The following is a 57,671-nucleotide window of genomic DNA, read 5'->3' on the forward strand; positions in this document are numbered from 1 at the left end:
CACTGATATCAAGAGGACACAGCATTATTGTGATCGAACACAATCTGGATGTCATCAAGTCGGCGGACTGGATTATCGATTTGGGACCGGAAGGCGGCGACAAGGGTGGCAACATTGTTTTCGAGGGAACACCTGAAAAACTGGTCACGTGTAAAGAGTCGTATACCGGCGAGTACCTGAAACCGAAACTTCATTTGAAGTAACGATAAACTCAACCGGTCATTGTGCAAATTCACTGACCGGTTTTTTCTTTTCCTCCGCTTCCTCTTCCTGGTGTTTGTTCAATAGCTTCACTTCCCGCAAGGTAACGAAAAGCACTATGCAAGCTGAAACAAAATCGGAAACGGGACCAGCCATCCAAACACCGGTCAAATCGAAAAACTTGGGTAAGATGAAAAGTAACGGTGTAAGCACAATGACCTGCCGCAAAAGGGTCAGAAACATGGCGATTCCGGCTTTCCCAATGCTCTGAAAATAACTGGAAACAATCACCTGATAACCGACCACCGGAAGCATTAAAGTAAAGATACGAAGTCCTTTTACCCCGATTTGAAAAAGCTCCTTGTTTTCGTTATTGAATAACCGGATGATTTCGCCCGGAAAAACCTGAACAAAAATAAAGGATATCACCGCTACCCAAGTGGCCGATTTCATCGCCAGAAACCAGGCTTCTTTCACGCGGTGGAACTGTTTAGCTCCGTAGTTAAACCCAACGATGGGTTGCATAGCCATATTAATGGCAATCATCGACATGATAATCATGATGACCACCGAATTGATGATACCCATCGCCCCGACAGCGACATCCGAACCGAACCGAATCAGCTGTGTATTGAAAGTTGCCTGTACCAGACTAGCTGCCAACTGCATTGCAAATGGCGCCATTCCAATAGACAAAATCCGGAAAATAATAACCGGCTCCAGTTTCAAGTTGGGAAGATGGAGTTTAACAATCGATTTCGAACCAGTGAAATGGTGAAGCACCCACAATGTCAGTAGAATCTGCGAAATCACCGTGCCAATAGCCGCTCCTTGAACCCCCATCTTCAAACCGAAAATAAAAACTGGGTCCAGCACCAGATTCGTTCCGGCACTCAAGAGCATGGAATACATAGCAATTTTTGCATTGCCTTCTGACCGAATGATATTATTCAGCGAAAATCCGACAACCTGAAAGATAGTTCCCAGCAGGATAATATTCAGGTAATCGTTCGCGTAGCCGATGGTTTCGCCGGTTGCCCCGAACAGATGTAACAACGGATTCTTTACGATGAAACCAAGAACTGAAACCAGCACCGAGACAATTACCATCAGCGAAAGGCCATTGCCCAGCACCTTTTCCGCCTGACGATAATCTTTTTTACCAAGATTGATGGAAATTCGGACGCCTGCTCCTACGCCAATCAGCATACCAAATGCTGCTATCAGAATCATAATCGGGAAAATGACTGAAAGCCCGGACAGCGCCAAAGCTCCTACTCCCCGACCAATAAAAATCCGATCGACAATATTGTACAAAGCATTCATCATCACACCGATGAAAGCCGGCACGAAATATTGCCACATCAAACGGCCAATCTTTTGTTGCTCAAGGTCTCTGGTTGCTTTTTCGGGCATTGGGTTTTATGCTGGTTTAGTTTGATTACCTTAAAATGCTTCTATTTTGAAAGCGCAAATTTAGGGATTATATCCTGTAAATTCTGTTATTGAAAATTCTCTTTCAACCCAACACCTATTTCCACTTTTGTAAAAGTTATATCTTTGTCGACGAAGAAGAGATGTTAACCATGGGAAAAGATCCGCAAAAAAAGAAGGTACTGAACAATCTTCAATCAGAAGACTCGCTGCTCGTTATTAAAACCATTAAGGAGCTGAGGGAAACCGGAAACAGCAGTTACATTCCGGTGCTGATTGAGTTGCTTCATTCAACCGATAATCCGGAAATCAGGCAGAAAATCATCCGGTTACTGGGCGAACTGAAATACAGCGATGCCATTCCACGCATTGTTGACGCCATCCAGGACAAAAAGTATGCATCCGAACTGAAAGAACTGGTATCGGTGTGCTGGGAGAACGGCCTCGATTTTAGCCAGTATCTCTCGCTGTTCGTCGATCTGGTCATCGAGTCGGAATTTATGGTGGCATTCGAAGCGTTTACCGTTATTGAGAATATGAGCGGTAAAATTGATGACGCCTACAAAGCCGAACAGGTGGAGAAAATAAAAGCAGCGATGGAAACAGCGCCCGCCGAAAAGATGTCGTTACTGGAGGATTTGGAAAAGATTATTCCGGAGATCCGGGAACAGACCGAACAACAATTCTAAGAAAGCAATACGCTCAAATAAAAAGAAGCTGCCCGAATTGGACAGCTTCTTTTGTTTTATGTCGAATAACAATTATTCATTCACATTATTGGAGAAATATTTCATGAACTGAGCCCGTTCGTAAAGCACCGGGTTAGGCAGATTGGAATAACTCAACCGGCCACGGAATTCATCCAGGCTCTTGAAATTCCACTTTTTCATGAATTTCTCGAGATAATCCACCATCTCTTTCACTACCGGAATGCCATTTACGTACATCGCCGAACAAACTTGTCCAACGGTAGCACCAGCCAGCAATTGTTTCACCAAACCTTCGCCGTCATGAATACCGGTAGAGGCAGCAATGTCGATTCGCTTCAGGGTACCGGAAATAATTCCCACCCAACGGAGCGACTGACGAATATCTGCTGGCGAACTGAATACCTCCGCTGCTGAAATCGCGAGTTTATCGAGGTTGATATCCGGTTCGTAAAAACGGTTAAACATCACCACGCCGGCAGCACCGTGTGCATACAACCTATCGACCATGCTCACCAGGTTGGAGAATTGCGGACCGATTTTCATCGCTACCGGAATGTTGACCACTTTTTTCACTTCGGTCAGGATTTCGAGATAACGCTCTTCAATCTCCTCCGATTTTACCTTACGATCGGTCGGTACGATAAATGCGTTCACTTCCAAAGCATCGGCACCAGCCTTTTCAATCTCGCGGGCAAATCCCATCCACTCATTCCCCGATACGCAGTTGATACTGGCGATAATCGGAATGGAAGTTGCCTCTTTCGCGGCTTTCACCAGCTCGATATAGTGATGCAGTGTATTGTCATGCAAATAAGTACGGATATAATCCTCCGCCTCGGGATAAGCCGTATTCTGTAAATCCTTGCTCAGCAAGACATTTACCTCATTGTTGATTTGCTCTTCGAACAAAGACTTCAGGACCACAGCTCCCACACCATTTTTCTCCATTTCCACAATTTTCTCAACGGAGTTGGTGAGTCCCGAACTTCCGGCTACCAGAGGATTCTTCAGGTTTAGCCCTAAATAGGTTGTTGTAAGATTTGCCATTCGGAAAATTTTTATAAATCGATTTTTTGGTTTAAGATTCAGTTATTCTGATAATTTCGTTCACCGAAAATATTGCTTCCAATGCGCACCATGGTACTGCCCTCCTCAACGGCTAGCTTGTAATCGCCCGACATTCCCATTGAAATTTCACTGAAATTCGGCGCCTCATTAAAATACGTTTTTTTCAGATGCCCAAAGATAGTCGAAAGGCTCTTAAATTCCCTGCGAACCTGATCTATATCATCGGTAAAAGTAGCCATTCCCATCACACCGTCTATCCTCACAAATTGTAGATTTTTAAACTCCTGTGAACTTAACATATCTTCGGCTTCTTCCAGGTCCAAACCAAACTTGGTTTCCTCTTCGGCAATATGAAACTGAAGAAGGACACGAAGGACACGCTCCTGTTTCCGTCCTTCTTTATCGATGGCTTTCAACAACCGGAAGCTGTCGATACCATGGATGAGCGAAACGAAAGGTGCAATGTATTTAACTTTGTTTCGCTGCAGATGCCCTATCATGTGCCACTCAATATCTTTGGGAAGTGATTCGTATTTCGCTACGAGTTCCTGTACTTTGTTCTCTCCAAACATCCGGTGTCCCGTCTGGTACGCTTCCATTATGTCTTCGTTCGGTTTCGTTTTGGAAACAGCCACCAGTTTAACATTTTCCGGTAACGATTTTCGAATTTCAGTCAGCTGCTCAGCAATACTCATGCAAACAAATTTTTCCTTCAAAGTAAGAAAAAATAATCGTCCCTTCGGGGATATCTTTTCTAAAACAGCCGGCTACTTTGCCCGTCCGGCTTAACGATAATTGACGTGTACAATTTTTTTTAACTTTACCACACCCAAATCGGGCATAATTAAAAGCCGCAGGCAATTTATGAAAAAGCTGATTCTCCTGATTTTGAGTGTGTTTTTTGTTATTCAACTTCAGGCTCAACCCAATAATTACCCGAATGAAGTTTACCTCGGTGTGAAGGGCGGTACCACCTTTTCACGAGTACGGTTTTACCCTACCGTGAAACAGGTAATGCTGGAAGGTTATTCCGGTGGTATTGTTTTTCGTGATATTTCGGAGCCTCATGTCGGGCTTCAGGTGGAGCTGAACTATTCGCAGCGTGGTTGGAAAGAACATACCGATGCCGGTGTCGATTACGAGCGACAGCTTGATTATTTTGTGTTGCCCATGATGACCCATGTGAATATTGGCAACAAAGGCTTCCGTTTTTTTATCAACCTCGGCCCATCGGTTTCCTATTTGTACACTGACAAAGAGACATTCAATCCGCCTGCTGATGCCACTTACACTCCGAACGATTACTACGGAAAGCCCGTCGATACCGGCTTCGACTTTCAGTTTGTCGGTGGACTTGGATTCGAATGGCGGTTTAAAAACGGCAACGGTTTGATGTTGGACAGTCGTTTGTATTACAGCTTGCCGAGTTTGTTCGATCCGAAAAAATCGACCTACGATGCATCTCAATTGCAAACCATTGAAGTAACCATGGCTTACCTCTTCCGGTTGAACAAACACAAGAAAAAGAAGGAATAAGAAATTGAATTACATAACACAAAAAAGGTGGCCTAAATGGTCACCTTTCTTTTTATATCCTTGTTTGATTTTTAATCCAGTTCGTGAATTACCAGGCCTGAACGCAGTTTCGGTTCGAACCAGGTTGTTTTGGGAGGCATGATATTTCCGGTATCAGCAATATCAATCAACTGCTGCATGGAAACCGGATAAAGGGCAAAAGCCACTTTCATTTCACCCGAATCGACACGGCGTTTCAACTCACCTAATCCGCGAATTCCACCAACAAAATCGATACGTTTATCGGTACGCAGATCTTTAATTCCCAAAATTTTGTCAAGAACCAAATCGGACAGAATGGTTACATCCAGCACACCAATCGGATCGTTGTCGTCATAACGTCCGGAACGGGCTACCAGTTTGTACCATTTGCCATTCAAATACATGCTGAAGGTATGCAGATTTTCCGGTTTGAAAATGTCAGTTCCCATTTCCGACACCTCGAAATCCTCTTCCAGCTTGGCCAGCAATTCTGCTTCTGTCAAGCCATTCAAATCTTTCACTACGCGGTTGTAGTCAATAATCTGAAGTTGATTGTCGGGAAAATGAACTGCCAGAAAAAAGTTATACTCTTCGTTGCCGGTATGATTCGGATTATTCTGCCGTTTTTCGTTTCCTACCAGCGCTGCAGCTGCCGTCCGGTGGTGACCATCGGCGACATAGGTTGCCGGAATTTCAGCGAACAACTCCACAATCCGGTTGATGGTTGCTTCATCATCAATCACCCAGAAATGGTGTCCGAATCCGTCTTCTGCCACGAAATCGTACTCAGGCTCATTTTCCTTCACAATTTTGGCTACGATATCATCCAGTTCCTGAATGGCCGGGAAGGTAAAGAATACCGGTTCCACGTTGGCGTTGGTATTGCGCACGTGTTTCATTCGGTCTTCTTCTTTGTCTTTCCGCGTAAGCTCATGTTTTTTGATAACACCATTCATGTAGTCGTCAACCGAAGCAGCACCTACAATTCCGTATTGCGTGCGGCCATTCATGGTTTGGGCATAGATGTACAGCTTATCTTTTTCGTCTTGTACCAGCCATCCTTTTTCTTTAAAAAGATGGAAATTCTCGACAGCTTTATCGTAAACCGGCTCGGTATGTTCATCGGTTCCTGCCGGAAAATCAATCTCAGGTTTAATGATGTGCAACAGCGACTGAGGATTTCCCTCGGCTTCTTTCCGGGCTTCTTCCGAGTTCAACACATCGTATGGGCGGGAAGCTACTTTTTGAGCCAGTTCCCGGGGCGGACGCAGTCCTTTAAAAGGTTTTAAAACAGCCATATCGTTTATAATTCGAACTAATAATTATTCCACTTCATATCTTTCAACACAACTGTCAGTTCACCTTGAAAGTTGTATCTCCTTTTTGAAAAAAGCCTACAATCTGCGATGCAGCAGCTGTTCCGGCATTGATGTTAGCTTCGGCAGTTTGCGCTCCCATTTTTTTGGCGGTGAACAACACCCTTCCGGGGAAACGTTGTTCCAATACCTCCCGATTATCCGGGGCCACATCGGCAGCATAACAGAAGTCTTCGCGCTCTTCCAGTACTTTCTCCAAATCATCTTCTTTGATGATCTCTTTCCGCGCCGTGTTGACCAAAAGAGCTCCTTTCGGCATCATCATCATCAGATGATGATTAATAATTCCGCGTGTTTCGTGATTGCTGGGAATATTCAGCGAAATGATTTGCGACGAAGAGAACAAATCTATCGGGCCATCAGCGTAATGGATGCCTTGTTCTTTAGCTTGTTCCGGACTCAGCGTCGGGCTGCAACCTGTAACATCCATGCCAAAACCTTTGGCAATTCGGTGCAAATGCAGCCCTATGTTACCGTATCCCATGATACCAAATGTCTTTCCAAAAAGCTCGGTGCCGGCTGTTCCGTTAAAACCGTTCCGGACCAGGTTCAGCAACAGACCAAATGTCAGTTCGGCTACAGCATTTGAATTCTGTCCGGGAGTATTCATCACAACAACTCCCTTTTGGCTTGCCGCTTCAATATCGATGTTATCATAACCGGCTCCGGCACGAACCACAATCTCCAATTCGGACGCTGCATTCAGCACCTCTGCGTCGCACTTGTCACTCCTGACGATTAAAGCGTTCGCATCAGCCACTGCCGCTAAAAGTTCTGCTTTATCCGAATATTTTTCCAGCAACTGCCATTCAAACCCCGCTGCTTCAACAATCGCCTTCATCTGATCAATCGCCTCACTGGCAAAGGGTTTAACAGTTGCTACCAATACTTTTTTCATGTTTGAGTCAGTTTTTTGTAAACACACGAAAAGGTACGGCTACCAGCGGAGGTAATCAATGATCGAAATCAATGATTCAGATCACGAAAAAGGCGTGAAAGATTCACGCCTTTTCCAGTTTTTTATCAGTGTTTGGCTTCAAATTCTTTCATCGCCTCAACCAATACTCCCACGCTTTCAATCGGCATGGCATTGTATATCGAAGCTCTGAATCCACCAACACTTCGGTGGCCTTTGATACCAACAATATTGTGTGCAGCTGCCACTTCGAGGAATTCTTTTTCAAACTCTTCGAAACCCGGAGCCATCACAAAGGTTACGTTCATCCGTGAACGATCTTCCGGATTTGGAATATTCGGAACAAACATCTTGTTGCGATCCAATTCATCATACAGCAACTTAGCTTTCGCGATGTTTTTCTTCTCCATTTCCTTAATGCCACCATTCTCTTTCAACCAGCGAAGCGTCATCAATGCAGCAAATACCGGAACTGTCGGAGGCGTATTGAACATCGATTCTTTGTCGATGTGCGTGCGATAATCGATCATCGTAGGAATCGGTCGATCAACTTTACCCAGAATATCTTTCTTAATGATAACCAGGGTAACACCCGACGGAGCGAGGTTTTTCTGCGCACCAGCGTAAATCACATCATATTTTTTGATGTCAATCGGACGGCTGAAAATATCGGAAGACATGTCGGCAACAATACGAGCCGGAACATCGAGGTCTTCCAGAATTTCGGTACCGAAAATGGTGTTATTGGTGGTAATATGGAGATAATCAACATCCGAAGGCACTTCGTAACCGCGAGGGATGTAGTTGAAATTTTTGTCTTTTGACGATGCTACTTCAATAACCTCTCCGTAAAGTTTTGCCTCTTTGATGGCTTTGGAAGCCCAGGTTCCGGTATTCAGATAAGCAGCTTTGGTTTTCATCAGGTTGAACGGAACCATGTAAAACTGCGTGCTGGCACCTCCCTGAAGGAACAAAACTTCGTAATCTGCCGGTACCTCCAGAAGTTCTTTCACGAGGTCCCTTGCTTCATCCATTACCGCAACGAACTCTTTGCTACGGTGCGAGACTTCCATTACCGATAATCCGGTTCCGGCAAAATTCATTACGGCTTCGGCAGTCCGTTCTTTTGTGAATTCGGGCAGGATGGAAGGTCCTGCGTAAAAATTATGCGTTTTCATAGTAGAGGAATATTGAATTGTATTTTGAAACTAAAAAATTGAGTACTGTCATTCAAGTTAGCACGACCCGTTCTCCACTCCATTAAAAATCAAGAATTCAAGTAATTATAAAATACTGAAGAACGTATTTCAGGTCACTTTTCTTAAAGACTGTAAAATTATAACAAATATGAATTTCCTGACAATTATCAGGATAAATGATCTTAAAATTTACAGTATTTTAAATCAATCAATTTAAATAAATGGCAATTTGACCACTTTTGCTTTCAATTTCTTATTTCGTACCCGGATAAAAATTTCCGTTCCGAATTTGGTATAACCGGTTTTTACGTATCCCATGCCAATACCGATGCCACGAACCGGCGACATACTTCCGGAAGTGACTTCTCCAATTACTTCATCTTCTTCATTCACGATTTCGTAACCATGACGGGGAATACCGCGATCGATCATTTCAAAGGCCCGCAAACGACGGGTAACTCCTTCTTCTTTCTGGCGGGCCAGCACATCTTTGTCGATGAAATTTTTCTCATCGGTGAATTTTGTAATCCAACCCAATCCGGCTTCAATAGGCGATGTGGTATCGTCGATGTCGTTTCCGTACAAGCAGTATCCCATTTCCAGACGAAGCGTATCGCGTGCGCCCAGTCCAATCGGTTTGATACCTTCTTCTTTACCGGCCTCGAAAATAGCGTTCCAGATAGCTTCAGCATCCTTGTTATTGAAATAAAGCTCGAAACCTCCAGCTCCAGTATAACCGGTTGCGGAAATAATCACATCCGAAACTCCGGCAAATTCGCCTACCGTGAAGGTGTAAAATTTGATGGATGATAAATCGACTTTCGTCAGTTTCTGGAGAATGCCGGTTGCTTTGGGTCCCTGGATAGCCAGCTGACTAATTTCGTCGGAAGCATTCAACATTTCTGCTTCTTCGGTATTTTGGCTAACCAGCCATTGCCAGTCTTTTTCGATGTTGGCCGCGTTAACCACCAGCAGGTATTTCTCCGGCTCGAAACAATAAACAATTAAATCGTCCACAATGCCGCGTTTCCCGTTAGGTAAACAAGAATACTGCGCTTGTCCCGGCTCTAATTTTGATGCATCGTTGGAAGTTACCTTTTGAATAAAGGCCAACGCCTTTGGACCAGTTACCCAAAATTCGCCCATGTGCGACACGTCGAAAACACCTACACCATTGCGCACGGTCATGTGTTCGTCCTTAATTCCGGAATATTCAATTGGCATTTCGAAACCAGCAAACTCAACTATTTTAGCCCCGTTGCTGTTATGAATGTCGAAAAATGCGGTTCTTTTCATTTCGCTGCTATTTTACATTTGCCCGAAGAAACGATGAAAAGAACTTAGTATGTGAACCTTGCATCGCACTTCTATTTTTGTTTTTACAATATCGTCTTGCTGTGATGTAGACAAAGCTAAGCATTTTTCCTGCCGGGAAAGCTGAAAATTATCAACTTGACATAAGGTTCTTTTCATTGTATATTTGATTAACTAATTTACACTTGGTAGAATATTCCCGTAAAAGAGAAAACATGGCATATACAGACCTGAATTACCTGCGTAATGTGACGGGCGGAGAACCCGAAATTATCCGTGAAATGATAGAATTATTTATCAGCCAGATTCCGGAATTTTCCGAAAACCTGAATAACTATCTGGCTGAAAAGAAATATCTCGAACTGGGGAAAGAAGCGCACAAAGCCAAGTCTTCCGTTCTGGTGGTCGGAATGGAGCAGCTCGGAAAAGACCTGAAGACACTCCAGCTTCTAACACTTGACGGCAAAGGCGAAGAAACCTATGCCGACTACGTCAAAGAGTTCGACAAGCAATGCAATGCTGCGGTGGAAGAACTAAAACAGGAACTGGACAAACTATAACAAAAAGCTACGGATGAACCGGCGTCATATGTAATACATCGTCGGCAAAATGCCATGTCGCTTTCTCAACCTGCGGAACAGCTCCCGAGGTGAGTTTGCATGCGATGGTGTGCACACCGGCTTCCGGAAATGCTTTCTTCACCTTTAAGTTGGCTGGCGTTCCGATTTCGGAAAACATTTTCAGCTCAGCTCCCACGTCAACCGTTGGGTCCTGGTGCTCCTCATCTTTGTAATAATAGCCCAGAAAAACCGGACATTTTACCTTAGCAAATGTCGATCTCTTCATTCCGGCATCGAGCAATTGCTGGAGATAAACTGTTGCTTCAGCCCGGTAGCGTGTGTACCAATATTGCCCGATTTTACTGTTCGGATCATCTCCGGTAACGCGGTATTTCCCTCCGTAAACCAAGCGCGCAATCTGCAGTCCCCAGGGTTTCGATAAGATGAGGCCGGCTGATTTCTGGCGTATTTTAATATTCGGAGAATAGAGAATCAGCGCATCGATCATTTCGGGAAAGTTAGCATCCAGCATTAAACTCAAAGTTCCACCGGTAGATGTACTCATGATAATTACCTTCTTTCCCAGTCGACTGGCAATCACCAAAGCTTCTTTTGCCGTTTCGTAGAGGTTGTCCGGCGTCATATCCAAGAGCGGCTCTTTTGTTACCAGCCCATGTCCCGCCAAGCGGGCAAAATAAGTGTTGCAACCATATCGCTTCGCGAAATCGGCATTCACAGGATAACCTTCGTAATAGCTGGCTGAAAACCCCGGAAGATAAAGCAGCACATATTCCGTTTTTTGATGTACCGAATCGCTGGCCCAAATGATGCGGGCTTCATTGTCGGGCTTCGTCTTTACCGACGATTCCTTTTTATTCACATACCATGCGACAGAATCCAGCGAAACCGGAACCTTCGGCAGGGTATTATCCAGTACCGGCTTTGGCATCACCGGCCCCAACAAATACACAATCACCAGAGCGGCGATAACCAAAAATGGAATGTATCTTTTCTTCATCCTTTGCGTGATTCTTAATTCAACAGCAATAATAATCAAATACCTGTTACATTGCCTAATGAACGTAAAAATAGGGGTTACATAACCCCATTTACCCCGTAGGACAACCCCGTCGACGAAGTGAATTACTGCGTGCACGCGATGAATTACCCCGACAAAAGGGTCGTTCCACTTCGTTGACGGGGTCTTTTACTTCGTGAATGGGGTTATGATACCCCGCCTACGAGGTAATTTACCGCGCCAACGAGGTCCGGTCACTGCTTCTCCGGAGTATTTATCCCCACCGACGTGGTTATAAATCCCGCCAAAGGAGTAATTTACTGTACCGGCCCTATAAACAATCCCGGTACCACGCATAAAACGAAAGTATAACCAGTCTCTTTACTATTCCGGACTGACATTTGTTCCACCGGAGTTCTACTCTTCGAACCGGATGATGGCTGTTCGTTCGCGGCCGTTCATCAGGATTTCCAACTCATTTTTAAAACGAACATGTTTGACGAAGTTGCTTTCCCAAACCACTTCCTGCTTTTTTAGAATATCGAGATTCAAAAAGTTTTCTTTCGTTTTATGAGGGACCGAAAAATACCCCACATTCATTGACGTAACATTGTGGAAGAAGTGTGAGCCCAAAGAAGCATCCAGCGGGAAATCGGGCAATCCCATTTCGATAATTACCCGCGCATTGTTGATGTTGGCCCAGATGACCGGAATACCCGTGTAAGGGTCGCGTGTTCCCCAGCGGCCTGGACCAATCAGGACAAACTTCTTCCCTTCTTTTCCCAAACGGTTATTCACTTCCTGAATTTCTTTGGCTATCGCTCTCGTTTCCGTCCGGTCGAAAGTATCGGTATCGACGTAAACCACATCGTGTATCTCTTCAATCCGGCCGTGTCCCATCCCCCTGTGGGAGACCATCAATGTATTTTCTTCATCCAAGGCTCCCAAATCGATGGTGATTTCTTCCTCCTGACGAATGAGCGGTTTTATCTGTAGCAAATAGAAAGTTGGTAAACCATACTCGCCATTCTCCAGTTCCATAGAATATTCCAGCTCGACCGGTGAACCCATGGCCTGTTTAAAGAGATTTAGCAGTAACTGAAGTGTATCGGAAAGCGGGAGGTGATCGTATTTCAAAATATTGGCGAAATCGATCACCCGCGGTCCCTTTTGATCAATCCCCGGAATCAGATAATCATTTTCCATGTCATACGTCGAAGCACAGTGCGTCAAAACACCATCTTTTTCGGCTTCCGCCATACGATACTGTGTAATCGCAGCATCTTCGCCGTCCCGAGTCAGATCAAATGAGTCGCGGGTCATATCGATGGCATAAAACTCGCGTTGCGAATCCCGGACCATGTCGTGAACGGAACTGTTATTCAGGTTCGGATATTTAGGACAAAACCGGAAAGCCTTCTCCCCTCCGACGACCAGCATTCCCAAACCAATACCGGCTACCGCGAAACCATCCTCCGGCTCCATGTAAGAGTAGGGATAGTAATTAAACGACTGAGCCACTCCGCTGATGGTCGGGTAAAACTTTTCGTTGCGCTCGTGCCCCACCACTTCCTGGATGATGACCGCCATTTTCTCCTCTTCGATTTTGTAATTGATGGCTTCGAAGTATGAAATCGCATCGGGGGTAAAGATGGATGAATAGACCAACTTCACAGCCGTCATCAGTTGCTCAAAACGAACATCCACATCCGGATGATTATTCGGAATCAGGTAAGTGGAATAAACTCCCGAAAACGGCCGCAACAGCGAATCCTCAAACAAGCCGCTGGAACGGATGGCTAACGGCCGATCCATTCGTTTAATGTACTGAAAGAGCCGCTCTTTCAATGTCATGCTCAATTCGGCTTCCAGGAACTTCTCGCGAATGACATTGTAATCGTGATGATGATACGCGACATGATAAAGGTTATTCAGTTCCAGAAATTTGTCAAACTCGATTGCGCCAATTATCGCGGTAGCAGGAAGACGAATATTGATTCCCGGAATCAGCTTTTTCAAATCGAGGTTTTCGATCAGGTTACTGATGAAAGCCAAACCACGTCCCTTTCCTCCAAGAGAACCTCTTCCGAGCCGGACGATATAACGGTTTCCTTTTACCAACTGCGGATCGAAATTGACAATTCTTCCCCGGTTTTTCTTTTCCCTGACTTTGGCAAATACATTCAAACACAAATCGCGAATGCGGCTCGGATCATCGAAATCTTCCACGCGATAAGGCAACAACTCTTCTGCCATATTAATCTCACCGCGTGCCATCAACCAGGTTGAAAATGCATTCTGCTTTGCATGATAAACCAGCGACTCAACCGGAACTTTGATGATCAACTCCTCGAATTCGTGAAGATTTCGTGCAACAGCTATTTTTTCGCCTCTCCCGTTCCGGAAAACGAAATCACCGAATCCCAATTTATAGTTGATGAATTCACTGATATCCAATGCCAGACTGTCAGAGTTTTTATTGATGAAGTCGGCTCCGATATCTTTCGCCCGTTCTGCATTGGTTATATCGTGCGACTGTAACAAAATGGGAATGGGGAACCGGAGCGTCCGTTTCACATACTTCAACAGTTCCACTCCCGCATCTTCATCATCCACCCCATTCTTCGCAAATTTCACATCCGAAATAACGCAAAGCAGGTATTCACGGTAGTTATTAATGATTTCCAAAGCATCTTCGTAGGTACTCACCAGCAGCAGTTTCGGACGGGCACGCATTTTCAGAATCATGTGCAATTCATCTGTCGATTCATCCGATACCAGGCTTTGTGTTTGCGTCATCACGCTGGTATAGAGCAACGGCAGATACCGAGAATAATACTTCACCGAATCCTCCACCAGCAAAATAATGCGGACATTACCCAATTGCGTATCGCGCGCCACATTCTTCTTGTCCTCGATGTATTTAATCATGGCCATGAAGACGTTGGTGTTTCCGTTCCACACGAAAACCCGGTCGATAGCGGGAACACCCTCAGCAGCCGAATAGAAATAGGCAAGGTCGCTGTTGTTGTTAACCAAAAGAAGAATCGGAATGCGGGCCTTCACAAAGTGAATATCCTCGGCCGTGCGCAACGGAGCTTCCTTGTCCACTCCCGCCATGATAATCACCATATCGAAGTGGCGTGTGTTCAGCACCTTCAATGCCTCCTCTGAATTGCTAACACTGGTAAAACGGGGTGCTGCGTACAAATTCAACTGAAGGTATTCACCAAAGATTTTATCAGAAAATTGCCCTTCCCGAACAATCGAATATGCATCGTAATGCGTAGCCACCAGGAGAATCTCCTTCACTTTGGTTGGCATTAGTTCCTGAAAAATGTCCCGGTCGGTTTTTCTTCTTTTGTAAATGGAAGAGAGTGAAATATTATCGAACTTACTCATTCGCCATAGGTTAGATTTACCAACAATTATTGGTAACTCGATTCAACAATGAACAACTCCGTCCCTTCCACGAAAGTGTTGCTTCGCTTCATGGTTCCGGAATTGATTTGGTTGAAAATAGCGAAATTTTTACCCTTATAAAACAAAAAAGGAGGCCGAAGCCTCCTTTTCAATGGTATGTTGTTGATACTTTATTCAACCACCCATGTGTTTCCACTGGTCAACAGGTCGTCAACGCATTTAATCTTTGCTGTCGACTTCACCTCTTCAATCTGGGCAACCATGGCCTCATCATAAGAAGGACCTGGCACGGCACGGATGACTCCCATAGCTACCGGGAAATCGGGAAGTGCCATGTTAATCAGCAGTTGATGAACGAATCCGTTGGGTTCTGTTACATCGTGAACCAGAATATCGTCGCGGGTAACACCGTCTTCACCAATTTTTACCACTTTCAGACGACCACACTCCAGGACCAAACCTTTGTCTTCGTTCTCACCGAAAATCATCGGCTCACCATGCTTCAGCATCAACTGGTGTTCCTTTTTCATCTTCGGATCGGTGATGGCTGCATGAATTCCATTGTTGTAAATCATACAGTTCTGGAGTACTTCCACCACCGAGGCGCCTTTGTGTTTGGCGGCTTCTTCAAAAATTTCCTGACTCAGTTTGATGTTGTTATCCACCGAGCGGGCGAAGAAAGTTCCGCGGGCACCCAACACCAACTGTCCCGGAACAAACGGATCTTCGACTGTTCCGTAAGGTGAAGTTTTGGTTACAAAACCTCTGTCGGAAGTTGGAGAGTACTGTCCTTTCGTCAAACCGTAAATCTTGTTGTTAAACAAGATGACATTGATGTCGATGTTACGGCGAATCAGGTGAATGAAATGGTTTCCACCGATGGCCAACGCGTCACCGTCGCCGGTGATTTCCCAAACACAGAGATTGGGATTGGCACATTTCACACCGGATGCCACCGCAGCAGCACGTCCGTGGATGGTATGAAAACCGTAGGTACTCATATAGTACGGAAACCTGGAAGAACATCCGATTCCCGAAATGACTGCATAGTCTTTATGCGCAATGTTCAGTGAAGCCATTGCCTTTTGAATGGCATTCAAGATGGCATGATCGCCACATCCCGGACACCAGCGAACTTCATTCTCGCTTTTGAAGTCTTTTATTGTTAATGCTAATTCTTCGGCCATTGTTATTCCTCCAATAATTGTTCAAACTTCTCGCACAATTCATGAACCGTAAACGGAAGTCCTTTGACCTTATTGAATTGTTCGTATTTGAAATCGGGTTCTTTATCACGGAGATAGGCTGCAAACTGTCCCATGTTCAACTCGCAGACAATAATCTTCTTAAACCGGCTGAATATCTCGTGAACATTGGCCGGAAGCGGATTGATGTAATTGAAGTGCGCCAGACCGATTTTATGATCGAGTGAGCGCATTTCACGAACCGCACTTTCCATGTGTCCAAAGGTACCTCCCCAGCTTACAACCAGCAGGTCGCCTTCCTGTTCTCCACATACTTCCAGTTCAGGAACCATATCGACAACACGCTTAACCTTCTCTGCACGAATTTCAACCATCTTCTGGTGATTTTCCGGATCGTGACTGACGTTACCCATCAGGTCTTTCTCCAAACCACCGATCCGGTGCTGGAAGCCGTCCATTCCAGGATATGCCCACTCGCGTGACAAGGTTTTCTCGTCGCGGGCATATGGTTTGTATGTTTCTGCATTTTTAGCGATGCGAGGCGTAATCGTAGGCATATCGGCCATTTTCGGAATTCTCCACGGTTCCGAACCGTTTCCGAGGAATCCGTCGGTCATCAGAATAACCGGCACCATTCTTTCCAAAGCAATTTTAGCTGCATGGAAAGCATAGTGGAAACAATCGGACGGTGTGGAAGCAGCCAATACAACTACCGGGCTCTCACCGTTACGGCCATAAAGTGCCTGCAGCAGGTCTGATTGTTCTGTTTTGGTCGGCAAACCGGTTGAAGGTCCACCACGTTGAACGTTCACCAGCACCAAAGGTAACTCGGCCATTACGCTCAAGCCCAATGCTTCTGATTTCAAAGCCAAACCGGGGCCGGAAGTAGAAGTTACCGCTAAATCACCGGCAAATGCAGCTCCGATAGTCGTAGAGATTCCGGCGATTTCATCTTCTGCCTGAAACGTTTTTACTCCTAAATCCTTGCGGGCCGAAAGTGCCTGTAGCACCTCAGTAGCGGGAGTAATAGGATACGAACCGAGGAAAAGTTCCAGATTGGCCTTTTCTGCAGCAGCAAGCAATCCCCAGGCAGTAGCAAGGTTACCGTTGATATTCCGGTAAGTACCATGTTCAATGGCCGCCGGATGCACGATGTACCTCGGCGTCATATGCTGCATATTCATGCCGTAGTTCCAGCCACTTCTCAGCACTTTAAGGTTGGCTTCCACCACCTTCGGCTTCTTCTTAAATTTATTCTGAATGAAGCTCTCCATGTAGTCCATCGGACGAGCAAACATCCAGCTTACCAAGCCCAGTGCAAACATGTTCTTGCTTCGCAGAATACTTTTGTTGTCAAGACCGAAATCTTTCAACGCTTCCCTCGTAAGGGTAGTTATAGGAACCGGAATCTTGAAATAATCATCCAGTTGTAACTCCTCAAACGGATTGTCCGTGCTAAATTTTGCCTTCTGAAAATTCTTCTCCGTAAAACTGTCCTGGTCGTAAATGATCGTCCCTCCGGGGCGCATAAACGGCGCATTTGCTTTTACGGCTGCAGGGTTCATGGCTACCAGCACGTGGGCGTAGTCACCCGGTGTGGTCACCCGGCGGGTTCCGAATTGTACCTGGAAGCCCGACACGCCGCCAACGGTTCCCTGCGGAGCGCGTATTTCTGAAGGATAATCGGGGAATGTCGAAATATCATTCCCAATCAGAGCAGAGGCATCCGAAAACAACGTTCCGGTTAACTGCATCCCATCTCCTGAGTCTCCTGAAAACCGGATGGCTACCTCTTCAAGTTCAATAACTTTTGTTTCCTTAGACATAATTACGAAAACTTATGTTCGACAGGTTTATCCACTTACGAAAAACAATTTTTAAGGCATATTTTATATCAATTCCTCAAAAAAATTAACCGCAAGAGAAAGGATTATAAACATATGCGACAAATTTAATGATTAAAGGCTATCAGCGACTATGACATTCGACTTATTTCGCCCATAATATTAACTTTGGTAGTAAATTAAAATCAATACAGATAATGGCCATTATACAATCTCTTCGCGACAAAACGCCAACCTTCGGCAGTAACTGTTTTATTGCAGAAAATGCTGCCATTATTGGCGATGTGGAAACAGGTGATAACTGTAGTTTTTGGTTCGGCGCCGTTTTACGCGGCGACGTGCATTACATCAAACTGGGTGACAATGTCAATGTCCAGGATAATGCAGTTATTCATGCTACCTACCAGAAATCTCCTACCAACATCGGTAATAACGTCAGCATTGCACATGGTGCCATCGTGCACGGATGTACCATTCATGATAATGTCCTTATCGGGATGAACGCGGTGGTACTTGACGATGCTGTTATTGAAAGTAACTCCATCATCGCGGCCGGAGCCATTGTTACCAAGGGTACTGTTGTGCGTTCCGGATCGGTTTATGCTGGTTCGCCTGCCAAAAAAATCAAGGAAATCAGTCCCGAGCTTCTGGAAGGCGAGATTCACCGGATTGCCAACAACTACCACATGTACGCTGGCTGGTACAAAGAAGGTGAAGATTAATTGATAATCAGCATCGCATAATATGTTTTAGAATATCCATCAGGAGTGATAGTTTTAAAACAATCAAATCTGGAGCACTGAAGAACAAAAATGTTGCTGAAATACAAAAAGAAAGGGTTACCAATTGGTAACCCTTATCTGTTTTCATTACAAATAAGCTATTATCTTATTTTATGTCCTTTTAGTGCGTAGAAAAGAATGAAAAGATAGGCAGGGAAACAAACCCAGTAAGCGGCCTGAATACCAACAATATCTTTTACTCCGCCAAAAGCGAGCGGCAAAATGGCACCACCAACAATCCCCATCACCAGCAACGAAGCACCGGTTTTGGTGAAACGTCCCAGGTCGGCAATGGCAAGAGGCCAAATGGCTGGCCACATCAGTGAGTTCGCAAGTCCCAGCAGAGCCACGAACCAAATGGAGTAATTTCCGGATACCAGAACGATCGCCAACGAAGCCGCTACTCCCAACCACGAATTGATTTTTAACGCCGCATTTTGCGTAATTACCTTCGGAATGAAGAACACCCCGAACAGGTAACCGATTACCATAAAAATAACCGTGTACGTTGTATAAGTTGCCGGATTGCCCAGCCCCAGGCTGTCGGCATAATCCACAATGGTTGCCAGTGCTATCGTTTCGACACCTACATAAAAGAAGAGAGCAATAACACCCAGAATGAGGTGCGGGAACTGTAGAATACTGGTCTTTGTCCGTGCATACGACGAAACCGGTGTCTCTTCTTCGCTTTCGTCTTCACCTTCGGCTTTCACTTCCGGCAGCGGGGCGAAATAAACAGCGATGCCCAAGAGAATGAATATGCCCACAATCAGGTAAAACGGGAAATACATCTTCTGCAGCGAAGGTGCATCCAGATTCAGGAACAGACTCAGGAATATCGGTGCGACAGCCCAGGCCGCCTTGTTGATAATTCCCATGATACTGATCCGCATCGCTGCACTCTCCTGCGGGCCTAAAATGGTGATATACGGGTTAACCGATGCCTGAAGCAAGGTGTTTCCCATACCACTGATGAATGATGCCAACAGAAACAGGCCCAGACTCTCGTAACGGGCCGATGGAACGAACAGTGCAAGTCCTACCGCGAAAAAGAAAAACGAAACCATCATTCCGCGCCGGTAACCAATCTTGCTGATGATTACCCCTGAAGGATATCCAAAAACAACGAAGGCCGAAAAAGTGGCCGCCAACACGAGGTACGACTCGGCTGAAGATAAATCGAGTGCCTTTTTCAGGAAAGGAATCAGGTAACCGTTAATTCCAAGAGCAAATCCAATCACAAAAAACATGACTCCGATGATGATAATTGGAATCAAATAATTATTCCGTCTTGAGTAAGTAGCTGTTTCTGCTGCCATTTTCGAACTAGTTTAGTTTATTTAGAACAATACGTTGTTCACGAATATAATACTTTATTTTAATAGATTAATTGGGATTTTCTCTTTGTCTGCGTGCGGGTTATGCCTACTTTTGAAGGGGAAAAACAAGGGTGATAAACTTTTAATAAGTACACCATTGAAATCGAATTTATTTTCAACCCATTACATAGAAGACTAATTTTTTTAATAAGAAACTACTTCATAAGCGGGAATCTCCTTATTGAGACAGAATGATTCCAACTTTTTGTAGTTTCAAAAGACGAAACAAACAACAAAATGATGAAACCGACTTTAGTTATTCTGGCTGCCGGCATGGGAAGCCGGTACGGAGGCCTCAAACAACTCGACGAAGTGGGCCCAAACGGAGAAGCCATTATCGACTATTCGCTTTACGACGCCATTAGGGCCGGATTTGGGAAAGTGGTATTTGTCATCCGTGAGGATTTTGCCGATGAATTCAAAGCGCGCTTTGCTCCCCAGCTAGAAGGAAAAATCGACGTAGCTTACGTGTACCAGGCGCTGGATAAAATTCCTTCCGGATACGATATTCATCCCGAAAGGGTAAAACCCTGGGGAACCGGACATGCTTTGCTGATGGCAGAACCAGAGGTAAATTCACCGATGGCAGTCATTAACGCCGACGATTTTTACGGACCGCAGGCTTACCAGGAAATCGCTTCGTTCCTGACTTCGTCGACCGATGAAAACGAATACGGAATGGTAGGATACCAGCTGGATAACACATTGTCGGAGTTTGGTTCTGTATCGCGCGGGGTTTGCCAAACCGATAGTTCCGGCCGTTTGACTGAAATCAACGAGCGGACTAAAATTCAAAAGGAAGGCAACGAGATCGTTTATTACGAAGAGGAAAAGCGTTTCCCGTTAACCGGAAAAGAGCCCGTATCGATGAATTTCTGGGGAGTGAAAACTTCTGTCTTCCAATACCTGAACGAAGGATTCCGTGAGTTCTTGCAGGAAAAAGGGAACAAACTGAAATCAGAGTTCTTCGTGCCATTCCTTATCAACGACAAAATTGTCGACGGAACCGTTAGCGTAAAGGTATTGACTTGCGATTCGCCGTGGTTTGGTGTTACCTATAAGGAAGATAAACCGTATGTACAGGATAAACTGAAGAAGTTAATCGATGACAAGGTTTATCCTGAAAATCTATGGAAATAAAAGAAAACAAGCCATATGACTAACCATCAACTAAACCTGATTTTTGAATCTTTCAGCCCCAAAGGCAATGTAAAACACTGGGAACCTTTCGGGAACGGGCATATTAACGACACTTTCCTGGGCCGGAACCAGGAAAATGAGGCTTCTGACTTTATTCTTCAACGGAAAAACCACAAAATCTTTAAGAACGTACCCGGCATGATGGACAACATTACAGCCGTGACGGAACACATTCGTAAAGGACTCGAAGAAAAGAACGAAGCAGATATCGACCGGAAGGTGATGAAATATTTTCCTGCAAAAGATGGCAAATGGTATGTGAACGACAAACAAGGCAACTATTGGACCCTGTTTCTTTACATTCCCGGAAGTCATAGTGTCGAAAATATCGAAAATCCGGAACAGGCAATGATGGCTGCACAGGCTTTCGGGCATTTTCAGCTGCAGTTGTCCGATTTGCCCGGAAGTAAACTATTGGAAACCATTCCCAATTTTCACAACGGCATCTCCCGGCTCAACGATTTCCGGAAAGCCATTGAACTGGACCAGGCCGCACGAGTGGCCGAAAACCGTGAATTACTGGAACAGCTCTTGAACCGGGCGGATGAGATGACGCTTTTGCAGCAGTGGCTCGATTCGGGCGAACTTCCGCTCCGCATCACGCACAACGACACCAAAATCAACAATATACTTTTCGATAAGAACGACCAGCCGCTGTGCATTATCGACCTCGATACGGTGATGCCGGGAAGTGCGTTGTACGATTTTGGCGATGCTATCCGCACCATCGGGAATACAGCACCGGAAGACGAGCCGGATTTGTCAAAAATCGGTTTTTCAAGCGATATTTTTAAAGCTTTCGCTGAAGGATACCTGGTTGAAGCCGGAAAGTTTTTAACGCAAAAAGAACGGGAAAATCTGCCCTTCTCTTGCCTTTACATGGCATGGGAACAGGCCATCCGATTTATGACCGATTACCTGAACGGCGATACTTATTACAAGATTGCGTACCCGGAACATAATTTAGTGCGGACAAAAGCCCAGTTCCGGTACCTCGAAGTTCTGGAAGAGAATCGTGAAGCGATGGAGAAATTCATCAGGAAAGTCGGGTAATACTTCGCGACTCAAACAATAAACAGACGGACGGAGAACGATGATTTTCCGCCCGTTTTGTTTTAGTAGAAAAAACTATAAATGCAGATGTTCAGCTTTCAACGGTGCACCGAAAAACATACCAGCGCGGGTCTCAAAATTCTCCACCGATTCGGTGGTCAGAAATCGCCGCGAACTTCCTTTCGAACACTTCTGCTCCATCTCAGGATGCCGCTTCAGGTAATCGGCCAGACGTTCGGCTACAATCGGGCCTTGTTCCAACAATTGAATATGTTTCGGAAGGAATTTTCGGATAGTTTCCGACAGCAACGGGTAGTGTGTGCACCCCAGAATCACCGTGTCAATCCCGGCATCCTTTTCCAGCAATTGTTTAACATTCTTCTCAACGAAATAGTCGGCTCCGGGCGTTCCTATTTCATTGTTTTCCACAATCGGAACCCACATCGGGCAAGCTTCCTGGTAAGTAATCACGGGTTTGTCAGCTGAAATTTTTCTTATCTCCAACGGATAGGATTCCGATTTAACAGTACCGGTTGTTCCTAAAACCCCTACCCGTCCTGTGCGGGTTACTTCCGGAATGCGTTCCACACTCGGACGAATTACTCCCAACACGCGCCGGGAAGGATCGATGTTCGGTAAATCGCGCTGCTGTATGGAACGTAATGCTTTCGCAGAAGCAGTATTACAAGCCAGAATCACCAGATGACACCCCATATCGAACAGTTTTTTTACAGCCTGAAGCGTATATTCGTAGACAACTTCAAACGAGCGTGTTCCGTACGGCGTCCGGGCATTATCGCCCAAATAAAGGTAATCGTATTCCGGCAGCTCATCGATTACCGAGCGGAGAACGGTTAATCCTCCATAACCGGAATCGAATACACCAATCGGCCTGTAATCTTCAGCCATTATTTCATGTTTTATTTCCTACCTGAAACTACAAAATTCTGCACAACCGAACGCAATCCATCGTTCCTAAAAACAAAAAAAGGACACTGTCTAACAGCGTCCTTTCTTCAAGTTGGAATATTTTTATTTACTGAATTCCCAGTTTTTTCTTCACCAAAGGAAGAATATCCTCTGATTGAGCGGAATGGTAAAGAATGCTGTTGACATCAAATACATAAATCAACCCTTCTTCCTTAGCCACTGCATCTACAGCTGCACGAGCTTTTTTGATGATCGGCTGAAGTTGTTCTTCACGCTTTTTCTGAAGATCCTGCTGAGCTACAGCCTGAAAGTTCTGGATGCGCTGCTGCAGATCCTGCAAATCGTTTTCTTTTGCACTACGAACAGCTTCTGATAGACTGTCGCGCTGAGCAATGTAGGCCTGTACTTTTGTCTGGTACTCCTTCTGCATATTCGTCAGCTGACTTTCCAGTTCATTAGCATGTTTCTGCATCGCTTTCTGAGCGGCATCACGCTCCGGCATCACCTGCAGCAACTGCTGAAAATCGATGTGCCCGAACTTGTATGTCTGTGCTTGTGCTGAAATGCTTCCGGCAAAAAGGGCAACAAAAAGTAATGTTACCTTTAAAATGTTTCTCATACTTGACTGATTTAACAAATTATTTCGCATAGATATAGATATTAATTCTTATATCCAAGTTTCTGCAGCACCTGATCACTTAAATCGTATTTGGGGTTCGTATAGAGCATACTCATCCCCGCCGAGCGATCGAAGATCACAGCGTAACTGCCTTGTTCTGCAATTTCCTGAATTGCATTATAAATGTCGTCTTGAATAGGTTTAATCAGCGATTCGCGTTTTTTATACAAATCTCCCTGGGGACCAAAATACTGCCGTTGCAGTTTTTTATATTCTTTCTCTTTCGATACAATAACGTCCTCGCGCCGACGCTTCATATCGTCGGACAACAACACCGACTCTGCCTGGAAATCCTTGTACATCTGATCCAACTCAGCGTGAAGTGTTTCCAGCTCTTTCTGATATTGTTTCGAAATTTTATCCAGCTGATCCTGCGCTGCATGATAAGCCGGAATATTATCAAGAATATATTCAGTATCGACATAAGCATACTTTTGGGCATACGAATAGCCCACCATGCTTAGTATCAGCGTAAAAAGGAGAACGATCTTTTTCATAATTCGTGTTTTGAATGAAGTTTCTCAATCAAAAGCAAAAACCAGACCAACTTTTTCTGCTTAGAATTGCTGGCCTATGATAAAGTGGAACTGACTTCCATTTGCGTTCGCTTTGTATGCCTGATCAAATCCATAACCCCAGTCAAATCCCATCAGACCAAACATCGGCAGGAAGATACGGACACCAAGACCTGCTGACCGCCTGATATCAAATGGGTTATAGTCTGAGAAATCATGCCAGGCGTTACCTCCTTCGGCGAAAGCCAAACCATATATAGTTGCCGACTGACTCAACGTAATCGGGTAGTGAAGTTCCACCGTAAATTTCTCATAAAGGTTAGCTCCATTAGGTGGAGTTAACGAGTTATTCTCATAACCTCTCAATCCGATGACATCGCTACCATACATACTGTATCCCGACATTCCATCACCACCGACCCGGAATTGCTCAAATGGCGAACGGCGATTTTTATCGTAATACCCCAGGAATCCTGCTTCGAACTTAGTCCGTAAGATCAGCTTTCGATCACGAGACACCGGAGTATACACATCACCTTTGAATTTCCACTTGTGATATTCGATCCATTTGTATCGCTGAGAATCGGATAAATTCGGATCAGCGTAGTTCACCCCGTCAAAAGACGAATATGGAGGAGTTAACTGAAGTGACAGCGAGAAGTTGGATCCCGTTCGTGTGTACAGCGGGTTATCAGTTGAGTTACGCCCGATAACCGTCTTGAAACTGAGGTTATTCGAAACTCCATCGCGGAAAAGGTAATAACTCCAGTTCTGCAGATTATATCGCTGATACGAAATTTCGTTGTAAAATGTGAAGTAGTCATCAGGCCAACTCAGACGACGTCCCAGACCAATGGATGCCCCGAGTACTGACATCTGCTGGGTAATCTGGTAATCGTACATGTTTGAGTACCCGCCATAACCACCGTAGCTTCCGTAACCGCCACCATAGTAACTGGAACCGTAGCTTCCGTAACTGTATGGATTGTAACCACCGTAGTTATACTGCGAGTTGCCGCTGGTTTGCTTCGAGTAGTATACCGACAAGGTAAATGAGTTCGGTTTCTTTCCACCCAACCACGGTTCAACAAATGAGAAACTGTATGATTGATAATAGGAACCGTTGGTCTGTGCACGAAGGCTCAATGTCTGACCGTCACCGGTTGGCAGCGGACGCCACGCTTTTCCGTTGAAAATATTCCGAACAGAGAAGTTGGTAAATTTCAAACCGACCGTTCCGACGAACATTCCTGCACCCCAACCACCGGAAAGCTCAATCTGGTCGTTGGCGCGTTCTTCCAGGTGATAGTTAATATCTACTGTTCCATCTTCCGGATGCGGAATCACCTGCGGATTAATTGTTTCCGGGTTGAAGTGACCCAACTGAGCCAATTCCCTTACCGAACGAATGATATTTTCTTTGCTGAACAGCTGTCCCGGCCGCGTACGCAACTCACGACGGGCAACATGTTCGTGTGTCTTGGTGTTTCCGGAAATAATGATCCGGTTGATGGTGGCCTGTTGTCCTTCGTAAATACGCATCTCATAATCGATGGAATCATTTTCAACTTTGGTTTCCACCGGATTAATATTGAAGAACAGGTAGCCGTGGTTCAAGTATACATTACTAACCGCATCGTCATCTTCGCGAAGACGCTTGTCTAGTAACTTTTGATCGAACACATCGCCTTTCTTGATTCCAAGAACATGACTTAGGTACTCCGACGTGTAAACGGTATTACCAACCCATTTAATATTCCGGAAGTAATACCGGTCACCTTCCGAAATCCAGATTTTGATGCTAACGGTATTGTCTCCATTATTATATACTGAATCGGCCGTGATCATCGCATCACGATATCCTTCTTCGTTATATTTCTTAATGATATTTTGCTTATCTTCTTCATACTTGTCTTCGAGGAATTTTTTGGAACGGAAAAAGTGTTTCAGGCCTTTGTCCTTGGTCTTTTTCATCGCGTGCTCCAACTGGCCTTCGGATAATGCCTTATTCCCGTAGAAGGAAATTTTCTGAATCTTCACTTTTTCCTTCTTATCGACATTAATGTCCAGAATGACATGATTTTCCTTGGAAGGATCATCCCGCTGAACAATGTTCACATCGGTATTGAAGAAACCTTTGCCGTGATAGTAATTCAAAATCTGTCGCTGTGCATTGTTAATCAGGTTATCGGTAACCTGGCCGCCAATAATTAACAATACCTTTTTCTCAATCTCATCTTTCTCGCCCTTGGATACTCCATTGTAGTTTACTTTGGAGAGCCGGGGTCGTTCCTGGAGATAAATATCGAGCCAGATTTTATTACCGACAATCTTGGTCGCGGTAATTTTCACATCAGAGAATAATCCCTGACGCCAGTATTTTTTGATGGCTGCAGTAATTTGATCACCGGGGACGGAGACTTCGTCTCCAACCTGCAGTCCCGAAAGTTTCTTAAGTACTTCTTTATCCAGGAACCGAATTCCACTAATTTCGATCCCACCAATGGTGTACATTTTCTGGCTATCGTAATAAATGGAAAAATTGGTACTGTCGGCTACCACCTGGGCAAAAACACCTGCACTGCTGCTAAAAATTAAAAGAAAAAAGAGTATCAGTTTTTTGTACATGTCAGATTCTGATTTGTTCACTTGTTTTACCAAACCTTCTCTCTCGCTGCTGGAAATCGGCAATGGCTTCAAATAAGTCATCTTTTCTAAAATCGGGCCATAATTTTGTGGTGAAATAAAACTCCGTGTAAGCCATCTGCCAAAGCAGAAAATTACTTACCCGGTATTCTCCGCTGGTTCGAATCAACAATTCCGGATCTGGTATCCCCTTTGTCGAGAGATAATTATCGAAAAGGTTTTCATCAATCTGAGAGGTTTTTATTTTTCCGCTGCAGGAATCTTCTACCAAACAACGCACGGCATTCAAAATTTCCCATCGGCCTGAATAACTGAGGGCCAATACGAGCTTCAATCCGGTGTTCTCTGATGTCAGAACCATTGCTTCCTGCAACTTGATACGGGCGTTTTCAGGCAGGCTATCCGTATCTCCAATTGTCATCAGTTTTACATTATTCTTGTTTAGATTCTCCGCTTCACTGGTAATTGCATGAACCAGGAGCGACATCAAAGCCTCTACCTCCTCTTTCGGACGACTCCAGTTTTCGGTAGAAAATGCGTAAAGTGTCAGGTACTTCAACCCGGCCTCTCCGGCACCTTCAACCGTCGAACGTACTGCTTCAACTCCTTGCTCATGCCCAAAGATCCGCTCGTTCCCGTGTTGTCGCGCCCATCTTCCGTTACCATCCATAATTATGGCAACGTGATTTGGCATGTGCTCCTTGTTCAATTTATTAATTCCCATTTTCTTATTCACTAGTCGTATACCGGACAATTCTTTTTACCGTCCCACAACAAGATGATGAAGGACACGGTAAACGTTGACAACCAGTCGTTATTATGCACGGTACTGGACGAAAACTTGTCGGCGTAACCGGCGTACATCTGCCGGTTTCCCGTAGGATCTGTTGGATCCGGTACCTGTGATGTGTCGAAGTAATGGAACCGAATCGGATCATCCAGGTTATCGATATTGTCCGTAAAGGTTTTCCGAACCATCGCTTCTACATTGATGGCAAAAATATCGGAAATATTCCACTTTATACCCATCCCAACCGGAATAACCGGAGAAAAAGCATCTAACCCATTGGTAGTGTGGCCATTTTCGTCGACATATGCATTGTAATATAAGTTGCCATTCTGAGGAATTCTCGGCTGCTGATTCAGGATTAAAGTCCCTGAACCATTTGCACGCGTGTACATTGCACCAATTCCTGCAGAAATATACGGCGTAAAGGAAGCATTTTTATTGCCCAACTCATAATCCTTAAAATTGAACTCAAAAATTCCTTCGAGCATTTGAATGGAGCGATGAAAAGAATAATACTGCGACAAATCGCGCGGGTAATGATATACCAACGAATTGGGAAACGTGAATCCCATTCCAGGTTGCGAAAGATATACATCGTTGTATATGCCTTTCACATTCAACGAGGCAATCATCAACTGTGCCTTTACCGCCATTCGCTTATTCATATTCCAGCGCGCAAACACGCCAAAAGCCGGCGAAAGCGATTTCATGTAATCAACCTGCTGAACATCTCCCCAGTAAAACGCCAACCCGGTCATCAAACCAAGATCCGCAGTTTTCTGAGCCTGAACCTTCATACCGGCCAGGAAAATTGCCATAATGATTAGCAGTTTCTTCATCCAGTTCAAATTATTGAGCCAAAATTTTGAAACCGTTTGATTGAATATTTCAGTCCAAAATTCATCTGTCCGACTCAAGGTTTACAAATGTAATAGATTCGCAGAATTTTCCTTCCGCTCTTACCATAATAAACCGATAAAAGCGTGAAAAATTGCGTATTTAACCGGATAAAGAATTTAGTTACGTCGATCGACACCCCACATCAATTTGGTGCGCAACGTTCCGTAAAAACTGTGGTTGAAAAGTTTGAGGACTTTGATACCAAAATCCGCTTTGCGTAAACGAATTTCCGTTCCCGATTCACAAACCGCTGAACGGGAATCGAGCGTCGTCATAAAACGACCACCTCTTCCTTCAACAGTCATTACTATTTGCTGATAATCGGGAATAACCACCGGCCGGATATTCAGGTTGTGCGGCGCGATGGGACTAATGATAAAATTCGAAGCCACCGGCGGTATCACCGGACCACCAACACTAAGTGAGTAAGCCGTCGAACCGGTTGGCGTAGATACAATTAATCCATCAGCCCAATACGAATTCAGGAACTCATCCCCCACCTGGGTATGAACGGTTATCATTTGCGAAGTATCCCGTTTATGCACCGTAAATTCATTCAGTGCATACGGAAAATCGGCTAACGTGCCATTATCGTCTTCCAGCTGTATCAATGAACGCGTTTGCAGACGATAGCGTCCTGCGAACAGGTCCTCAAGGGCATACTCCAGTTCCTCCTGGGCAATGTCGGCTAAAAACCCCAGCCGTCCACTGTTGATCCCTACCATCGGAATTCCCGAGTCACGAACAAACGAAACACCCTCCAGAAAAGTTCCGTCTCCGCCGATGCTGAAAAAAAAGTCCACATCTTTCAGCTCTTCCGGCGTCGAGAAACTTCCCGCAACAGCCGGATCGCACTTCACCTCTTTACAGAGATAGGCAGCGAAGGGCTGATACATCACCACATCTACATGATGTAGATGCAGAATGTCGAACAAACGTTTCAGACTATCGTAAAAAACCGGATTAATTGTTCTACCGAATATGGCTATTCTCATGAATTGCAGGCATTTTCAAGTATTCAGATATCGCATAAACTGATCGAACCGATCGTCATACAAATTATTTATGCGTGAATCGTCCATGTATGTGGCCTTGATGTTGTAATCGTACCGTGTGAATGTCTGTATGACACCCGACAAATCCATTTTGTTCAATTTGAGGGTCACATCCAACTCCTTGCTCGATTCGGATGGCCGGCTCACAAAGAAACTAAGTATCTTGGCATCATTGCTTTCCACAATCTGGGCAATTTGGGAAAGAGAGTAATCGGTTTTGCACAACTCCAGCACAATAATTCCGCCGGGCTCATTCACAGCCACCAAATCGGCCAGCTTCCGGTTCGCTTCTCTTTGCGAAATTGCTCCCATGTAGGAGTGATCCATGTCGAGTACCGGAACAACGGTTACACCACATTGCGAGGCAATACCCACTACCTCGAAAACATGCTGATTGCGGTGTACATGCGGCTGTGGAAAATTGATACCATATTGTTCAATCTGCTCCTCAAAATTGTCGGCATTATATATGTCCTGATCGGAAATCACACCAAAATATTCCGCTCCATTCACTACCGGAAGATGGTTCACATGGAACACCTCCATCAAATTAAGAGCTTTAAGTCCTGTTTCTTCAAGACTTACCGTTGGAATACTGTCGGATATGAGTTCGCTGGCTGTCACAATATGATATATTTATTTATTCATTTGCAATCTAAATTGTAAATTGCGCGTTCAATCAATACCTGTAAAAGATGACACGCTTAAGTGTAAATATAAATAAAATAGCAACACTACGAAATTCGCGGGGAGGCAATATTCCTAACGTTTTGGAGGCTGCCATGAACTGTGAAAAATTTGGTGCAGAAGGAATTACCGTCCATCCCCGTCCGGATGAACGCCATATCCGCTACAGCGATGTAAGAGAGCTTCGCCCGCTGGTTACCACCGAGTTTAACATCGAAGGATATCCTTCCGATAAATTCATGGATTTGGTGCTGGAAGTAAAACCACACCAGGTAACGCTGGTACCCGACGCGCCGGATGCCGTGACTTCAAATGCCGGATGGAATACCCTCGACAACAAGGAATTTCTGACGGAAGTGGTAGGCGAATTCAAAAAGGTCGGCATTCGTACTTCGCTGTTTGTGGGAACCGAAGCCCGCTTCATTGAAGGAGCTGCCAAGGTTGGTGCCGACCGGGTTGAGTTATATACCGAGCCTTATGCTACCGATTTCCCGGCTGCTCCCGAAAAAGCCATCGCGCCTTTTATACATGCAGCTGAAGTGGCGATTGAATCAGAATTGGGACTCAATGCCGGCCACGACTTGAGTCTGGAGAACCTCCGTTTCTTCTATCAAAACATTCCCGGCCTGCTCGAAGTTTCCATCGGCCACGCCCTAATCTCTGAAGCCATTTATCTGGGTTTGGAACTGACAATTTTAAAATACAAAGAGTGCCTGAGGTAATTTATGCGTGTTTCACTGAAGTATAAAAAAATGGGCTCCGGCCCGAATATGGTTATTCTGCATGGGCTTTACGGCTCATCAGATAACTGGCTTACCATTGGAAAACATCTGTCAGAATCCTACACGGTATATCTGTTGAATCTGCGTAATCATGGTGATTCGCCCAATGCAGATGTTCACACATTCGAAGCGATGAGCGAGGATGTGGCCGGCTTTTTTGAAGAACAAAATCTGGACAAGGCCACTGTTTTAGGCCACAGTATGGGTGGAAAAGTTGCCATGCATTTCGCGGCTGACTATCCCGAAAAAGTGAGCTGTTTGATTATTGCTGATATTGCGCCGAAAGATTATACAGAACTCGACCGGACCAAATCGAATTTCCATATGCATCAAACCATTCTCGAATTGCTCGACGAATTGGATTTGAGCCAGGTGGAAAGCCGCAAAGAGATTGACAAATATCTGGCAACCAAACTGGATGCAGTTGGGTTACGACAGTTTTTACTGAAGAACATCAAACGCACAAAAGATGGGCAGTTCAAATGGAGGTTGAATGTTCCGGTACTGAAGGAGTATCTGCCCAAAATCATCAGTGAGGTCAATGCGGAATGGTTCGAAGACCGGAAACCGATTCTTCGCTACCCGGTAACGTTTATCCGCGGCTTGAAATCGAAGTACATCAACGACGAAGATATTCCCGGCATTCAGAATATTTACCCGGAAGCTCGGATTATCGACATTCCCGATGCAGGCCACTGGCTGCATGCCGAACAGCCAAAACTGTTTTTGGAGGCTGTTCTATCGTGCGTAAAGGCGGGTTAATTTCAGCAGCTTTTCACCGTGACTGCGATGTAATTCGCGTATAGAAAAACGCCAGTTCCAGTTTCCGTCAACCGTTCCCGGTGTATTCATGCGTGCCTGTTCACTCAGGCCCAATACATCCTGGAAAGGAATAATGGCGGTTTCCGCTACCGACGACAGAGCCAAACGAATGAGTTGCCAATGCTTCTCTTCTTTCGGATTTGGCATATAAGGAAGTACCTTTCGTCTTTCGTTTGTGGTTAATGACTTCCACCATCCCCGTGTCGTATTGTTGTCGTGTGTCCCGGTATACACCACGAAATCGGTTTCGTAATTGTGCGGCAAGTATTCATTATCACTGCCGTTATCGAAAGCGAATTGAAGGACCTTCATTCCGGGGAAACCATATTTTTTTCGCAAAGCGTGAACCTCCTCCGTAATCGTTCCCAAATCCTCGGCAACAATTGGCAGATTTCCCAGCTGATCGCGCAAAATGTGAAACAATTCGTCGCCCAAAGCAGGCAGCCACTCCCCTTTCACGGCCGTTTTTTCACCATAAGGAATGGCCCAAAACGATTCCAATCCTCTAAAATGATCGATGCGTACCCGGTCAAACATTTTCAGATTGAAATGGATGCGTGCTAACCACCAGTCAAAACCACGCTCTTTCAGTCGGTACCATTTGAATAGCGGATTTCCCCATCGCTGGCCGGTTTCGCTGAAATAGTCAGGTGGAACACCGCCAACCTTTACCGGCTTTCGTTTTTCGTCGAGCATAAACAGGTCCTGGTTGGCCCAAACGTCAGCGCTGTCATACGAAACGTATAGTGGAATATCGCCCAGAATTTCGATTCCTTTTTTGTTGGCATAGTGCTTTAGTGCAAACCACTGCTGAAAAAAGACAAATTGCAGGAATCGCTGATACTCGACATCTTCCCGGAAACGGCGGTAATAAAAATGAAGCGCTCCTTCTTTTCGGTCTGCCAAAGCATCTTCCCAATAACCCCAGTTTTTCCCTTTCAGATTTTTATGACACGCATAAAAAAGAGAGTAAGAATCGAGCCACCAGGCATGCTCATCCCAAAACTGCATGTACTCCGGAAGTCCGAATCCTCCGGTTTCCCGGAAACGGATGAATGCTTTCCGCAGAAGTGGTTCGCGAAACCCAATTGCTTCGGTAAAATCGACACGATGAGTGGAAAAATGAGGGGCCGTTATTACATCGTCACTTTCGAGGTAACCAGTCGATACCAGTGCGTCCAAATCGATGAGGTTTGGATTACCGGCGAAAGCCGAGTAACATTGATAAGGCGAATGATTGAAGCCGGTTGGATTCAACGGCAAGATTTGCCACACTCTTTGTCCGTGTTCCGACAGCCAATCGACAAACCAACGGGAAGAATTTCCCAGGGAACCCATTCCATATTTTCCCGGCAGGGAGGTAGGGTGAAGTAATATTCCACTTTCTCGTTTCATCGGGACGATTTATGTTCCGCTCATTGCATTCAGAATGCCGCAAAGATAAGAAAGATGCCTTACAGGATTGAGAGAGCAGCACTCCGATTTGAATGTAAAGGGCACAAAAAAATGGCTGCCTGAATAAAGACAACCATTTCTCAAAATCGGCAGCACATTTTACTGCTCTTTTCTTCTTCCATTTCCCTTTTTCTTCTTCATACTGCTGTTGCCAACTGTTTCGGCAACTTGAACATATCAATCACTTGTGGCTGATCGGTAAAAACTTTCTTTGCCACATCAGAGATGAGCAGCACCTTCGAATACAATGCGTTCATCCGGGCCAACCGAAGTGATTGCAACCGCTTTTGCTCAACCTGTTGTTGATTGAGTTTTTGTCCCATCGACTGAAGTTCTCCTCTCAGAACCCTGATCTGCCAATAATAATCAGGTGGGCAATGAACAACCTGAAGGGCTGCACGATGTTTCTCAACCAAACGTTGCAATTCCTGCAACTTCATCAGCATCTGATTGCGGTTGGTGCTGGCCCGCTGATAATCGCAAAAGCCCAGTTGTTCCCATACCCTTCTGTCATGCGGAAAAGCAGCCTGAATGTATAGTCTCAGAGAACGAAAAACAATACATGCATGTTCCATCTTCGCTGCAATCTCTTCCTCCATCAGGCTAATTTCTTCGTCCAGGGAGTCGGTTGCAGGCACTGATTTGGCCTCCTTTAGGGTACGTTGAAAATGAAGTAAAAAATCTTCGTTGATAGCCGGTGTGTGGTCCGACAACTGCCGCATATACAACGGCAGAAGATTTTTGATCTCTGATCCAATCCGAATCAGCTGCGCATCACTGAACTGGTAATTTCTTCCTACATCCATAATCAAAAAGTTTTTTGTGTAAAAAAATCGCTCTTTCGCTCCCGGCGAAAGTGACGCCGACCTGGTAAATGAGTAAACTCAACTACGGGTCGTTTCACGTAAGAAAACACAGTGGCAAAAATGCCAGGACTTGCCATAAAGGCGGGATTAGGAAGGTTAAGTGTGTGAGATAAGAATCTGTCTTTGAATTACCCCTTTTCTCCTTTAACCTCTTTCGTCGGTTCTTTACCTATAAAGACTGTCTACAAATTACAGAAAAAAAGCCTCAAAATCAATGCTTATAAAAAATAAAGAAAGTTAAAAAAGAGAAAGTTAATCGAGTACAAAGTGGTAAGTAATGGTTCCTTTTTGGAAAGCAGGGGCGTTGTTATCGGTATTGAAACGGGCCGACAAGGCAGCTTTTTTGGCGGCAGCCAGCAGCGACGGATTGATGGTATTGGAGCCTTTTACACCAGGATTAGCCTGGGTTACTTTACCATATTTGTCAACGGTAATCTCAACGACAACTGTTCCTTCCTCATTTCCGGGAAAGTCAGGTTTCGGTAGTCCACCTACTAAACTTCGGCCGGAAAGATTGAACGTATTGCCGCTTCCGCCCCCGTTGCCATAGCGGTTGACACCGGGCGTACCATCGGGACTTCCCTGATTGCCTCCGCCGTAAGTCACGCCCTGACTCTTGCTGTCGGAGCCGTTATCGGTTTTGCCGCCACCAAAAGCAGATTGCGCCCTGGAATTGATCTCAGCTATTTTTCGCTGCTCTTCTTCCCTCTTCTTGCGTTCGGCTTCAGCTTTGCGTTTGCGTTCCAACTCAGCCTGTCGTTGCCTTTCTATTTCCTCCTGCCGGGCCTTTTCTTCCGCTATTTTCTTTTGGCGCGCTATTTCTTCCTGTCTCTTTTTCTCTTCGTCAACTTTGCTCTTCTTCGTACCGGAGTTCACGGCAGCTGATTCTTCAAAATCCTGCGTCATCACCTTTTCTTTTCCCTGATCAGGCGTTGATTTGGGCTGTGCTTTCGGCTTGGGTTGCGTTTTCGGCTTACTAACCGGAGGAGTTGCCGGTTCGTTCTTCTTTTCCTCTTTTTTGACCGGAGCCTGCGCCGCTCTTCTGGCAGGTTCACGAGCGCCTGACCCCGTAGGCGAATTTCCAAAATCGACCAGAATCCCCTTCTCTTCCGGTAACGGAAGCGGGGTTATAAACCCGAAGAATAACAACAACAGCAGAATCACCCCGTGAAACAGGATGGTTCCTACTATTCCTCTTCTATGTTTACCGATTTTGGACATAAATTTATTTACCGGTTCTCGTCAGGGCTTGTCGCCAGAATCATCTTATAATGATTTCGTTTGGCAATATTCATCACTCTCACTACCTGCTCAATCGGCACCGATTTTTCAGCATGTAGCGAGATATAGATATCTTTCTTCCCATGCAGTGTTTCCTGCAGATAGGGCTCAATTTCACTGAAATTCACCTTCACCAGGCGGCCGTTATTATTCACGTAATATTTCAGGTCTTTTGTAATCGAAATCGTAGTAAGCGGCTTGGCATTGGTTTGATTGTTGCTCTTCGGAAGCAACATTTTCAACGCATTGGGGCTAATCAGGGTCGATGTGACCATGAAAAAAATGAGCAACAGGAATACAATGTCGGTCATCGACGACATGCTGAAACCTGCGTTCACTTTATTTCTTCGACGTAATGCCATAAAAATGCTTGTTTATTTTGCTGGTTCGTGCAGTAAATCCATAAATTCAGAAGTAGTTGCCTCCATTTTGAAAACCACTTTCTCGACACGCGCCACCAGGATATTGTACGCGAAATAGGCGATAATTCCCACAATCAATCCGGCAACGGTCGTCACCATGGCCTGGTAGATACCACTGGAAAGCAACGAAACATCCACGTTACTTCCGGCATTCGACATATCGTAAAATGCCCGAATCATCCCCATGACAGTTCCCAGGAATCCCAACATAGGGGCGCCTCCGGAAACACTGGCCAGCGTAGGAAGTCCTTTTTCCAGCTTCGAAATTTCGAGGTTACCGACATTCTCAATAGCGGTATTCACGTCGTTCAGCGGGCGTCCAATGCGCGACACTCCTTTTTCAATCATCCGGGCGACCGGTGTTTCATTGGTACGACAGAGCGCCAGCGCTGCGTCGAAACGACTGTTGTGAATGTTGTCTTTTATCTGGTCGATGAAACGGTCATCGATTTTTGCGGCTCTTTTTATAGCGTAATAACGCTCCACAAAAATGTAAACAGCAATAATCGAAAGAAGAAAAATAGGAATCATAATCCAACCACCTTTGAGAACGAGATCCCAAAACTTCAGTTCGATAGCTCCCTGTGCTGCCTGAGCGGCCATATTGGCGGTATCTGCGGCAGCGTCCGTACTTTGGAGGAATAAGAGATTAATCATATGTGTTACCGTAATTTCGTTGTGATTTTGATGTCTTGAATATCGCGAAAATATGATGAAAGCAAAAATAATGAATCTTTATTAATCTTACTGGTCAGATGATGATTTGGCTGCCTCCCTCTTCTTCTTTTTCAATTCCTGTTCGCGCTTTTTCTCCTTACTTTTCTTGAAATAACGCCGGAAAAGATCGTTGAAAGAATCAAATTCTTCCCGGAAGGAAATACCAATCCCCTGCGTATACGGGCTGGTGTCGTACAGCAAGTCATCGTTGGAGCGGTTGTACGCCTTCAATTGCAGTTTACCTGATTTATCGAGATTCACATATACCTCCACTTCCCCAACAATCTGGTTAGTATTGCTCGATTGCAAACTACCGTTGTTACCAATGTTACCATTAATGGTCACCCGGTCGTCGAGAATCTGGGTGCTTAGCGCCACCTCGATTTCCCGGTTACTCACCTGGTCGCCCGGACGGTAATTGAATCCGATATCGAAATCGTTGCTAATCTGCGAAAGCCAATTGGACAACTGATTAGACAATACTTCCGAAGTAGTGGCATTGACCATACTGGCACCGGTGGTTTCAAAATTCTGGTTACCACGAAGGTATTCAGGCGTATAGAACTGCCCCATGACCAGCAAGGAGAGAATTTGTCGGTTGATTTCGTCCTGCGTACTGATGTACTGCTGAACTTCATCACGGGTTCGTTTATCAGCGGTGGGGAACTCAATATCGAATTTAACTGCCGGATTAAAAAGTTTTTTCGAAAGATTTATTTTTACCTCTACCGGAATCCGACGTGAATAATCGCCTTCGTTGGTTGTATTAAGCAACAAATCGTAGAGTGATGCGCGCAATTTGTATACCGCATCAAGGTTGACCACGGCATCATACGGATCGCCGTTCCACGAGATAGTTCCGCCCTGCTCAATCCGGAATTTTTTGTTGATGACATTTTGCAGCGTGAAGAGGTAATCCCCTTTTTCGACTACGTAATCGCCATACACCCTGAAATTGCCTTCGCGGTCGTATACCAAACGCAGGTTTCCGTTCCCCTGACCTTTTATCACATCTCCAATCGTCGAGTCGAAGATGATTTGCACTTTGGCACTGGGCGTTGCTTCTACATCCATATACATCTCAAAATCCGAATCATTTTCTGGTTTCTTGATGGTCAGATGCTGAGCAGTGTCGGTTTTCGCCGAATTGACGAACGAGATAAAATCATATTCGCTCGCCGATTCCGGTCGCTCCATCGGAATAAATATTTGCGTGCCCGGTTCGGTTCGTAACGAAATATCGAGCCGCACGTGCTGTCTTTCACCGGTAATCTTAACGCCGCCTGATGCATGCGCTTTTCCGTAAAACAGGTTATTATCACGCGCAGTCGTATTCAGTACTTCAACATTTGCTGTCGTAACCGACAGGTCATATTTCATGTCGCTGAAGAGATTGTGACGTATCGTTCCATCCAACCGGGCAATGTGATTATCCTCGTCCTTTAGTAAAATCCGGTTAAAAACGATGGAATCATTCCTAAAAAATACAGTATCCGAATAGGTGTAATTTGTCTTCAGGTAATCGATCCCGATTTTACCACTCTGCACAAAAACATCACCATCGAAACGGGGTTTATCCAGATTTCCCGACATTCTCAGTTTTCCGTATCCTTCTCCGCTGAACTGATCGGCAAAACTGGCCATAAACGGATACAACATCTGGAGTGGAACACCTTTTATTTTGGCCAGGTAATCCACGCGGTTACTGTCGGGCGTGTAGGCTCCGGAAATGTCAAGCCGGTCCTTTCCATTCGATGTAAGATTCAACGAAGAAACAACCTTCTGTTTCACAGGGTCCCAGTTGCTCTTTATGGAAACGTCGCCCAGCGGAGTATCCTGAAATATCAGGTCCATAATGCCCAAATCTCCCGATACAACCAGCTTTCGATACAGATTGCTGAAACTGGCTTTACCGTCGAGCGTACCACTCATCATCAAACTGGTATCGAGCAAAGCAGAAAAATCACCCAGCTTCAGGTTACCAAAAGAGAGATTGATTTTGTCTTTTGGATTTTTGGAAACCACTCCATCGACCTTAAACATTTCCTGCCCGTGGTGCACATGAAAATTATCGACCATCCAGCGCGTTGAATCAACGGTCAAACGCGAAGGTTCTATCTGCCACAGACTGTCGGCCACCCATATTTTTGTCGGATGAATGTCTACTTCGGTGTGATTTCTTCCGGTTACCGAATCACGACTGAATGTTGTCAACGTATTGATCTCGCCACTATAAGTCACTGTATCGGTATTGTTCCAGGTCAGCCACGTAGCCAAACTATCGTTGAATGCTGTATTGTTCAGCGTTAGGTTGTAAATTTCGTGCTTCCCTTTCAGCGTCACTTTGTTGATGCCCGCACGGATACTGGTTCTGTCAGCATCTGAGCGTGCCCGCACAGATAATCCTTCTACATCATTGTTCTTGTATGCAATATCCGGCGCAAAGCCATCCAGATTGAAAAGATGCTTTTCCGAATCGAAATCGCCGGAAATACGAACCGGAGGCTTGGCTTCCAATTCGGGAAGGAAGAATTTGCTCAACTGATCAGATTCTTTGAGCTGCAAATTGAAATGGAACTTGTTCTCCCCAACTGCCTGTTTTCCGGCAAATGGCAACTTCGCCGAAGGCAAATAATGCTGCACATAGTCGCGGAACGAAAGAAGAATATCGTTGAAACGGTATTTCCCGTCCATATCCAAATCAACAAAATCGGAACGGAGAGAAATGGAGTTATGCTCAGGCGAGTTCTCGGTCTTCAGGTTGACACCCGATAAATCCAGTGTTCCGATGTCGCGGGTGTAGCTTATCTGGTCGAAGTTAATTTCCCCGTTCATGTTGTCAATATTGCTTCCGCGGAAATTGGCTTCGAGCCCGAATGAAACACTCGCGTTCTTTACCTTTTTGTCCAGGCCAAGCACATACAAGTTGGCTTTGTCGACCGTAGTGGTAAAGTTGAAAACAGGAATTTTCGGCTCCAGATCGGCCTTACCGGAAAAGAAGAATTGCAGGTTCGGGTCATCAGCATAAATTTCCCCGTCGAAACCACGTTCCCGCGCATTTCCGTTCAGGTAAATCGACCGGATGCGGTAGTTATTGTAGTACAAACTATCAATCATTCCCTGGATACGTGCATTGAACTTTCCGTTGCCAAAGCGGGTTCCGTTCAGTTTCGTCCGCATTGATATGGCTCCCAATGATTGATTATTCAGAACTTTTCCCAAGTCGAAGGATTTGGTAATCACCCGTCCTTCGAAATCGACCTTCCCGTTCTCGGTTGGCTTAAATGCAACGTCGCTGGAAATCTGTCCCAGGTCGCCGTTGAGCGTTCCATAAGCCACAAAGTCCGAAGGGAATCCTGTAAAGTTACCGCGGTAGGTTAGCTGAACACTGTCGAGCAGTTGCTTCGGAATCTGAATCGGTTTCATTCCTTCCGGCAGTTTCAGTGCCGCTAAATCACGGAAATCGAAGGTGTTGTCATAAAACTTAAAGAAGATGTAAGTCTTCTGCCAGTCGGGCAATCCCTGCATATCGAGGTCAGCCTGAAACCGGGTGTACTTTCCGATTCTGAATTTAAAATCCCTGATTTTGAAGTTATCAACGGTTCCTCGTACGAGTCCCGAAAAGTTAAACGGAGCGTCCATTCCCCACAACGAGGGCACAAAATAAGCCAGGTCGTGCAACGAAATCCGCGAATCGTTAAACTGTGAATTAATCTGGTATTTATTCAGCTTCGAAAGGAAAGGATACAGCTCATCATTTTGAGTCAACTCGGTAGAATCGACCGGAATCGTCCGGGGGCTAAACTGCAACTCCGCCGCGTCCAGCCTTGTACTATCTGTTTCCAGGAAGAAATTAGTAGCACTCAATGTTGACGAATCAATCCGGGCATTAAAGGCGATGTTCTTCACCGCAAATCCCGATTTCTCGTTAAAGGAAAGATGATCGACACGAAAGGACATGGCCGAATCGGCATCCTGGTAATCGAGAAGAGACAAGTTCAGATGATTAACGTCGATGTTATGAAAATTCAGGCCATGCTCATGCGGATTTACACCACTAAGCTGCCGGAATTTGAATTGCGAATTCCGCAAATGAATATTGTCAAAACTAACTTTCCACGGATGAACCGTATCAGCCGGCATCGCGTTAAGCGAGTCGATTAAAAACTGAAGATTCAGCTTCGACGAGTCCTTCCGCAAATTAACCTGTGCATCCCACAGGTAGAGATTGCTGAAATGGACAATCCGCTGTCGTGGACGAATGCTGTCGATGTCGGCCTTAACGTTTTTGGCATAAATCAGGGTATCATTCTCCTGATCTTTAATCAATACTCCTTCGAGAACAATCTGGTGAAAGAACGCAATATCAACGCCCTGCACACTCACCTGCGTATTCAGCGTGGCCGAGAGCTGCTGCGTCACCCACTGCACAACTCTCAACTGCACCTTGTTTGAGCGAAAAGTGAGATACGCCAGCACCGGTAACGACACAACTACCAGCAAGGCAATCAATAATATTTTATGGCTTTTTTTAATACTTTTGCGCTTTTACGAAGAAACATTCTCTCCGGAAATCATGTTAATATTGGGGCACATAAAAATAGTTTTTTTTCAACAGACAATCCAAGTATTCAATAGCTGTCTGCACCAAATTTTTCAAGGAAAATAAGCACGATGAATAATCAGGAAAATATTGTCATTTTAGGTATAGAATCCTCCTGCGATGATACTTCTGCCGCCGTCATTCAGAACGGTGTCATTAAGAGTAACGAAGTAGCCGGGCAAGCTGTTCACAAAGCGTACGGCGGAGTTGTCCCCGAACTGGCTTCACGTGCTCATCAACAGAACATTATTCCCGTTGTAGACCAAGCTATTAAGAAAGCAAAAATCAGTCGCGATGAAATTTCTGCCATCGCATTTACGCGTGGCCCCGGATTGTTGGGTTCTTTACTGGTTGGAACATCGTTTGCCAAAGGCTTTGCCCTGGCTTCCGGTATCCCGCTCATCGAAATTAATCACTTGCAGGGACACGTGCTGGCACATTTCATTAAAGAAAATGAAAATGATGAGTCTCAACCGCAGTTCCCATTTCTGTGCCTGCTGGTTTCCGGTGGAAACTCGCAAATCATCATTGTGCGCGACTACCTCGACATGGAGGTTATTGGACAAACCATCGACGATGCAGCTGGCGAAGCTTTCGACAAATGTGCCAAAGTGATAGGTCTTCCGTACCCGGGAGGACCATTGATTGACAAGCTGGCCAAGGAGGGAAATCCAGAAGCGTTCAAATTTTCCGAACCGAAAATTCCCGGACTGGACTACAGTTTCAGTGGACTGAAAACATCCTTCCTCTATTTCATTCGTGACAACATAAAAGACAATCCGGATTTCATCGAGGAGAACAAATCTGACATTTGCTCTTCCATTCAGCATACCATCATCAAAGTGTTGATGGCAAAACTAAAAAGGGCCGCCAAAGAAACCGGTATCAAGGAGATTGCCGTGGCCGGAGGTGTTTCGGCCAACAGCGGCTTACGCGAAGCCTTGCAAAAGGAAGCGGAGAAACGCGATTGGAAACTGCACATCCCCAAATTTGACTACACGACCGACAATGCAGCCATGATTGCCATTACCGGTTATTACAAATATGTGAAAGGAGAATTTGTGGGTCAGGACGTCGCCCCCTTCGCCCGAATGGTCATCAATAACGATTGATCGAATCAAGGAAATACGAGTTGCGAAGCCCGGTATCATCTGCCGGGTTTTCTTTTTTCCTTCCGGGAAGAAAAATCAGAAGACATTGAATAACTTCAAGGTCACTACGACAAGGGCCAACAAAAGGAAATACTTGACCACTTTGGGGCCCCAGCTCACCGCAAACTTAGCGCCGACTACCGCTCCCAGCATATTGCCGATGGCCAGAATCAAACCGGCTTTCAAATCCACTTGGTGATTGAAAAAGAAAACGGCCAGTGCAAAAGGAGTATACAACAGGATAATCCATTTTTTCACGGCATTACCACGAACCAAATCGTAACCGCTTCCCATCACCAAACCGGCCAACAATAAAAATCCGGTTCCTACCTGGATAAAACCGCCGTACATTCCGATGAAAAAGAAAACCAGGTATTGCCACCAAACGGGCCGTTCCGGGTCTGCGGTCATGCTTCTTTCCCATGTTTTCGGCTTGAGCAGTACCAGGAAAAACATGAGCCCCAACACCACGGCAATCACTCGCCGCATGATCTCTTCATTTAAGTCAGCTGCTATAAAAGCACCGGGAATGGCCCCCATGACCGCCGGAATGGCCAGTCTCGAATCAACTTTCATCTTGAAAGCCTGGTTATCGCGAAAGGTTTTTACTCCGGCAATATTCTGCAGCAAAATGGCAACACGGTTAGTTCCGTTAGCTACACCTGCCGGAAGTCCCAGAAACATCAGCATCGGAAGAGTCAACATGGAGCCGCCGCCCGCTAGCGTATTCACGAATCCGGCCAGAAAACCAACACCAATTAAACCTGCGATTAGATACCATTCCATAAAAAAGGGGCTGTTTAAATCAGCCCCTAATTTCGAAAAAATATTTTAAGTCCCCGTTTACCAGGCGAAAATCGGGAAGTCTTTCATCATCTCATTCACTTTTCCGCGAACGCGTGTAATGGTCGCTTCGTCATCGATGTTGCTGATCACTTCATCAATCAGGTCAACGATCAACGGCATATGCTCCTCTTTCAAACCACGTGTGGTAACAGCAGGAGTTCCCACACGCAAACCGGAAGTCTGGAAAGGAGAACGGCTGTCGAACGGCACCATGTTTTTATTGATGGTAATGTCGGCAAGTACCAATGTATTTTCGACTTTCTTACCGGTAATCTCCGGGAATTTGGTCCGCAGGTCAATCAGCATCGAGTGGTTATCGGTTCCACCGGAAATCACTTTGTAGCCTTTGTCGATGAATGCCTGAGCCATCACTTTGGCGTTTTTCTGCACCTGCCCCTGGTACTCTTTATATTCCGGTTTCAGTGCTTCGCCAAACGAAACGGCTTTCGCTGCAATAACGTGCTCCAACGGTCCTCCCTGAATGCCCGGGAATACAGCTGAATTAAGCAACGCCGACATCATCCGCACTTCGCCTTTCTTCGTGGTAATACCCCATGGATTTTCAAAATCTTTTCCCATCAGGATGATACCACCACGCGGGCCACGCAGGGTTTTATGCGTCGTTGAAGTAACAATGTGTGCATATTTTAGCGGATTATCCAACAGTCCGGCAGCAATCAATCCAGCCGGGTGTGCCATGTCCACCATGTAAATCGCGCCAATCTTGTCGGCAATTTCGCGCATCCGTTTGTAATCCCACTCACGTGAGTAAGCCGAAGCACCACCGATAATCAATTTCGGTTTTTCTTGCAGCGCCAACTCTTCCATCTGGTCGTAATCTACCATACCGGTGTCTTCCTTCACTTTGTAGGCAATCGGATTGTAAAGCAGACCGGAAGAGTTCACAGGCGAACCGTGAGAAAGGTGGCCGCCGTGTGCCAAATCGAGTCCCATGAATGTATCGCCAGGTTTCAGAACCGTCATCAAAACCGCCATATTGGCCTGTGCGCCTGAGTGCGGTTGAACGTTGGCATATTCAGCATCAAACAGCTCTTTAATCCGGTCGATGGCCAGTTGCTCCACTTCGTCAACATGCTGACAACCGCCGTAATAACGGTGTCCGGGATAACCTTCGGCATATTTGTTGGTCAGGCACGAGCCCATAGCTTCCATTACCTCCTCCGAAACAAAGTTCTCCGAAGCAATCAATTCAATTCCGTTCCGCTGTCGCTGGTTCTCTTTTTCGATGATTTCAAAAACCTGGGTATCTTTTTTCATGGTAAAAATTTAATCTGTTTTGTGTTGCCCAAAGGTACAATTTTTCGTCCCTTTTTCGGTTGCGCCAAGATGATACGAAATGCAAATTTAAACTATGGATAATCTCATGATTTTCCGGGCAACGTTATGTTCTATAATAGCTTTTATCGTTGATTATTCCGAAAAGTGAACGAGCACATTACGGTAGGCATTAAAAATGGTAGCTTTCGAGATAAAACCAACGTATTTCCCATCTTCCAAAACCGGCAGGTTCCATGCACCTGTTTCATGGAACTTTTTCATTACGCTTTCCATCTTCTCATCTTTCGAAACGGTTGCCGGTGGTGTCGTCATCACATCCGTCACAAATGTCTTATCATACATTTCGTTATTGAACATGATCTCCCGTATGTCATCCAGCAGGACAATACCTTCGAACCGGTTATTTTTATCTACTACCGGGAAAATATTACGATTCGATTTGGAAATGACCTTCACCAGCTCACCTAAGTTGGCATCTACCGATACGGTTTGCAAATCTGTTTCGATAACGTTTCTAAGTTTCAACAATGTCAGAATTGCTTTGTCCTTGTCGTGTGTAATCAGTTCTCCTCGCTGCGCCAGACGGATATGATAAATGGAGTGCTGCTCGAATGGCATAATAGTCAAATACGAGACAGCGCTCGTAATCATTAGCGGGACGAACAAACTGAAGCCCCCGGTAATTTCAGCAATAAGAAAAATAGCCGTCATTGGAGCGTGCATGACTCCCGCCATGGCACCGGCCATACCAACCAACGCAAAATTACGCGCCGGAACTGAGATATTTCCGAAGAGTAACAACTGCGCCAACAGAAAACCAGCCATTCCTCCCATAAACAACGTCGGTGCGAAAATTCCGCCAATTCCGCCGGCTCCTGTTGTAGCAGCCGAAGCAACGACTTTCATCACCAATATCACAGCAATGATCACCAGAAATAAAACGTGATCATTCTGCAATCCAACAAAAATGGAGTTTTTCAGAAGCTCAGCACTATGCTCATTCAGAATGGCATCGATGGAAAAATAACCTTCACCCCAAAGGGAAGGAAACAGGAAAACCAGAATTCCCAGGATACCGCCGCCAATCAACACTTTCATCAGCGGATTTTGAATCTTGTGGAATTTCCCCTCGATGTACATCGTTCCCCGGGTAAAGAGCAACGAAATAAAACCGGTGAAAACGCCCAGCAAAATATACCACGGTACGTTTGCAATATCAAAAGATTCGACGAGCTTAAAGGTGAAGTGATATCCCTGGCCCATAAAGAAAAAAGTCAGGGTTGCTGAAGTAACAGCTGATATCAATAACGGAATCAATGACGACATCGTCAGGTCGAGCATCAACACTTCGATAGCGAACAGTAATCCGGCCAGCGGTGCCTTAAAAATCCCGGCAATAGCACCGGCAGCTCCACAACCAACCATCAACGTCATCATCCGGTAGTTGAGACGGAACATCCTGGCGATGTTCGAACCGATGGAAGAACCGGTCAGGACAACCGGCGCCTCAGCTCCCACCGAACCCCCAAAGCCAATCGTGATAATACTGGCGATCATCGACGTGAACGTGTTATGGACCCGGATAATGCTTTTTTTGTTGGAGATAGCAAACAGAATCTTGGATACACCATGCCCGATATCATCCTTCACCACGTATTTTACAAACAGCATGGTAAACAGGATACCAATAAACGGATAGGCCAGATATTGGTAACTCTGTCCGTAAGAAGAAAAATCGTTCGTCAAATAATGATTGGCGAGATGAATAGCATTTTTTAAAAGAATGGCTGCCAGGCCGCTCAATAAACCAACGGTCAGACTAAGCAGAATGGTTAATTGTTGCTCGTTTAAGTGTTTTAGCCGCCATTCCCGAATACTAACCGGTATATCAGCTAATCTTTTCATGATGCGCAAAAGTAGGTTTAATTCATGTTACGCAACATGAATTTACGGTAATATTTGTATTAATAAAAAACGGACTTAGTCGTGTGAAAAATGACGCAACATTTTCTGGTAAGCTGAGAAAACCCGAGCGCGGGAAATAAAGCCAACATACTTACCTTCGTCAATCACTGCCAGGTTGTAACGCCCGCAGGAATGGAACTTGTCGGCCACCTCCTGCATCGAATCGTTGCTCGACACGTAAAACTCAGGCATGTACATCAAATCCTTCACCTTGATCTTGTCATATTTATCGGGTCGGAAAATCAGGTGTCGCACGTCATCCATTTTCAACATACCGCGCATGTTGTTCTCGTCATCCACAATAGGAAATATATTTCGGTGCGAAACTTCAATGATCTTCACCAAATCGCCCAGGCTGGCGTCAGCGTGCACCGGCTTGAAATCTGTTTCGATGAGCTTGTTCACCCGCATCATCGACAGAACCGCTTTGTTCTTATCGTGCGTGAACAACTCTTTCCGTTGAGCGAGCTGATAGGTATATACCGAGTTTTTCACGAAAAGGCGAACCGTCAGATACGACACCGAGGCAACAATCATTAGCGGGACAAACATCTTGTATCCACCGGTTATCTCTGCAATCAGAAATATCCCGGTTAACGGAGCATGCAACACTCCGGCAATCAATCCCGCCATCGCGATAAGCGCAAAGGTATTCTCATTCACCACATGGATTCCCGTGGTATTGAGGAAAAGCGCAAACAGCATGCCTGTGTGCACTCCCATGAACAAAGTCGGTGCAAAGATACCTCCCACGCCGCCGGCTCCGAAGGTAATACTGGTCGCAAAAATCTTAATCAATATCAGGAACAGGATGAAAATAAAGACCGAGTAGATGTTACCCCGCACAAAATCAAACGGTGAATTGTCATATAAATAGCCCAAATGTCCCTGCAAACAACTGTTGATGGGATTATATCCTTCACCGAAAAGCGGGGGGAATAAGAAAACAATCAGCCCCAGTAGCACACCACCAATCAGCACCCGTCTCCATTCGTTCGACATTCCTTCGAACCATTCGCTGATGAACCGGTACACTTTGGAAAAATAGGCGGAAACCAAGCCGGTTACAACCCCCAATACAATATACCAGGGAAGATCTCCATGCGTAAAGGTCGCATGAAATTGAAAAGGATACAGTACATCCTGTCCCATGAAGAAATAGGAAGTGACCACCGCTGTGATGGATGAAACCAGCAACGGAATCAGCGAAAAAGAGGTCAAATCAATCATGATCACCTCAACCGCAAAAACAATGGCCGTGATAGGTGCTTTAAAGATAGCCGCCATGGCAGCTGCCGAAGCACATCCCAACATCAGCATAATCTGCTTGTACTCGAGGTGAAAAAGAATGGCCAGATTGGAACCGATGGCTGCACCGGTCGCTACAGTTGGTCCCTCCAGTCCTACTGAACCACCAAATCCTACCGTCAGCGAACTGGTGATAATCGACGAAAACATGTTGTGCCGCCTGATTTTCCCGTTACGTTGCGAGAGAGAATAAAGTACATTGGGAATTCCGTGTCGAACCGGCCGCTTCACTATATATTTGATAACAAAAACCGTCAGCGACAGACCGAAAATGGGAAATATGAAATTGAAATAGGAATGTATCTTTTCAGGAATATACGTATCGAGCAGCCCGTCGATGAACCAAACCGAATTTTTAATGATTACTGCTGAAAAACCACCACCAATGCCCACAACAATACTGAGCATGATAATAAAGGTTCCCGGTTTTATATGAGTTAGCCTCCATTTATGAAATCGGGCCAATGGGGTATTCAAGTACGACATGCTTTTATCTTCCTCTATATTTTCCTTTTCTGAAAGCGCCATAAAATTAAGAAAAAACGTATACGTTCAACATTTCAATAGAATCCACACAACCGACTGACAATCACACCGGCGGATGAAAACTATCTGGAAACCTGAACCTTTCGACTTCCTTTTTCCGTTTTCAAACAGCCTTATTCAGATCCAATTTGGACAGATCAAGTTACGAAAACAAAAACTTTCATACCCAAAAAACGTTCGTATGGATTTACCGCTCACATTCTTTTTAAAACGTGTGGAGCATAACATTTAAAGGTGGCAGGATTAGACTATCTTTGCCATTTAAAGGCAACTGAATTATGGCAAAAAACAGAATATCAGAACTCTTTCACATTGACTATCCCATTATACAGGCCGGAATGGTCTGGTGTTCCGGCTGGCGATTGGCCACTGCCGTCAGCAATCATGGCGGCCTCGGCATTATCGGAGCCGGCTCCATGCATCCCGAAACATTGGAAGAACATATCCGGAAAGCCCAAAAAGCGACGACAAAACCTTTCGCCGTGAATGTTCCTCTGCTTTATCCGGAAATGGACAAAGTCATGGACATTCTCGTTCGTGAAAACGTGAAAATTGTTTTTACCTCCGCGGGAAATCCGAAAAAGTGGACTTCCTTCCTGAAAGAACATGGCATGACCGTCGTTCATGTGGTATCGTCGGCCAAATTTGCCCGCAAAGCGGAAGAAGCCGGGGTCGATGCTGTAGTTGCCGAAGGTTTCGAAGCCGGCGGTCACAACGGTCGCGACGAGACCACTACCCTGACGCTCATTCCAGCCGTGCGGCGGGCAACTCAACTTCCGTTGATTGCGGCTGGCGGAATTGGGACCGGCCCCGCGATCCTGGCTGCCATGGCACTGGGTGCCGAGGGCGTTCAAATCGGTTCGCGTTTCGCTGTCGCGGAAGAATCTTCGGCCCATCAAATGTTTAAACAACGCGTGGTCGATGCTGTTGAAGGAGACACAAAGCTGATGCTGAAAAAACTGGCACCGGTTAGGATGATGAAAAATCACTTCTTCGAGTTGGTTTCAGAGGCCGAAGAACGTTGCGACGATGCAGATGCGTTACGGGCGCTTCTGGGGAAAGGACGTTCCAAGAAGGGAATTTTCGAAGGTGATATGGAAGAGGGCGAGTTGGAAATTGGCCAGGTGTCTTCCATCATCGACAAGATTGAGCCGGTTTCGACAATCATGGAAGAACTGATAACCGATTACCGGGAAACACTTTCCATGCTTCAGCAACATTCACCATTTTAAAATCCGAATATGATTTCATTCGAAAAACATACACTCTCCAACGGCCTGAAGGTCATTGTTCACCAGGATAAGGTGACACCGTTTGTTGCTGTGAACGTGGCTTACAACGTGGGCTCGAAACACGAATATCCCGACCGGACCGGCTTTGCGCATCTGTTCGAACACCTCACTTTCGGCGGAAGCCGGCACGTCCCCGATTTCGACACGCCGGTTCAGCAGGCCGGAGGCTCGAACAACGCTTTTACCACCGTCGACCTCACGAATTATTACATCACCCTGCCGGCACAGAACATCGAAACAGCGATGTGGATTGAGGCTGACCGGATGTTGGGCCCGGCTTTCAACGAGACCATTCTAAATCGTGAGAAAAAAGTGGTGATTGAAGAGTTCAACCAGCGTTACCTCAACCAGCCTTACGGCGACGTATGGCATCTGATGCGCGATCTGGCTTACAAGGTGCATCCTTACCGCTGGCCGACCATTGGCAGCACACCCGACCATGTGGCCCAGGCAACTCTGGAGGAAGTGAAGCAGTTCTTTTTTAACCATTACGCGCCCAACAATGCGGTTTTGGTTTTGTCCGGCAACATTGAACCCGACAAAGCTTTCGGGTTGGCCGAAAAGTGGTTCAGCGAAATTCCTTCACGGGAGTTGAAGAATCCCCCGCGGGAAGAAGAGCCGACGCAAACCGAAAACAGGGAGTTGACCGTGGAACGGGACGTACCAATGGATGCATTCTACATCGGTTACCACATGGGCTCGCGCCAGGCAGAAGACTTCTTTGCGGCCGATTTGCTTTCAGATATTCTTTCCAACGGGAAATCGTCACGTTTTCAGCAGAAGCTGGTGAAAGAAAAGAAACTCTTCAATGAACTGGACGCTTTCCTTTCGGGAGAAAACGACCCCGGTCTTTTCACGGTAGTAGGAAGAGTGAATCCGGGAATCGCTTTTGACGATGCGAAAAAAGCAGTGTTGGAAGAAATTCAGAAAACCGTACAGGAAAAACCGCTCGATTATGAGCTGGAGAAAGTAAAAAACAAGGTGGAAGCTCATATGCTTTACCACGAAATTGGGTATCTCGACAACGCCATGCAGCTTGCCAACTACGAATTGTTGGGAGATGCGGCTCAAATCAACGAGCAGGTGGAACACTACCGCAAAGTTACGCCCGACGATATTCAGCGGGTTGCCGAAAGAATCTTCCGGGAAGGAAATATGAATACCCTGAATTACTTATCGAAGAAAGAAGGAAAATGATAAAGCCCGATAGAAATCAGCAACCGGACATTTTTCCGGTAGACAAAATAAATTTTCTGCAACCCGAAGAGCACCGGCTGAGTAATGGCTCACCGGTTTACTTGATGCATGGTGGCGAGCAGGAGATCGTGAAATTCGACTTCTTGTTTCGTGCGGGTAGTTGGTACGACAAACGAAAGCTCGACAGTGTTATGGCGGCGTCGATGCTGCACGAAGGAACTTCTTCGCGAACGGCATCACAACTGGCCGAGACATTCGATTTTTACGGTGCGCAATTCAATGCCAGCCCTTATTATGACAATAGTTACGTTTCGTTTCTCAGCCTGAAAAAACATCTGCCAACGTTACTTCCGGTGGTGTCCGATATTCTCCGGGATTCAGTATTTCCGGAAAACGAATTTGAGATTCTGCGGCAAAAGCGAAAGCAAAAGGCGCTGGTCGATTCCAAGACCGTCGGCATTTCGGCGCAACGTAACTTTTTACGCCAGGTGATGGGCACTAACCATCCGTATGCGCCTATCAAATCGTACGACTATTACGACACGGTTACCCGTGAACATGCACATGAGTTTTACCGGAATCATTACACTTCCGAACGCATGAGCATCATTGCGTCGGGACATGTCGATAACAAAACGATGGAACTGCTGGAACAATCGTTTGGAACGCCCTGGGGTGGAAAAACAGATTACGCACCCGACACAAGCAAATTGCAGCTTCCCGATCCCGAAAAGATTGAAATTCATAAAAAGGGAGCTTCGCAAAACGCTATTGCCATTGGCCGGCTGATGCCCACACTGAATCATCCGGATTATCCGGCATTGAAAGTGTTGGTCACGCTGCTGGGTGGTTTTTACGGCTCACGCCTGATGAAAAATCTTCGGGAAGACAAAGGATATACCTATTCGGTGCATTCCTCAGCCATTCCATTCCTCAAACAAGGCATATTCCTGACTTTTTCTGAGGTGGGAACCGAAGTTTCCGCGAATGCTGTTATGCAGATTTATCATGAAATGGAGCGGTTGCAAAATGAGCTGGTTCCGGAAGATGAGCTGGAAATGGTCCGCAGCTACATGATGGGACGCGTGCTTCGCGAATTCGACGGTCCGTTTGCCATGGCGCAAAGCTTTGAGACCATCTTTGAATTCGGGTTAACCTATGGCTATTACGAACGGCTTATCGAAACCATCCGGAATATTACGCCAGCTGAAATACAAAACCTGGCTCAACAGTATCTATCGCCCAAAGACATGACGCAGGTAATTGCCGGAAACGTATAAAAAAAGGGGCCCTAAAGCCCCTTTTCTTTTTACTGTATATAAGAACAACTATTCTTTCAAATCATCGGTCCTCGTTTCAATGAGATAAACATTTCTTTCAGCAGCACTTCGGGAAATTAATTCACCTAAAAAGCCTGCCAAAAAGAGTTGTGTTCCCATTAGCATGAAGGAAAGTGCCAGGTAGAAATAGGGACTCTCGGTGACCTTATCGGCGTGAATGCCGTTGGCCACGCAATACAACTTGTAGGCTCCCAACCATAATGAGGTCAGAAAACCAATCACAAACATGAAGGTTCCCAGCGTTCCGAACAAGTGCATCGGCCGTTTACCGAAACGGGAAATGAAATAGATGGACATCAAATCGAGATAGCCATAGATAAAGCGGCTTAAACCGAATTTGGTTGTCCCGTATTTCCGGGCGCGGTGCTGAACAACCTTCTCTCCTATTTGTGAAAAACCAGCTTGCTTCGCGATGTAAGGAATGTACCGGTGCATTTCGCCGTACACCTCAATACTTTTCACCACCTTGCCGCGGTATGCTTTCAAACCACAGTTGAAGTCGTGCAGTTTAATGCCGGTGACTTTGCTGGCAGTGAAATTATATAACTTGCTTGGCAGCGTTTTGGAAATCGGATCATAACGCTTCTTCTTCCAACCCGATACTAAATCGTAGCCATCTTTAACAATCATCCGGTACAGTTCGGGAATTTCGTCGGGACTATCCTGCAAATCGGCATCCATGGTAATCACCACGTCGCCTTTTGCTTCCTCGAAAGCAGTATGCAATGCAGCCGACTTTCCGTAGTTGCGACGAAAACGAACGCCACGGGCATGTTCATCTTCCCGGGCCTGTTGTTCAATCCATTTCCACGAACCATCGTTGCTGCCATCGTCCACGTACACGACTTCAAACGAGAACCCATGCTCATTCATCACTCTCGTGATCCACGCGTGCAGTTCCGGCAGCGACTCTTCTTCATTAAATAAGGGTACTACAACCGATATATCCATCTGGTAAAACGCTCTTTCTTTTTTAATTCTGTTCTTCCTCTTCCACTACTTCACCGAAAGGTTCTTCCGGATTTCGCTTAAAGAAAATTGCAAGAATCAAAGAAAAGATAAATCCGAATAAGGTCAAAGAGAAGACTTGAGAAACAGCCAACATGGCAGGAGTCATCATTTTCTTGGCCATTTGCATGATGGTTTCAACCTGATCTTCCGACACGCCGTGTTCCAAATAAGTTTGCTCGGTATAGATATACAGCTTATCAAGCAATCCCGTATCGATGAATTTATACAGGATGAAAATAAAGAACCCCATCAAGATGGAGGCAAAAAATGTCTGCGCTGTTCCCAAACCAAGCGCTCTTCCGTATGGCATTCCTTCTGCTCCGCTTTTCTGGCGAAACAGGTACATGCCCCACGAGATTCCGGCCAAAAGCAGGGCATAAGAAATATAGCTCGCTACTTTGGAAAACGGATTTCCACTTACGTAGAATATCACCTGCGATAAAATAAACGCGAGTCCTAAATACAATCCGTAGGACATGGCGGGTCCCAATACCGATTTACGTTGATTTTCCATGATCATGATTTTTCAATAAACATAAAACAAAGATACCCTTTTTGGGCGAACACGACAGCATTCAGCAAAAAGTTGCACTAAAAAATTATAACCGATACCGGACTGAAAATAAATTTCTTATTCTCTCAACCGAAAAAAAAAGCTCCCCAACTCCGCGTTTTTGTTTGGTGCGAATACTTTTTTTTCTACTTTTGCCGCCGGGTAAGTCCTACGCGACCAGCTCCTGCTGAATTCCCCCAGGGTCGGAAGGCAGCAAGGGTAGGCGGTTGTAGCGGTGCGACGTAGATCGCTTACCCACCTGCCGGATTAGCTCAGTTGGCCAGAGCACGTGATTTGTAATCTCGGGGTCGTCAGTTCGAATCTGACATCCGGCTCATAAGAAAAGTTCTTTAAACGTTTGTTGGGGAGATACCAAAGTGGCCAACTGGGGCAGACTGTAAATCTGCTGGCTTATGCCTTCGTAGGTTCGAATCCTGCTCTCCCCACACAGGTGATGTTTCGAAGTCGACAGCATTGCATCACGTTTGTGCCTTGTGTAAGCCTATTTTCGAAGTGAAAGTAAGGCTTTTTTTTACGCCCGATTTGCGGCATTATGTTCTTAAATTTTTTGTCGGTATAGTTTTATTTATTTGCTTTGCATTCCGCTAAAAATGCGGAGAAGCGAATAACAGAAACAGCAACGGGGAGATACCAAAGTGGCCAACTGGGGCAGACTGTAAATCTGCTGGCTTATGCCTTCGTAGGTTCGAATCCTGCTCTCCCCACCAGTTGTTTTTCCGGAAGTTGATAAAAGGAATTTTTCTCAACTGATTTACACCCGATACAGGCTTTGAGCCTGGTAAAATATGTATCCGCGGGAGTAGCTCAGCTGATAGAGCATCAGCCTTCCAAGCTGAGGGTCGCGGGTTTGAATCCCGTCTCCCGCTCAATTTCTGCCAATAGAGCAGAGAAGGGTAAATCATCCGGAAAACAACTTTTGCGGGAGTAGCTCAGCTGATAGAGCATCAGCCTTCCAAGCTGAGGGTCGCGGGTTTGAATCCCGTCTCCCGCTCAATTGCCGATGTAGCTCAGGGGTAGAGCGCTTCCTTGGTAAGGAAGAGGTCACGAGTTCAATTCTCGTCATCGGCTCACCAAAGCCTGGTCCAACCGACCGGGCTTTCTTCGTTTATATCGTCTGCATTAACCGCCCGATTCCCCGATCTTTGACCACGCGCTTCACCGGTGATAAACTAAGCAGGGACGAACGAATCTCATTTACGAATGAGACATTGAACCAGTTTTCCGGTTGATCAGCACCTTTTATTTTTACCGCAATTACGGTGCGTAGCGTAGAGCCACGTACACGGAACGTAAGCTCACTGTATTTTGCCGGATGAAAGTGAATATACCTTTCCTCGTTTCTTCCTTCCAGGAATATCCATTTCGATTCATCAGGAAGCTCCAAAAACCGGTACATCTTTTCGTTGTTCAACCATTCCCGGTAGGAAGACAAGGAAATAACGTCCCGCTCTTTCAGCATGGTTGAAGTGGTGTCCAATATTTTCTGGACTGATAATTCGCCAAAATAGATGTCAGTCATGGGAGCGCCTATTCCCGAAAGGATTTCCTGCAACTCGCCATCATTCGGTTTTAGACTGATTGCTTCGGTAATAAAACGGCGAATGTAACCGAGGTGATGCTTCAGGGGATTGAAAACAAACGGAGGCACAACATCAAAATAATTATGTATTTTTAAACTTCCCATTTCAATAAATGTAAGCAATATGACGGAAATGCGCTCGGAGGAGCATCCCACGCCAGCCAACTATCCCGTGGAGCTTTATGAAGTAATTCGGGTTATCCGGAAAGTGCCGCTTTTCCTGGAAGAGCATTTGAACCGGCTTTACCAATCGGCCCGGCTGGCCGACGTACATCACCTGCCTGGTCCGGTGGCGCTGGAAGAAAAAGTTGTGTCGTTTTTGCGCAACAGCGAGGTAACGGAAGGGAATATCCGCCTGTCGTTGACCGTCCAGTCGGAAGAAGACTCGCCGGAGCCTGCATTGACCTTTATTCCGCACCGTTATCCGAAAGAAAAAGAATATGAGGAAGGTGTCTGGCTGAGAACATTAATGGCTCAGCGCGAATTGCCCAATGCAAAAATCTACCGGCCGGTTTTGCGTCAGCGAACGGATGAAATTATTGCGGAAGGAAAATACTATGAGGTGCTGCTGGTGAATCATGAAGGTTACATCACCGAAGGAAGCCGTTCCAATGTATTTTTCGTTAAAAGAAACCGGTTGTACACCCCGCCCATGCAACAGGTATTGCCCGGCATTACCCGGAAAGTCATACTTCGCTTATGTATCGAAAATGACATCCTGATAAGTGAAGAACCGGTTAAACTGGCGGAACTGGATTCATTCGACGCTGTTTTTATTTCCGGAACATCCGTTAAAGTTTTGCCCGTTTCCCGCGTTGATGACCACAAGTTCGACCACGTGAATATGCTCGTGAGAAGAATTGCCCGCCTATATGACGATCAAATTGCCTCTTATATCCGGAACAAAATTATGCCCTGATTTTACGGCATAAAAAAGGTCCGCCCCCGATTGGAACGAACCTTATGATGGTTAAAAATTCAAGTGTTAATTCATTGCAACAGGAATACCCAGTATTTCGAGAGTTTGCGGCTCTCCTTCGAAAGCAATCCGGTTGATTTCGACGAACCGGTTGTACCAATCTTCCAGGTCACTGATTTTCTTTTCCAAATCAATCACCTCTTTTAGCTCAGATCCCTTTTGCTTTCGGTACTCCTTAAATACCTCGCGCATAATGTCAATCAAATTGCGCGCCTGATTCAATTCACTTTCGGGCACATTTTCTTTCAACAAAGCCTCCTTAATTGAGTCATTCTCGAGTAAGGCAACATAGAAAATATCAGCCTGCGAAAGCCATTTCTGGTAATCAGGATGTTCCGGATACGTGCGCCGCCAAATTGCCTTTGCTGCTGCATTATCCATTTCCTGCACTAACCGACGATGCCGGTTGTAAAAATTCTCAAAATCGTTTTTAACTGTTTTAAATGATTCAAGTAACAATCTTTCTTTCCCGTCATAATTATCCGGCACTCGATTTAACCGAATAACCTCTTCCAGAAGATTACGTGCTGAATGCATCGCACCAAAATCATAGCCGTAATTTGCCAAACGGGCCATAATTTCAGGTTCACTCAGAATACGGTAAATAGAATTTTCAATTCTGGCCAGTGTTGTAGCCATTCTTTTGTCTCGGTTTGTAATCATAATGGGAAGTTTTATGGGGTGGATATTTAAACTTCTGTTGCTTTCAAGTTACGCAATATATCATACGTAATATGTCATTCTGTTAAGCACTTAACAATTGTTTCAATTTTTTTACATCCGATGGGCATTCCTCCCGCTCAGTTTGTATGCAAGCACAATCCAACTGAATCTTAATTCATTTTTTGTTGTTCTCTATTCTTACTCATATTGATGAAAAAGGATACAAAAAAAAGGAAGTTTTTGCACTTCCTCTCTGTATTTTCATGTCAGACAAACGCTATGTCCTACACTTGAGAATAACTTACCGGTTCATAATATCGGTTGGCAACGTACGAAACACTGTTGGCATATTCGGGTTTGTCTTTCATCGCTTTCCACGCTTCACTTTCATCAAACTCTTTCCATAACTTGTCGCGCTCCTCCATATCGTTAAAACTGAGCATATAGGTTAACGATGGCATGGTGTCGCCGGCCAGCACCTTGCCAAAAAACAACGGCGAAAGTCCCACCTCGTTGAAAAGTGCCAATTCTT

General features: G+C 45.4%; 49 protein-coding genes, 6 tRNA genes and 1 other RNA gene (2 of these 56 only partly in view). 21 read left to right on the forward strand and 35 right to left on the reverse strand.

Features of this window, described 5'->3' with window-relative positions; all coding sequences use genetic code 11:
• Positions 1–203: the end of an excinuclease ABC subunit UvrA gene (gene uvrA, locus AC060N_RS15335; protein WP_479524591.1), read on the forward strand. 2,602 nt of this gene lie to the left of the window's left edge; 203 of the gene's 2,805 nt are visible here — the last part of the coding sequence; its start codon lies off the left edge, out of view; the stop codon is at positions 201–203.
• A gap of 16 nt (positions 204–219) precedes the next feature.
• Here uvrA and AC060N_RS15340 read toward each other — a convergent pair whose 3' ends face one another.
• A complete protein-coding gene (locus AC060N_RS15340; RefSeq protein WP_479524592.1) occupies positions 220–1,617 on the reverse strand; it encodes an MATE family efflux transporter in 1,398 nt (465 codons plus the stop codon).
• An 89-nt stretch (positions 1,618–1,706) separates the two neighbouring features.
• On the opposite strand from AC060N_RS15340, the gene AC060N_RS15345 reads away from it, so the two are divergent.
• Positions 1,707–2,324, forward strand: coding sequence for a HEAT repeat domain-containing protein (locus AC060N_RS15345; RefSeq protein ID WP_479524593.1), 618 nt, complete (start codon positions 1,707–1,709; stop codon positions 2,322–2,324).
• A gap of 72 nt (positions 2,325–2,396) precedes the next feature.
• Here the strand turns inward: AC060N_RS15345 and AC060N_RS15350 are convergent, their stop codons facing one another.
• Both AC060N_RS15350 and AC060N_RS15355 read right to left on the reverse strand, forming a co-directional pair.
• Entirely contained in the window at positions 2,397–3,392 is a 996-nt protein-coding gene (locus tag AC060N_RS15350; protein ID WP_479524594.1) for a dihydroorotate dehydrogenase-like protein, read from the reverse strand.
• Positions 3,393–3,430: 38 nt separating this feature from the next.
• Complete coding sequence (locus AC060N_RS15355; RefSeq protein ID WP_479524595.1) at positions 3,431–4,108, reverse strand: YggS family pyridoxal phosphate-dependent enzyme; 678 nt, start codon at positions 4,106–4,108, stop codon at positions 3,431–3,433.
• Positions 4,109–4,277: 169 nt separating this feature from the next.
• On the opposite strand from AC060N_RS15355, the gene AC060N_RS15360 reads away from it, so the two are divergent.
• Positions 4,278–4,949, forward strand: coding sequence for a porin family protein (locus AC060N_RS15360; RefSeq protein WP_479524596.1), 672 nt, complete (start codon positions 4,278–4,280; stop codon positions 4,947–4,949).
• Positions 4,950–5,020: 71 nt separating this feature from the next.
• On the opposite strand, the gene AC060N_RS15365 is transcribed toward AC060N_RS15360, so the two are convergent.
• The 4 genes from AC060N_RS15365 to gcvT all read right to left on the reverse strand — a co-directional run bounded on the left by AC060N_RS15365 (position 5,021) and on the right by gcvT (position 9,757).
• Entirely contained in the window at positions 5,021–6,268 is a 1,248-nt protein-coding gene (locus AC060N_RS15365) for a DUF1015 domain-containing protein (protein ID WP_479524597.1), read from the reverse strand.
• Positions 6,269–6,323: 55 nt separating this feature from the next.
• A complete protein-coding gene (locus AC060N_RS15370; protein WP_479524598.1) occupies positions 6,324–7,244 on the reverse strand; it encodes an NAD(P)-dependent oxidoreductase in 921 nt (306 codons plus the stop codon).
• 125 nt (positions 7,245–7,369) lie between these two features.
• Entirely contained in the window at positions 7,370–8,440 is a 1,071-nt protein-coding gene (gene serC, locus AC060N_RS15375) for a 3-phosphoserine/phosphohydroxythreonine transaminase (protein ID WP_479524599.1), read from the reverse strand.
• 234 nt (positions 8,441–8,674) lie between these two features.
• Positions 8,675–9,757, reverse strand: a complete 1,083-nt coding sequence (gene gcvT / locus AC060N_RS15380; RefSeq protein WP_479524600.1) for a glycine cleavage system aminomethyltransferase GcvT — start codon at positions 9,755–9,757, stop codon at positions 8,675–8,677.
• Between the two features lie 233 nt (positions 9,758–9,990).
• Between gcvT and AC060N_RS15385 the strand changes: the two genes are divergently transcribed.
• A complete protein-coding gene (locus AC060N_RS15385; RefSeq protein WP_106541744.1) occupies positions 9,991–10,335 on the forward strand; it encodes an Hpt domain-containing protein in 345 nt (114 codons plus the stop codon).
• A gap of 7 nt (positions 10,336–10,342) precedes the next feature.
• Here AC060N_RS15385 and AC060N_RS15390 read toward each other — a convergent pair whose 3' ends face one another.
• The 4 genes from AC060N_RS15390 to AC060N_RS15405 form a co-directional block, all read right to left on the reverse strand.
• Positions 10,343–11,353 carry an alpha/beta hydrolase gene (locus AC060N_RS15390; RefSeq protein WP_479524601.1) on the reverse strand — a complete coding sequence of 337 codons (1,011 nt, stop codon included), beginning with the start codon at positions 11,351–11,353 and terminating at the stop codon, positions 10,343–10,345.
• 417 nt (positions 11,354–11,770) lie between these two features.
• On the reverse strand, positions 11,771–14,755 hold the full coding sequence (locus AC060N_RS15395) for a PEP/pyruvate-binding domain-containing protein (RefSeq protein WP_463237526.1): 2,985 nt from the start codon (positions 14,753–14,755) through the stop codon (positions 11,771–11,773).
• Positions 14,756–14,946: 191 nt separating this feature from the next.
• Positions 14,947–15,963, reverse strand: coding sequence for a 2-oxoacid:ferredoxin oxidoreductase subunit beta (locus AC060N_RS15400; protein ID WP_106541747.1), 1,017 nt, complete (start codon positions 15,961–15,963; stop codon positions 14,947–14,949).
• A gap of 2 nt (positions 15,964–15,965) precedes the next feature.
• Entirely contained in the window at positions 15,966–17,807 is a 1,842-nt protein-coding gene (locus AC060N_RS15405) for a 2-oxoacid:acceptor oxidoreductase subunit alpha (RefSeq protein WP_479524602.1), read from the reverse strand.
• A 215-nt stretch (positions 17,808–18,022) separates the two neighbouring features.
• Here AC060N_RS15405 and AC060N_RS15410 point away from each other — a divergent pair, with 215 nt between their 5' ends.
• Positions 18,023–18,547, forward strand: a complete 525-nt coding sequence (locus AC060N_RS15410) for a gamma carbonic anhydrase family protein (RefSeq protein ID WP_106541749.1) — start codon at positions 18,023–18,025, stop codon at positions 18,545–18,547.
• Between the two features lie 161 nt (positions 18,548–18,708).
• Here AC060N_RS15410 and gluP read toward each other — a convergent pair whose 3' ends face one another.
• Positions 18,709–19,926: a glucose/galactose MFS transporter gene (gene gluP, locus AC060N_RS15415; protein ID WP_479524603.1), complete on the reverse strand. Its 1,218-nt coding sequence runs from the start codon at positions 19,924–19,926 to the stop codon at positions 18,709–18,711.
• Between the two features lie 297 nt (positions 19,927–20,223).
• Between gluP and AC060N_RS15420 the strand changes: the two genes are divergently transcribed.
• Together AC060N_RS15420 and AC060N_RS15425 are read left to right on the forward strand one after the other, a co-directional pair.
• A complete protein-coding gene (locus AC060N_RS15420; RefSeq protein WP_479524604.1) occupies positions 20,224–21,126 on the forward strand; it encodes a nucleotidyltransferase family protein in 903 nt (300 codons plus the stop codon).
• A 15-nt stretch (positions 21,127–21,141) separates the two neighbouring features.
• Positions 21,142–22,239, forward strand: a complete 1,098-nt coding sequence (locus AC060N_RS15425) for a phosphotransferase enzyme family protein (protein ID WP_479524605.1) — start codon at positions 21,142–21,144, stop codon at positions 22,237–22,239.
• A 75-nt stretch (positions 22,240–22,314) separates the two neighbouring features.
• Here AC060N_RS15425 and murI read toward each other — a convergent pair whose 3' ends face one another.
• From murI to AC060N_RS15465, 8 genes are all read right to left on the reverse strand, one after another.
• On the reverse strand, positions 22,315–23,148 hold the full coding sequence (gene murI / locus AC060N_RS15430) for a glutamate racemase (protein WP_479524606.1): 834 nt from the start codon (positions 23,146–23,148) through the stop codon (positions 22,315–22,317).
• Between the two features lie 127 nt (positions 23,149–23,275).
• Entirely contained in the window at positions 23,276–23,788 is a 513-nt protein-coding gene (locus tag AC060N_RS15435) for an OmpH/Skp family outer membrane protein (protein ID WP_153639945.1), read from the reverse strand.
• Positions 23,789–23,829: 41 nt separating this feature from the next.
• Positions 23,830–24,345 (reverse strand): OmpH/Skp family outer membrane protein, encoded by a 516-nt coding sequence (locus tag AC060N_RS15440; RefSeq protein WP_463228577.1) that lies wholly within the window; start codon positions 24,343–24,345, stop codon positions 23,830–23,832.
• A 60-nt stretch (positions 24,346–24,405) separates the two neighbouring features.
• Positions 24,406–26,991 carry an outer membrane protein assembly factor BamA gene (gene bamA, locus AC060N_RS15445; RefSeq protein ID WP_479524607.1) on the reverse strand — a complete coding sequence of 862 codons (2,586 nt, stop codon included), beginning with the start codon at positions 26,989–26,991 and terminating at the stop codon, positions 24,406–24,408.
• A gap of 1 nt (position 26,992) precedes the next feature.
• On the reverse strand, positions 26,993–27,733 hold the full coding sequence (locus AC060N_RS15450) for an isoprenyl transferase (RefSeq protein ID WP_106541755.1): 741 nt from the start codon (positions 27,731–27,733) through the stop codon (positions 26,993–26,995).
• Between the two features lie 11 nt (positions 27,734–27,744).
• A complete protein-coding gene (locus tag AC060N_RS15455; protein ID WP_146141987.1) occupies positions 27,745–28,638 on the reverse strand; it encodes a DUF6089 family protein in 894 nt (297 codons plus the stop codon).
• A gap of 177 nt (positions 28,639–28,815) precedes the next feature.
• Positions 28,816–29,694, reverse strand: a complete 879-nt coding sequence (locus tag AC060N_RS15460; RefSeq protein ID WP_106541757.1) for an NAD kinase — start codon at positions 29,692–29,694, stop codon at positions 28,816–28,818.
• A gap of 15 nt (positions 29,695–29,709) precedes the next feature.
• Positions 29,710–30,378 carry a CBS domain-containing protein gene (locus tag AC060N_RS15465; RefSeq protein WP_170108899.1) on the reverse strand — a complete coding sequence of 223 codons (669 nt, stop codon included), beginning with the start codon at positions 30,376–30,378 and terminating at the stop codon, positions 29,710–29,712.
• 71 nt (positions 30,379–30,449) lie between these two features.
• Between AC060N_RS15465 and AC060N_RS15470 the strand changes: the two genes are divergently transcribed.
• Together AC060N_RS15470 and AC060N_RS15475 are read left to right on the forward strand one after the other, a co-directional pair.
• Positions 30,450–31,163 (forward strand): pyridoxine 5'-phosphate synthase, encoded by a 714-nt coding sequence (locus AC060N_RS15470; protein ID WP_479524608.1) that lies wholly within the window; start codon positions 30,450–30,452, stop codon positions 31,161–31,163.
• 3 nt (positions 31,164–31,166) lie between these two features.
• Complete coding sequence (locus AC060N_RS15475; RefSeq protein ID WP_479524609.1) at positions 31,167–31,985, forward strand: alpha/beta fold hydrolase; 819 nt, start codon at positions 31,167–31,169, stop codon at positions 31,983–31,985.
• On the opposite strand, the gene malQ is transcribed toward AC060N_RS15475, so the two are convergent.
• From malQ to AC060N_RS15505, 6 genes are all read right to left on the reverse strand, one after another.
• Positions 31,962–33,440 (reverse strand): 4-alpha-glucanotransferase, encoded by a 1,479-nt coding sequence (malQ, locus tag AC060N_RS15480; RefSeq protein ID WP_479524610.1) that lies wholly within the window; start codon positions 33,438–33,440, stop codon positions 31,962–31,964. The genes AC060N_RS15475 and malQ overlap by 24 nt on opposite strands.
• A gap of 197 nt (positions 33,441–33,637) precedes the next feature.
• Entirely contained in the window at positions 33,638–34,306 is a 669-nt protein-coding gene (locus tag AC060N_RS15485) for a hypothetical protein (RefSeq protein WP_106541762.1), read from the reverse strand.
• Positions 34,307–34,618: 312 nt separating this feature from the next.
• Entirely contained in the window at positions 34,619–35,587 is a 969-nt protein-coding gene (locus tag AC060N_RS15490; RefSeq protein WP_479524611.1) for a hypothetical protein, read from the reverse strand.
• 8 nt (positions 35,588–35,595) lie between these two features.
• Positions 35,596–36,009 carry an ExbD/TolR family protein gene (locus AC060N_RS15495; protein ID WP_463228591.1) on the reverse strand — a complete coding sequence of 138 codons (414 nt, stop codon included), beginning with the start codon at positions 36,007–36,009 and terminating at the stop codon, positions 35,596–35,598.
• A gap of 12 nt (positions 36,010–36,021) precedes the next feature.
• Positions 36,022–36,726, reverse strand: coding sequence for a MotA/TolQ/ExbB proton channel family protein (locus AC060N_RS15500; protein WP_106541765.1), 705 nt, complete (start codon positions 36,724–36,726; stop codon positions 36,022–36,024).
• Between the two features lie 87 nt (positions 36,727–36,813).
• Positions 36,814–41,298 (reverse strand): translocation/assembly module TamB domain-containing protein, encoded by a 4,485-nt coding sequence (locus AC060N_RS15505; protein ID WP_479524612.1) that lies wholly within the window; start codon positions 41,296–41,298, stop codon positions 36,814–36,816.
• Positions 41,299–41,460: 162 nt separating this feature from the next.
• On the opposite strand from AC060N_RS15505, the gene tsaD reads away from it, so the two are divergent.
• Positions 41,461–42,501 (forward strand): tRNA (adenosine(37)-N6)-threonylcarbamoyltransferase complex transferase subunit TsaD, encoded by a 1,041-nt coding sequence (gene tsaD, locus AC060N_RS15510; protein ID WP_479524613.1) that lies wholly within the window; start codon positions 41,461–41,463, stop codon positions 42,499–42,501.
• 75 nt (positions 42,502–42,576) lie between these two features.
• Here tsaD and AC060N_RS15515 read toward each other — a convergent pair whose 3' ends face one another.
• The 4 genes from AC060N_RS15515 to AC060N_RS15530 all read right to left on the reverse strand — a co-directional run bounded on the left by AC060N_RS15515 (position 42,577) and on the right by AC060N_RS15530 (position 48,366).
• Positions 42,577–43,326 carry a sulfite exporter TauE/SafE family protein gene (locus tag AC060N_RS15515; protein WP_479524614.1) on the reverse strand — a complete coding sequence of 250 codons (750 nt, stop codon included), beginning with the start codon at positions 43,324–43,326 and terminating at the stop codon, positions 42,577–42,579.
• Positions 43,327–43,383: 57 nt separating this feature from the next.
• Positions 43,384–44,664 carry a serine hydroxymethyltransferase gene (glyA, locus tag AC060N_RS15520; protein ID WP_479524615.1) on the reverse strand — a complete coding sequence of 427 codons (1,281 nt, stop codon included), beginning with the start codon at positions 44,662–44,664 and terminating at the stop codon, positions 43,384–43,386.
• Between the two features lie 153 nt (positions 44,665–44,817).
• The gene (locus AC060N_RS15525) at positions 44,818–46,590 is read right to left on the reverse strand and encodes a chloride channel protein (protein WP_479524616.1); all 1,773 of its coding nucleotides are present in this window, start codon (positions 46,588–46,590) and stop codon (positions 44,818–44,820) included.
• Positions 46,591–46,665: 75 nt separating this feature from the next.
• A complete protein-coding gene (locus AC060N_RS15530) occupies positions 46,666–48,366 on the reverse strand; it encodes a chloride channel protein (protein ID WP_228491986.1) in 1,701 nt (566 codons plus the stop codon).
• Positions 48,367–48,782: 416 nt separating this feature from the next.
• On the opposite strand from AC060N_RS15530, the gene AC060N_RS15535 reads away from it, so the two are divergent.
• From AC060N_RS15535 to AC060N_RS15545, 3 genes are read left to right on the forward strand one after another with little or no spacing between them, the layout of a single operon-like run.
• Positions 48,783–49,736 carry an NAD(P)H-dependent flavin oxidoreductase gene (locus AC060N_RS15535; protein WP_479524617.1) on the forward strand — a complete coding sequence of 318 codons (954 nt, stop codon included), beginning with the start codon at positions 48,783–48,785 and terminating at the stop codon, positions 49,734–49,736.
• Positions 49,737–49,745: 9 nt separating this feature from the next.
• Positions 49,746–50,993 carry a M16 family metallopeptidase gene (locus AC060N_RS15540; RefSeq protein WP_479524618.1) on the forward strand — a complete coding sequence of 416 codons (1,248 nt, stop codon included), beginning with the start codon at positions 49,746–49,748 and terminating at the stop codon, positions 50,991–50,993.
• Complete coding sequence (locus AC060N_RS15545; protein ID WP_479524619.1) at positions 50,990–52,273, forward strand: M16 family metallopeptidase; 1,284 nt, start codon at positions 50,990–50,992, stop codon at positions 52,271–52,273. The genes AC060N_RS15540 and AC060N_RS15545 overlap by 4 nt, the downstream gene beginning before the upstream one ends.
• 48 nt (positions 52,274–52,321) lie before the next feature.
• Here the strand turns inward: AC060N_RS15545 and AC060N_RS15550 are convergent, their stop codons facing one another.
• On the reverse strand, positions 52,322–53,284 hold the full coding sequence (locus AC060N_RS15550) for a glycosyltransferase family 2 protein (protein ID WP_479524620.1): 963 nt from the start codon (positions 53,282–53,284) through the stop codon (positions 52,322–52,324).
• Between the two features lie 22 nt (positions 53,285–53,306).
• The gene (locus tag AC060N_RS15555; RefSeq protein ID WP_479524621.1) at positions 53,307–53,858 is read right to left on the reverse strand and encodes a DUF4199 domain-containing protein; all 552 of its coding nucleotides are present in this window, start codon (positions 53,856–53,858) and stop codon (positions 53,307–53,309) included.
• A gap of 199 nt (positions 53,859–54,057) precedes the next feature.
• Between AC060N_RS15555 and ffs the strand changes: the two genes are divergently transcribed.
• The 7 genes from ffs to AC060N_RS15590 all read left to right on the forward strand — a co-directional run bounded on the left by ffs (position 54,058) and on the right by AC060N_RS15590 (position 54,986).
• An RNA gene (gene ffs, locus AC060N_RS15560) (signal recognition particle sRNA small type) lies at positions 54,058–54,151 on the forward strand.
• Between the two features lie 7 nt (positions 54,152–54,158).
• Positions 54,159–54,232, forward strand: a tRNA-Thr gene (locus AC060N_RS15565).
• Between the two features lie 28 nt (positions 54,233–54,260).
• Positions 54,261–54,343: transfer RNA gene (locus AC060N_RS15570), tRNA-Tyr, on the forward strand.
• Between the two features lie 196 nt (positions 54,344–54,539).
• Positions 54,540–54,625, forward strand: a tRNA-Tyr gene (locus AC060N_RS15575).
• Positions 54,626–54,711: 86 nt separating this feature from the next.
• Positions 54,712–54,784, forward strand: a tRNA-Gly gene (locus AC060N_RS15580).
• A gap of 52 nt (positions 54,785–54,836) precedes the next feature.
• A tRNA-Gly gene (locus tag AC060N_RS15585) sits at positions 54,837–54,909 on the forward strand.
• 5 nt (positions 54,910–54,914) lie between these two features.
• Positions 54,915–54,986 (forward strand) — tRNA-Thr (locus AC060N_RS15590).
• 37 nt (positions 54,987–55,023) lie between these two features.
• On the opposite strand, the gene AC060N_RS15595 is transcribed toward AC060N_RS15590, so the two are convergent.
• Positions 55,024–55,602 carry a hypothetical protein gene (locus tag AC060N_RS15595; protein WP_479524622.1) on the reverse strand — a complete coding sequence of 193 codons (579 nt, stop codon included), beginning with the start codon at positions 55,600–55,602 and terminating at the stop codon, positions 55,024–55,026.
• Between the two features lie 19 nt (positions 55,603–55,621).
• Between AC060N_RS15595 and AC060N_RS15600 the strand changes: the two genes are divergently transcribed.
• Positions 55,622–56,416, forward strand: a complete 795-nt coding sequence (locus tag AC060N_RS15600; protein WP_479524623.1) for an aminotransferase class IV — start codon at positions 55,622–55,624, stop codon at positions 56,414–56,416.
• A gap of 66 nt (positions 56,417–56,482) precedes the next feature.
• Here AC060N_RS15600 and AC060N_RS15605 read toward each other — a convergent pair whose 3' ends face one another.
• A complete protein-coding gene (locus AC060N_RS15605; protein WP_479524624.1) occupies positions 56,483–57,139 on the reverse strand; it encodes a PQLLE family protein in 657 nt (218 codons plus the stop codon).
• Positions 57,140–57,423: 284 nt separating this feature from the next.
• Positions 57,424–57,671 carry the final stretch of an NIPSNAP family protein gene (locus AC060N_RS15610; protein ID WP_479524625.1) on the reverse strand. The gene runs 535 nt beyond the window's last position, so only the last 248 of its 783 coding nucleotides appear in the window; the start codon falls outside the window, past its right edge; it ends in the stop codon at positions 57,424–57,426.

The organism is Prolixibacter sp. DSM 2831 (assembly GCF_056493735.1).

Excerpts from the sequence above, each read along its gene's own strand:
- gcvT (WP_479524600.1), bottom strand. The coding sequence starts at position 9,757 with ATGAAAAGAACCGCATTTTTCGACATTCATAACAGCAACGGGGCTAAA.
- AC060N_RS15355 (WP_479524595.1), bottom strand. The coding sequence starts at position 4,108 with ATGAGTATTGCTGAGCAGCTGACTGAAATTCGAAAATCGTTACCGGAA.
- AC060N_RS15475 (WP_479524609.1), top strand. The coding sequence starts at position 31,167 with ATGCGTGTTTCACTGAAGTATAAAAAAATGGGCTCCGGCCCGAATATG.
- AC060N_RS15365 (WP_479524597.1), bottom strand. The coding sequence starts at position 6,268 with ATGGCTGTTTTAAAACCTTTTAAAGGACTGCGTCCGCCCCGGGAACTG.
- AC060N_RS15405 (WP_479524602.1), bottom strand. The coding sequence starts at position 17,807 with ATGTCTAAGGAAACAAAAGTTATTGAACTTGAAGAGGTAGCCATCCGG.
- AC060N_RS15470 (WP_479524608.1), top strand. The coding sequence starts at position 30,450 with ATGACACGCTTAAGTGTAAATATAAATAAAATAGCAACACTACGAAAT.
- AC060N_RS15435 (WP_153639945.1), bottom strand. The coding sequence starts at position 23,788 with ATGAGAAACATTTTAAAGGTAACATTACTTTTTGTTGCCCTTTTTGCC.
- AC060N_RS15525 (WP_479524616.1), bottom strand. The coding sequence starts at position 46,590 with ATGAAAAGATTAGCTGATATACCGGTTAGTATTCGGGAATGGCGGCTA.
- gluP (WP_479524603.1), bottom strand. The coding sequence starts at position 19,926 with ATGGCAGCAGAAACAGCTACTTACTCAAGACGGAATAATTATTTGATT.
- AC060N_RS15535 (WP_479524617.1), top strand. The coding sequence starts at position 48,783 with ATGGCAAAAAACAGAATATCAGAACTCTTTCACATTGACTATCCCATT.
- malQ (WP_479524610.1), bottom strand. The coding sequence starts at position 33,440 with ATGAAACGAGAAAGTGGAATATTACTTCACCCTACCTCCCTGCCGGGA.
- AC060N_RS15515 (WP_479524614.1), bottom strand. The coding sequence starts at position 43,326 with ATGGAATGGTATCTAATCGCAGGTTTAATTGGTGTTGGTTTTCTGGCC.
- glyA (WP_479524615.1), bottom strand. The coding sequence starts at position 44,664 with ATGAAAAAAGATACCCAGGTTTTTGAAATCATCGAAAAAGAGAACCAG.
- AC060N_RS15500 (WP_106541765.1), bottom strand. The coding sequence starts at position 36,726 with ATGATTAATCTCTTATTCCTCCAAAGTACGGACGCTGCCGCAGATACC.
- serC (WP_479524599.1), bottom strand. The coding sequence starts at position 8,440 with ATGAAAACGCATAATTTTTACGCAGGACCTTCCATCCTGCCCGAATTC.
- AC060N_RS15545 (WP_479524619.1), top strand. The coding sequence starts at position 50,990 with ATGATAAAGCCCGATAGAAATCAGCAACCGGACATTTTTCCGGTAGAC.
- AC060N_RS15395 (WP_463237526.1), bottom strand. The coding sequence starts at position 14,755 with ATGAGTAAGTTCGATAATATTTCACTCTCTTCCATTTACAAAAGAAGA.
- AC060N_RS15440 (WP_463228577.1), bottom strand. The coding sequence starts at position 24,345 with ATGAAAAAGATCGTTCTCCTTTTTACGCTGATACTAAGCATGGTGGGC.
- AC060N_RS15420 (WP_479524604.1), top strand. The coding sequence starts at position 20,224 with ATGATGAAACCGACTTTAGTTATTCTGGCTGCCGGCATGGGAAGCCGG.
- bamA (WP_479524607.1), bottom strand. The coding sequence starts at position 26,991 with ATGTACAAAAAACTGATACTCTTTTTTCTTTTAATTTTTAGCAGCAGT.
- AC060N_RS15360 (WP_479524596.1), top strand. The coding sequence starts at position 4,278 with ATGAAAAAGCTGATTCTCCTGATTTTGAGTGTGTTTTTTGTTATTCAA.
- AC060N_RS15450 (WP_106541755.1), bottom strand. The coding sequence starts at position 27,733 with ATGGGAATTAATAAATTGAACAAGGAGCACATGCCAAATCACGTTGCC.
- AC060N_RS15370 (WP_479524598.1), bottom strand. The coding sequence starts at position 7,244 with ATGAAAAAAGTATTGGTAGCAACTGTTAAACCCTTTGCCAGTGAGGCG.
- AC060N_RS15495 (WP_463228591.1), bottom strand. The coding sequence starts at position 36,009 with ATGGCATTACGTCGAAGAAATAAAGTGAACGCAGGTTTCAGCATGTCG.
- AC060N_RS15455 (WP_146141987.1), bottom strand. The coding sequence starts at position 28,638 with ATGAAGAAACTGCTAATCATTATGGCAATTTTCCTGGCCGGTATGAAG.
- AC060N_RS15490 (WP_479524611.1), bottom strand. The coding sequence starts at position 35,587 with ATGTCCAAAATCGGTAAACATAGAAGAGGAATAGTAGGAACCATCCTG.
- murI (WP_479524606.1), bottom strand. The coding sequence starts at position 23,148 with ATGGCTGAAGATTACAGGCCGATTGGTGTATTCGATTCCGGTTATGGA.
- tsaD (WP_479524613.1), top strand. The coding sequence starts at position 41,461 with ATGAATAATCAGGAAAATATTGTCATTTTAGGTATAGAATCCTCCTGC.
- AC060N_RS15460 (WP_106541757.1), bottom strand. The coding sequence starts at position 29,694 with ATGAGAATAGCCATATTCGGTAGAACAATTAATCCGGTTTTTTACGAT.
- AC060N_RS15485 (WP_106541762.1), bottom strand. The coding sequence starts at position 34,306 with ATGGATGTAGGAAGAAATTACCAGTTCAGTGATGCGCAGCTGATTCGG.
- AC060N_RS15605 (WP_479524624.1), bottom strand. The coding sequence starts at position 57,139 with ATGATTACAAACCGAGACAAAAGAATGGCTACAACACTGGCCAGAATT.
- AC060N_RS15385 (WP_106541744.1), top strand. The coding sequence starts at position 9,991 with ATGGCATATACAGACCTGAATTACCTGCGTAATGTGACGGGCGGAGAA.
- AC060N_RS15530 (WP_228491986.1), bottom strand. The coding sequence starts at position 48,366 with ATGCTCAGTATTGTTGTGGGCATTGGTGGTGGTTTTTCAGCAGTAATC.
- AC060N_RS15340 (WP_479524592.1), bottom strand. The coding sequence starts at position 1,617 with ATGCCCGAAAAAGCAACCAGAGACCTTGAGCAACAAAAGATTGGCCGT.
- AC060N_RS15390 (WP_479524601.1), bottom strand. The coding sequence starts at position 11,353 with ATGAAGAAAAGATACATTCCATTTTTGGTTATCGCCGCTCTGGTGATT.
- AC060N_RS15595 (WP_479524622.1), bottom strand. The coding sequence starts at position 55,602 with ATGGGAAGTTTAAAAATACATAATTATTTTGATGTTGTGCCTCCGTTT.
- AC060N_RS15400 (WP_106541747.1), bottom strand. The coding sequence starts at position 15,963 with ATGGCCGAAGAATTAGCATTAACAATAAAAGACTTCAAAAGCGAGAAT.
- AC060N_RS15410 (WP_106541749.1), top strand. The coding sequence starts at position 18,023 with ATGGCCATTATACAATCTCTTCGCGACAAAACGCCAACCTTCGGCAGT.
- AC060N_RS15540 (WP_479524618.1), top strand. The coding sequence starts at position 49,746 with ATGATTTCATTCGAAAAACATACACTCTCCAACGGCCTGAAGGTCATT.
- AC060N_RS15555 (WP_479524621.1), bottom strand. The coding sequence starts at position 53,858 with ATGGAAAATCAACGTAAATCGGTATTGGGACCCGCCATGTCCTACGGA.
- AC060N_RS15600 (WP_479524623.1), top strand. The coding sequence starts at position 55,622 with ATGACGGAAATGCGCTCGGAGGAGCATCCCACGCCAGCCAACTATCCC.
- AC060N_RS15350 (WP_479524594.1), bottom strand. The coding sequence starts at position 3,392 with ATGGCAAATCTTACAACAACCTATTTAGGGCTAAACCTGAAGAATCCT.
- AC060N_RS15425 (WP_479524605.1), top strand. The coding sequence starts at position 21,142 with ATGACTAACCATCAACTAAACCTGATTTTTGAATCTTTCAGCCCCAAA.
- AC060N_RS15550 (WP_479524620.1), bottom strand. The coding sequence starts at position 53,284 with ATGGATATATCGGTTGTAGTACCCTTATTTAATGAAGAAGAGTCGCTG.